At 52.6% G+C, this 57,671-nt stretch carries 56 protein-coding genes and 7 tRNA genes (2 of these 63 running past the window's edge); 7 read left to right on the plus strand and 56 right to left on the minus strand.

The features are described from left to right. Window positions 1-224, minus strand: the 5' end (the start) of a protein-coding gene (gcvT, locus tag ACULM0_RS06455; RefSeq protein ID WP_463679608.1) for a glycine cleavage system aminomethyltransferase GcvT. 889 nt of this gene lie to the left of the window's left edge; the window shows 224 of its 1,113 coding nt (coding positions 1-224); its start codon is at window positions 222-224; the stop codon falls past the left edge of the window. Window positions 225-700: 476 nt separating this feature from the next. Here gcvT and ACULM0_RS06460 point away from each other — a divergent pair, with 476 nt between their 5' ends. After that, window positions 701-1,675 (plus strand): lipoate--protein ligase, encoded by a 975-nt coding sequence (locus ACULM0_RS06460; RefSeq protein ID WP_463679609.1) that lies wholly within the window; start codon window positions 701-703, stop codon window positions 1,673-1,675. Window positions 1,676-1,726: 51 nt separating this feature from the next. Here ACULM0_RS06460 and ACULM0_RS06465 read toward each other — a convergent pair whose 3' ends face one another. From ACULM0_RS06465 to ACULM0_RS06570, 22 genes are all read right to left on the minus strand, one after another. After that, a complete protein-coding gene (locus ACULM0_RS06465; RefSeq protein ID WP_463679610.1) occupies window positions 1,727-2,770 on the minus strand; it encodes an ABC transporter substrate-binding protein in 1,044 nt (347 codons plus the stop codon). 19 nt (window positions 2,771-2,789) lie between these two features. Further along, a complete protein-coding gene (locus ACULM0_RS06470; RefSeq protein ID WP_463679611.1) occupies window positions 2,790-3,569 on the minus strand; it encodes an ABC transporter permease in 780 nt (259 codons plus the stop codon). Continuing rightward, on the minus strand, window positions 3,563-4,390 hold the full coding sequence (locus ACULM0_RS06475; protein WP_463679612.1) for an ABC transporter permease: 828 nt from the start codon (window positions 4,388-4,390) through the stop codon (window positions 3,563-3,565). The genes ACULM0_RS06470 and ACULM0_RS06475 overlap by 7 nt, the downstream gene beginning before the upstream one ends. 2 nt (window positions 4,391-4,392) lie before the next feature. Then, entirely contained in the window at window positions 4,393-5,424 is a 1,032-nt protein-coding gene (gene potA, locus ACULM0_RS06480; protein WP_463679613.1) for a spermidine/putrescine ABC transporter ATP-binding protein, read from the minus strand. Between the two features lie 11 nt (window positions 5,425-5,435). Continuing rightward, the gene (locus ACULM0_RS06485; protein ID WP_463679614.1) at window positions 5,436-5,978 is read right to left on the minus strand and encodes a helix-turn-helix domain-containing protein; all 543 of its coding nucleotides are present in this window, start codon (window positions 5,976-5,978) and stop codon (window positions 5,436-5,438) included. Window positions 5,979-6,090: 112 nt separating this feature from the next. Further along, the gene (locus ACULM0_RS06490) at window positions 6,091-7,188 is read right to left on the minus strand and encodes an MGDG synthase family glycosyltransferase (protein ID WP_463679615.1); all 1,098 of its coding nucleotides are present in this window, start codon (window positions 7,186-7,188) and stop codon (window positions 6,091-6,093) included. A gap of 62 nt (window positions 7,189-7,250) precedes the next feature. Then, the gene (locus tag ACULM0_RS06495; RefSeq protein WP_463679616.1) at window positions 7,251-7,811 is read right to left on the minus strand and encodes a TetR/AcrR family transcriptional regulator; all 561 of its coding nucleotides are present in this window, start codon (window positions 7,809-7,811) and stop codon (window positions 7,251-7,253) included. Continuing rightward, window positions 7,808-10,861: an efflux RND transporter permease subunit gene (locus ACULM0_RS06500; RefSeq protein ID WP_463679617.1), complete on the minus strand. Its 3,054-nt coding sequence runs from the start codon at window positions 10,859-10,861 to the stop codon at window positions 7,808-7,810. The genes ACULM0_RS06495 and ACULM0_RS06500 overlap by 4 nt, the downstream gene beginning before the upstream one ends. Next, window positions 10,858-11,976, minus strand: a complete 1,119-nt coding sequence (locus ACULM0_RS06505) for an efflux RND transporter periplasmic adaptor subunit (protein ID WP_463679618.1) — start codon at window positions 11,974-11,976, stop codon at window positions 10,858-10,860. Before ACULM0_RS06505 ends, ACULM0_RS06500 begins: the two co-directional genes overlap by 4 nt. A gap of 265 nt (window positions 11,977-12,241) precedes the next feature. Further along, window positions 12,242-13,426: a cation:proton antiporter domain-containing protein gene (locus ACULM0_RS06510; RefSeq protein WP_463679619.1), complete on the minus strand. Its 1,185-nt coding sequence runs from the start codon at window positions 13,424-13,426 to the stop codon at window positions 12,242-12,244. A 51-nt stretch (window positions 13,427-13,477) separates the two neighbouring features. After that, window positions 13,478-14,392, minus strand: coding sequence for a chemotaxis protein (locus tag ACULM0_RS06515; RefSeq protein WP_463679620.1), 915 nt, complete (start codon window positions 14,390-14,392; stop codon window positions 13,478-13,480). 105 nt (window positions 14,393-14,497) lie between these two features. After that, on the minus strand, window positions 14,498-15,685 hold the full coding sequence (locus ACULM0_RS06520) for a glycine C-acetyltransferase (protein WP_463679621.1): 1,188 nt from the start codon (window positions 15,683-15,685) through the stop codon (window positions 14,498-14,500). 165 nt (window positions 15,686-15,850) lie between these two features. After that, window positions 15,851-16,861, minus strand: a complete 1,011-nt coding sequence (queG, locus tag ACULM0_RS06525; RefSeq protein WP_463679622.1) for a tRNA epoxyqueuosine(34) reductase QueG — start codon at window positions 16,859-16,861, stop codon at window positions 15,851-15,853. Further along, window positions 16,815-17,648 carry a deoxyribonuclease IV gene (locus ACULM0_RS06530; RefSeq protein ID WP_463679623.1) on the minus strand — a complete coding sequence of 278 codons (834 nt, stop codon included), beginning with the start codon at window positions 17,646-17,648 and terminating at the stop codon, window positions 16,815-16,817. The genes queG and ACULM0_RS06530 overlap by 47 nt, the downstream gene beginning before the upstream one ends. Beyond that, on the minus strand, window positions 17,645-18,565 hold the full coding sequence (locus ACULM0_RS06535) for a ketopantoate reductase family protein (RefSeq protein WP_463679624.1): 921 nt from the start codon (window positions 18,563-18,565) through the stop codon (window positions 17,645-17,647). The genes ACULM0_RS06530 and ACULM0_RS06535 overlap by 4 nt, the downstream gene beginning before the upstream one ends. A 109-nt stretch (window positions 18,566-18,674) precedes the next feature. Then, window positions 18,675-19,232, minus strand: a complete 558-nt coding sequence (locus ACULM0_RS06540; RefSeq protein WP_463679625.1) for an ArsR/SmtB family transcription factor — start codon at window positions 19,230-19,232, stop codon at window positions 18,675-18,677. Between the two features lie 102 nt (window positions 19,233-19,334). Further along, a complete protein-coding gene (locus tag ACULM0_RS06545) occupies window positions 19,335-20,942 on the minus strand; it encodes a PP2C family protein-serine/threonine phosphatase (RefSeq protein WP_463679626.1) in 1,608 nt (535 codons plus the stop codon). Window positions 20,943-20,963: 21 nt separating this feature from the next. After that, window positions 20,964-22,562 (minus strand): uridine kinase family protein, encoded by a 1,599-nt coding sequence (locus ACULM0_RS06550; RefSeq protein WP_463679627.1) that lies wholly within the window; start codon window positions 22,560-22,562, stop codon window positions 20,964-20,966. Window positions 22,563-22,575: 13 nt separating this feature from the next. Continuing rightward, window positions 22,576-23,112: a signal peptidase I gene (gene lepB / locus ACULM0_RS06555; RefSeq protein ID WP_463679628.1), complete on the minus strand. Its 537-nt coding sequence runs from the start codon at window positions 23,110-23,112 to the stop codon at window positions 22,576-22,578. Beyond that, complete coding sequence (locus ACULM0_RS06560; protein WP_463679629.1) at window positions 23,109-23,891, minus strand: hypothetical protein; 783 nt, start codon at window positions 23,889-23,891, stop codon at window positions 23,109-23,111. The genes lepB and ACULM0_RS06560 overlap by 4 nt, the downstream gene beginning before the upstream one ends. Beyond that, window positions 23,888-24,790 carry an RluA family pseudouridine synthase gene (locus ACULM0_RS06565; RefSeq protein WP_463679630.1) on the minus strand — a complete coding sequence of 301 codons (903 nt, stop codon included), beginning with the start codon at window positions 24,788-24,790 and terminating at the stop codon, window positions 23,888-23,890. Before ACULM0_RS06565 ends, ACULM0_RS06560 begins: the two co-directional genes overlap by 4 nt. A 5-nt stretch (window positions 24,791-24,795) precedes the next feature. Then, complete coding sequence (locus ACULM0_RS06570) at window positions 24,796-25,587, minus strand: GNAT family N-acetyltransferase (RefSeq protein ID WP_463679631.1); 792 nt, start codon at window positions 25,585-25,587, stop codon at window positions 24,796-24,798. Between the two features lie 139 nt (window positions 25,588-25,726). Here ACULM0_RS06570 and ACULM0_RS06575 point away from each other — a divergent pair, with 139 nt between their 5' ends. Continuing rightward, window positions 25,727-26,191 carry a hypothetical protein gene (locus ACULM0_RS06575; RefSeq protein WP_463679632.1) on the plus strand — a complete coding sequence of 155 codons (465 nt, stop codon included), beginning with the start codon at window positions 25,727-25,729 and terminating at the stop codon, window positions 26,189-26,191. 38 nt (window positions 26,192-26,229) lie between these two features. Here ACULM0_RS06575 and ACULM0_RS06580 read toward each other — a convergent pair whose 3' ends face one another. After that, a complete protein-coding gene (locus tag ACULM0_RS06580; protein WP_463679633.1) occupies window positions 26,230-27,540 on the minus strand; it encodes an RsmB/NOP family class I SAM-dependent RNA methyltransferase in 1,311 nt (436 codons plus the stop codon). Window positions 27,541-27,688: 148 nt separating this feature from the next. Here ACULM0_RS06580 and fba point away from each other — a divergent pair, with 148 nt between their 5' ends. Continuing rightward, window positions 27,689-28,615, plus strand: a complete 927-nt coding sequence (gene fba, locus ACULM0_RS06585) for a class II fructose-1,6-bisphosphate aldolase (RefSeq protein WP_463679634.1) — start codon at window positions 27,689-27,691, stop codon at window positions 28,613-28,615. 593 nt (window positions 28,616-29,208) lie between these two features. Here the strand turns inward: fba and ACULM0_RS06590 are convergent. From ACULM0_RS06590 to tig, 7 genes are all read right to left on the minus strand, one after another. Beyond that, on the minus strand, window positions 29,209-30,873 hold the full coding sequence (locus ACULM0_RS06590) for a hypothetical protein (RefSeq protein WP_463679635.1): 1,665 nt from the start codon (window positions 30,871-30,873) through the stop codon (window positions 29,209-29,211). Continuing rightward, window positions 30,860-31,120 carry a GIY-YIG nuclease family protein gene (locus ACULM0_RS06595; RefSeq protein WP_463679636.1) on the minus strand — a complete coding sequence of 87 codons (261 nt, stop codon included), beginning with the start codon at window positions 31,118-31,120 and terminating at the stop codon, window positions 30,860-30,862. The genes ACULM0_RS06590 and ACULM0_RS06595 overlap by 14 nt, the downstream gene beginning before the upstream one ends. Window positions 31,121-31,209: 89 nt before the next feature. Then, window positions 31,210-31,839 (minus strand): ribosome biogenesis GTP-binding protein YihA/YsxC, encoded by a 630-nt coding sequence (gene yihA, locus ACULM0_RS06600; RefSeq protein ID WP_463679637.1) that lies wholly within the window; start codon window positions 31,837-31,839, stop codon window positions 31,210-31,212. Continuing rightward, the gene (gene lon, locus ACULM0_RS06605) at window positions 31,820-34,168 is read right to left on the minus strand and encodes an endopeptidase La (protein WP_463679638.1); all 2,349 of its coding nucleotides are present in this window, start codon (window positions 34,166-34,168) and stop codon (window positions 31,820-31,822) included. Before lon ends, yihA begins: the two co-directional genes overlap by 20 nt. Window positions 34,169-34,298: 130 nt before the next feature. After that, the gene (clpX, locus tag ACULM0_RS06610; protein ID WP_463679639.1) at window positions 34,299-35,561 is read right to left on the minus strand and encodes an ATP-dependent Clp protease ATP-binding subunit ClpX; all 1,263 of its coding nucleotides are present in this window, start codon (window positions 35,559-35,561) and stop codon (window positions 34,299-34,301) included. A 14-nt stretch (window positions 35,562-35,575) separates the two neighbouring features. Continuing rightward, complete coding sequence (clpP, locus tag ACULM0_RS06615; RefSeq protein ID WP_463679640.1) at window positions 35,576-36,160, minus strand: ATP-dependent Clp endopeptidase proteolytic subunit ClpP; 585 nt, start codon at window positions 36,158-36,160, stop codon at window positions 35,576-35,578. Window positions 36,161-36,175: 15 nt separating this feature from the next. Beyond that, a complete protein-coding gene (gene tig / locus ACULM0_RS06620) occupies window positions 36,176-37,474 on the minus strand; it encodes a trigger factor (protein ID WP_463679641.1) in 1,299 nt (432 codons plus the stop codon). 146 nt (window positions 37,475-37,620) lie between these two features. On the opposite strand from tig, the gene ACULM0_RS06625 reads away from it, so the two are divergent. After that, the gene (locus tag ACULM0_RS06625; RefSeq protein WP_463679642.1) at window positions 37,621-39,636 is read left to right on the plus strand and encodes an ATP-dependent helicase; all 2,016 of its coding nucleotides are present in this window, start codon (window positions 37,621-37,623) and stop codon (window positions 39,634-39,636) included. Here ACULM0_RS06625 and ACULM0_RS06630 read toward each other — a convergent pair. The 9 genes from ACULM0_RS06630 to ACULM0_RS06670 form a co-directional block, all read right to left on the minus strand. Beyond that, window positions 39,598-40,218 carry a regulatory protein RecX gene (locus ACULM0_RS06630; protein ID WP_463679643.1) on the minus strand — a complete coding sequence of 207 codons (621 nt, stop codon included), beginning with the start codon at window positions 40,216-40,218 and terminating at the stop codon, window positions 39,598-39,600. The two genes, ACULM0_RS06625 and ACULM0_RS06630, sit on opposite strands and share 39 nt — an antisense overlap. Further along, complete coding sequence (locus tag ACULM0_RS06635; RefSeq protein WP_463679644.1) at window positions 40,215-41,384, minus strand: RtcB family protein; 1,170 nt, start codon at window positions 41,382-41,384, stop codon at window positions 40,215-40,217. The genes ACULM0_RS06630 and ACULM0_RS06635 overlap by 4 nt, the downstream gene beginning before the upstream one ends. A 7-nt stretch (window positions 41,385-41,391) precedes the next feature. After that, complete coding sequence (locus ACULM0_RS06640) at window positions 41,392-42,150, minus strand: hypothetical protein (RefSeq protein ID WP_463679645.1); 759 nt, start codon at window positions 42,148-42,150, stop codon at window positions 41,392-41,394. 150 nt (window positions 42,151-42,300) lie between these two features. Beyond that, the gene (locus ACULM0_RS06645; RefSeq protein WP_463679646.1) at window positions 42,301-42,666 is read right to left on the minus strand and encodes a hypothetical protein; all 366 of its coding nucleotides are present in this window, start codon (window positions 42,664-42,666) and stop codon (window positions 42,301-42,303) included. An 84-nt stretch (window positions 42,667-42,750) separates the two neighbouring features. Next, window positions 42,751-43,476, minus strand: coding sequence for an oxygen-insensitive NADPH nitroreductase (gene nfsA / locus ACULM0_RS06650; RefSeq protein ID WP_463679647.1), 726 nt, complete (start codon window positions 43,474-43,476; stop codon window positions 42,751-42,753). Between the two features lies 1 nt (window position 43,477). Next, complete coding sequence (locus ACULM0_RS06655) at window positions 43,478-44,173, minus strand: pseudouridine synthase (protein WP_463679648.1); 696 nt, start codon at window positions 44,171-44,173, stop codon at window positions 43,478-43,480. Window positions 44,174-44,213: 40 nt separating this feature from the next. Continuing rightward, on the minus strand, window positions 44,214-44,651 hold the full coding sequence (locus ACULM0_RS06660; protein ID WP_463679649.1) for a GNAT family N-acetyltransferase: 438 nt from the start codon (window positions 44,649-44,651) through the stop codon (window positions 44,214-44,216). A 52-nt stretch (window positions 44,652-44,703) separates the two neighbouring features. Next, complete coding sequence (locus tag ACULM0_RS06665; protein ID WP_463679650.1) at window positions 44,704-44,937, minus strand: hypothetical protein; 234 nt, start codon at window positions 44,935-44,937, stop codon at window positions 44,704-44,706. Next, the gene (locus ACULM0_RS06670; RefSeq protein ID WP_463679651.1) at window positions 44,906-45,535 is read right to left on the minus strand and encodes a 5' nucleotidase, NT5C type; all 630 of its coding nucleotides are present in this window, start codon (window positions 45,533-45,535) and stop codon (window positions 44,906-44,908) included. The genes ACULM0_RS06665 and ACULM0_RS06670 overlap by 32 nt, the downstream gene beginning before the upstream one ends. Window positions 45,536-45,670: 135 nt before the next feature. Between ACULM0_RS06670 and ACULM0_RS06675 the strand changes: the two genes are divergently transcribed. Next, a complete protein-coding gene (locus ACULM0_RS06675) occupies window positions 45,671-46,471 on the plus strand; it encodes a mechanosensitive ion channel family protein (protein WP_463679652.1) in 801 nt (266 codons plus the stop codon). Between the two features lie 15 nt (window positions 46,472-46,486). Here the strand turns inward: ACULM0_RS06675 and ACULM0_RS06680 are convergent, their stop codons facing one another. Then, window positions 46,487-47,725 (minus strand): ATP-binding protein, encoded by a 1,239-nt coding sequence (locus ACULM0_RS06680; protein WP_463679653.1) that lies wholly within the window; start codon window positions 47,723-47,725, stop codon window positions 46,487-46,489. Between the two features lie 51 nt (window positions 47,726-47,776). Here ACULM0_RS06680 and ACULM0_RS06685 point away from each other — a divergent pair, with 51 nt between their 5' ends. Then, window positions 47,777-48,655 carry a DUF2156 domain-containing protein gene (locus ACULM0_RS06685; protein ID WP_463679654.1) on the plus strand — a complete coding sequence of 293 codons (879 nt, stop codon included), beginning with the start codon at window positions 47,777-47,779 and terminating at the stop codon, window positions 48,653-48,655. A 57-nt stretch (window positions 48,656-48,712) separates the two neighbouring features. Here ACULM0_RS06685 and ACULM0_RS06690 read toward each other — a convergent pair. From ACULM0_RS06690 to ACULM0_RS06735, 10 genes are all read right to left on the minus strand, one after another. Further along, window positions 48,713-48,789 (minus strand) — tRNA-Arg (locus tag ACULM0_RS06690). A 3-nt stretch (window positions 48,790-48,792) separates the two neighbouring features. Beyond that, window positions 48,793-48,868 (minus strand) — tRNA-Lys (locus ACULM0_RS06695). Between the two features lie 2 nt (window positions 48,869-48,870). After that, window positions 48,871-48,946: transfer RNA gene (locus tag ACULM0_RS06700), tRNA-Gln, on the minus strand. 11 nt (window positions 48,947-48,957) lie between these two features. Continuing rightward, a tRNA-His gene (locus tag ACULM0_RS06705) sits at window positions 48,958-49,033 on the minus strand. 8 nt (window positions 49,034-49,041) lie between these two features. Next, a tRNA-Arg gene (locus ACULM0_RS06710) sits at window positions 49,042-49,118 on the minus strand. A 14-nt stretch (window positions 49,119-49,132) separates the two neighbouring features. Continuing rightward, a tRNA-Gly gene (locus ACULM0_RS06715) sits at window positions 49,133-49,206 on the minus strand. A gap of 15 nt (window positions 49,207-49,221) precedes the next feature. Then, a tRNA-Pro gene (locus ACULM0_RS06720) sits at window positions 49,222-49,298 on the minus strand. Between the two features lie 39 nt (window positions 49,299-49,337). Further along, window positions 49,338-49,820 (minus strand): YfcE family phosphodiesterase, encoded by a 483-nt coding sequence (locus ACULM0_RS06725; protein ID WP_463679655.1) that lies wholly within the window; start codon window positions 49,818-49,820, stop codon window positions 49,338-49,340. Beyond that, window positions 49,813-51,132 (minus strand): ribonuclease PH, encoded by a 1,320-nt coding sequence (gene rph / locus ACULM0_RS06730; protein WP_463679656.1) that lies wholly within the window; start codon window positions 51,130-51,132, stop codon window positions 49,813-49,815. The genes ACULM0_RS06725 and rph overlap by 8 nt, the downstream gene beginning before the upstream one ends. A gap of 11 nt (window positions 51,133-51,143) precedes the next feature. Continuing rightward, on the minus strand, window positions 51,144-52,328 hold the full coding sequence (locus ACULM0_RS06735; RefSeq protein WP_463679657.1) for a SpoIIE family protein phosphatase: 1,185 nt from the start codon (window positions 52,326-52,328) through the stop codon (window positions 51,144-51,146). 141 nt (window positions 52,329-52,469) lie between these two features. On the opposite strand from ACULM0_RS06735, the gene tnpB reads away from it, so the two are divergent. Continuing rightward, window positions 52,470-53,621, plus strand: coding sequence for an IS200/IS605 family element RNA-guided endonuclease TnpB (gene tnpB, locus ACULM0_RS06740; RefSeq protein WP_463679658.1), 1,152 nt, complete (start codon window positions 52,470-52,472; stop codon window positions 53,619-53,621). Window positions 53,622-53,681: 60 nt separating this feature from the next. Here the strand turns inward: tnpB and ACULM0_RS06745 are convergent, their stop codons facing one another. The 5 genes from ACULM0_RS06745 to ACULM0_RS06765 form a co-directional block, all read right to left on the minus strand. Further along, complete coding sequence (locus ACULM0_RS06745; RefSeq protein WP_463679659.1) at window positions 53,682-53,984, minus strand: STAS domain-containing protein; 303 nt, start codon at window positions 53,982-53,984, stop codon at window positions 53,682-53,684. Between the two features lie 13 nt (window positions 53,985-53,997). After that, entirely contained in the window at window positions 53,998-54,390 is a 393-nt protein-coding gene (locus ACULM0_RS06750) for an ATP-binding protein (RefSeq protein WP_463679660.1), read from the minus strand. An 84-nt stretch (window positions 54,391-54,474) separates the two neighbouring features. Next, window positions 54,475-56,535: an N-acetylmuramoyl-L-alanine amidase gene (locus ACULM0_RS06755; RefSeq protein WP_463679661.1), complete on the minus strand. Its 2,061-nt coding sequence runs from the start codon at window positions 56,533-56,535 to the stop codon at window positions 54,475-54,477. A gap of 16 nt (window positions 56,536-56,551) precedes the next feature. After that, complete coding sequence (locus ACULM0_RS06760; RefSeq protein ID WP_463679662.1) at window positions 56,552-57,529, minus strand: AIR synthase family protein; 978 nt, start codon at window positions 57,527-57,529, stop codon at window positions 56,552-56,554. A gap of 129 nt (window positions 57,530-57,658) precedes the next feature. Beyond that, on the minus strand, window positions 57,659-57,671 hold the end of the coding sequence (locus tag ACULM0_RS06765; RefSeq protein WP_463679663.1) for a peptide ABC transporter substrate-binding protein. Its footprint extends 1,628 nt past the window's final position; 13 of the gene's 1,641 nt are visible here — the last part of the coding sequence; its start codon lies beyond the right edge, outside the window — the gene reads right to left on this strand; the stop codon is at window positions 57,659-57,661.

Consider the following 57,671-nt stretch of genomic DNA (forward strand, 5'->3'; position numbering starts at 1 on the left):
TCATTCGTCACAAGGTACTGAACGAAATCTAGTGCCTGTGGTCCCCGTACAGCTACTTCTCCCATATGGGAAACGTCGAAAAGTCCTGCGCGATTCCTCACCGCTTCGTGTTCTTCCACCAGCCCGGTGTATTGAACGGGGAGTTCGTACCCGGCGAAATCAACGATTTTTCCGCCTTGTTCGACGTGCCAATCGTAAAGCGCCGTGCGTTTTAGATTTTCCAATTCTTACCCCTCCTTATGCATTGTTTCCATCCCCTTGCATCCCGCGTATCCTCTGTGGTATGCGGTTCGCAGGGTCCTTCATCACACTTCCGATTCTCTGGTTCGCGTGCGTAGACGCGAATCCATCGTATCTCTTTCTCTTGCTACCGGACGATCGCCGGGATCGGCCGGATACCTGTTTTAAATGTACCACTTGCATCGTGAGATATCAAGCTGATATTAGGGAGGCGAAAGAACGTCGCTGTGGCAGGGAACTCACCCTCTCTGCAGGCATCTGGCCACCACACCACCGCCGGTGTAGCGCATCCGCCTGTGGCAGGTGAGCGACAGATTCTTGTACTCCCGTTACGATAATAGTATAATAATCGAGAAACAACTTCAATCAGATTTCAAAATTCAGTGGCACCCTTCTGATTATTTTAAAACTCCACGAGAATTCTGTAGACTTTCACCCGGTATCATACGGAGGTGACACCGTGATCACAATTATCAATGATCGTACGGACCCCTACTACAACTTGGCCTGTGAAGAGTATATTTTCAACAAGTTCCAAGAGGAAGATGTCTTCATGCTCTGGCGTGACGAACCCTCGATCATCGTGGGTAAAAACCAGAACACCCTCGCCGAGATCAACATCGACTATGTGCGTGCGCACCAGATACCCGTCGTCCGCCGTCTCTCCGGCGGAGGGGCCGTCTTCCACGATCTAGGCAACCTGAACTTCACCTTCATCACGGGTGATGAGGGCGGGGCCTTCAATGACTTCAGACGGTATACGACGCCAATTGTCAACGTGCTCGACCAACTGGGTGTGCAGGCCACGTTCAGCGGCCGCAACGACCTGGTGATCGAGGATAAAAAGTTCTCCGGTAACGCACAGTACAAGAAAAAGAAGCGCGTCCTCCACCACGGCACACTGCTCTTTGCTTCTGAAATCGAAGACTTGTCCGCGGCATTGAAGCCGAGAGAGTCCAAATTCGAGGGTAAGGGCGTAAAATCTGTCGTCAGCCGGGTAACCAACATCGCTCATCATTTACCCGAACCGATGACCGTTGAAACGTTCAAAGAGCACCTGCAGAGAGAAGTGGCCTCCGGTGCTGTGGTACACGAGCTGAGCCCTTCTGAGGTGGCGGAGATCGAATGCCTGGCCGATGAGAAGTACCGCACCTGGGATTGGAACTTCGGCTCTTCCCCGGATTATAGCTTCCAGCGGGAGGAAAAATTCTCCGGTGGACACGTAGAGGTCTGCTTCAACGTCAAAGGTGGTCAGATTGCCGACGCGGTGATCTATGGTGACTTCTTCTCCGAACGAGACCTGGATGATGTCTACGACGTCCTCAACGGCTGCCCACATGATCACGCGGTCATTCGTGAGCGTCTGGCCTCCTTGGATTTCGGCCGCTACTTCTCCAACATCACCCTCGACGAGTTACTCTCTTGTATCGAGTAAAGAAAGGACCAGCTTCCCGCATGTGCGCGGAATACTGGTCCTTTTTTCTTTTTAATTTGCCGCTTTGATTTCTGTCCAAGCGCGGTTGTAGGCATCGATGAAGTCACCCGGATCGAGGAACACCTCGGCTTTTTCAATATCCGCTTCATCAGGATAGGCAGCATTCATCGAAAGGATCTCGTCGTCCAACATCTCTCGGGTTTCTGCGTTCACCGTGGAGTAGCCAACGTAGTCGGTATTGAGGAAAGCCACCTGGGGATCACTCATGTAATTGATGAAGGCCATAGCCTCTTCGTAGTTCGGTGTATCCTTCATGACCACCATGCTGTCGAACCAAATATTGGTCCCCTCTTCGGGGAGAGCATAGGCATACTGGTCGAACTCCGACATGATGGCCACCGCTTCACCCGACCATACGACGGCCAGCGCTGCGTCGCCACTGAGCAGGATGTCCTTCACATTGTCCACCGTGTAGGCTAGTACCAAGGGCTTCTGTTCGATCAACAGCTCTTTCGCTTCATCGAGCTCCGCTTGGTCACGCGTGTTCAGCGAATAACCTAGCTTCTTGAGGGCCACGCCGATAGAATCACGCTGAGAGTCGATCATCGTGATCTGTTTCGCGTAATCCTCATCCCAAAGGATGTCCCAGCTTTCCACGGGCTCATCCACCACTTCGGTATTGTAGAGGATGCCCACCGTACCCCAGAAATACGGTACAGAGTATTGATTGTCGGGATCAAAGCCCAGGTTTTTGAACTGGTCTTCAATATGCTGGTAATTGGGGATCTGCTCGAGATCGATCTCTGCCAGCATATCCTCGTTGATCATCTTCTCGATCATGTAATCCGAGGGGAAGATCACATCATACTCGCCCCCGCCCTGTTTGACCTTCACGTACATATCTTCATTGGTCGCAAAGGTCTCGTAATTGACGCGGATGCCCGTTTCTTCTTCGAAACTCTGGATCACCGACTCATCGATGTATTCTCCCCAGTTGTAGACATTGAGTACGCGCTCCTCTTCCCCACCGCTACATCCGGTGAGCAGAGCGCCGACCAATAGTGTGACCATCAACCATCGGGTCATTTGTTTCATCGTATATTCCTCCTCGTTCTTATAGATCCATTAGGGTTTTCTTCGATCGCTTGTTGATGATGAGCAGCAAGAGTAATACGGTACTGAACAATAGGGTCGAGAGACTGTTGATCTTCGGATTGATACCTCGTCTCGCCATGGAGTAGATGGTGATCGACAGGTTCGTCACGCCCCCACCCGTGGTGAAGAAACTGATCACGAAGTCATCGATACTCATGGTGAAGGCGATGAGCAGACCGGTGATCACACCGGGCCAAATCTCAGGGAGGATGACCTTACGAAAAGCGTAAAAGGGTGTTGCGCCCAGATCGAGCGCCGCTTCTAGCGAATCCCTTGGCATTTGCTTGAGCTTCGGCATCACCGATAGAATCACAAAGGGAATATTGAAGGTGATGTGCGCGAAAAGCATGGTAGTAAAACCGAGTTTCATCTTGAAAAAGATGAAAAGAAGCATCAGGGCGATCCCTGTGACGATATCTGGATTCAAAATGGGCAGGTTGTTGACCGATAGGATCAACCGCTGGTTCATCCGCTTCATATAGTGTATACCAAAGGCCGCGAAGGTACCGATAACCGTGGCGATGGTCGAGGAAAGCACGGCCACCGAAATGGTGTAATAGAGCGCCTTCATGATCTGCCGGTCTTGGAAAAGTGCGAAGTACCACTTCAGTGTGAAGCCATCCCAATAAGCCGTCGACTTGGCATTGTTGAAGCTAAAGATGATCAGCACGAGGATGGGGGCATAGAGGAAGAAGAAGACCGACACCAGGAACAATCGCTTCAACCATTTTTCTACCATAGCGAGCTCCCCCTCTCCTCTTCCTGATCCGTCATCCTATTGAGCACAGCCATACTGGCCAGGATCATGACCATCAGGATCACTGAGAGCGCGGAGCCAAATTGCCAATCTCCCACCCAAATAAACTGTTGTTCGATCAGGTTCCCGATCAGCATGTACTGGTTACCACCGAGAAGCGCCGAGATCACAAAGGTACTGACGGCCGGCATGAAGACCATGGTGATTCCCGTGACGATGCCCGGAAGTGATAGGGGAACGGTCACTCTCCTGAGTACCGTCCATCGTCCGGCCCCCAGATCCTCGGCAGCCTCGATCAGGGACGGGTCGATTTTCATGAGCACCGTGTAGATCGGGAGGACCATGAAAGGCAAGAAGTTATAGACCATACCCAGTAGAATCGCGTGTTCTGTGTACAGAATATTAACCGCCGGTAACCGTAGGAAGGCCAGCAATCGATTCAGAAATCCGTTGTTGGCGAGGATCGCCATCCAAGCGTAGGTTCTCAGTAGGAAATTCATCCACATGGGTAGCAAAAAGAGCAGCACCGCGATCGATTGCATCCGTTTGTCCAGCCGCGTCAAGAGCATGGCCAGGGGATAACCGAGCAGAAGGCACCATGCCGTCGCCCAGAAGGCCAGACGAACACTATTTGCCAGCACCGATATGTAGATTGGATCGAGAAAGCGTCGATACGCGCTAAAATCCAGGGAGAACCCACCGGTTACCCCGTTTAGGCTGAAGTAGAGCACGAGAAACAAGGGAACGACAATAAAGAGACCTGCCCAGAATAGATAGGGTCCTGCCGCCATTTTCTTGAGCATTGCTACCGCTTCCCCATGATATGGATCGCATCGGGCATTATGCTTAGGCCCACCGGATGGTCCACACCCCATTTCTCCGTGGTATGCACCAGCCAACGTCGATCGTTTTCCATCACGACGATTTCATAGTGCACCCCTTTGAAGACCACTGATTTGATATCTCCCCGCAGGTGGGCATCCGTCGCTTCTGTGATCCGCAGATCCTCGGGTCTGATCACGACGTCCACCGCTTCGAGTGGCTTAAAACCTCGGTCGACACACTGGAAGCCTTGACCGGCGAACTCAACGTAGTAGTCTTTGACCATCACGCCATCGATCAGATTGGATTCGCCGATGAAATCCGCGACGAAGGCATTTTCCGGCTCATTGTATATATCCGTGGGCGATCCGATCTGCTGGATCTTCCCCTTTTCCATCACGATGATTTTGTCGGACATCGTGAGGGCTTCCTCTTGATCGTGGGTCACATAAATGAAGGTGATCCCCAGTTCCTGTTGCATCGTCTTGAGCTCCATCTGCATTTCCTTACGCAGTTTCAGATCCAGCGCACCCAATGGCTCATCGAGCAGCAGTACCTTCGGTTCGTTGACCAGCGCCCTGGCGATGGCGATACGCTGCTGTTGCCCGCCGCTAAGTTGGGTGGTCTTTCTTTTTTCGTAACCCGATAGATTCACGAGCGCTAGCATCCGCTCTACTTTCTCTCGAATCGTCTTTTCATCAAACTTTTTGATGCGTAAGCCGAAGGCAATATTCTCAAAGACATTCAGGTGTGGAAACAGAGCATACCGCTGGAACACCGTATTGATCTGACGCTCGTAAGGGGGAAGCGTGGTCAACTCTTCGCCCGCAAAAGTCACGTTGCCCTCGTCAGGCATGATAAAGCCTCCGAGGATTCTCAATGTGGTCGTTTTTCCACAACCGCTTGGGCCGAGCAGGGTGATGAACTCGCTCTCCTCCACCTCGAAGCTTACATTCTCGAGGACGGTCTGCTCATCGTAGCTCTTGACTAGATTGCTTATTTTCAAAAGTGCCATGTATATGCCTCCTAAAAATTAGGTGGTGTTGCGACCATCAGAACTTTTGTGCTTCGTTTGCTCTCGTTGATCAGGGTATGATCGCGATCGGTCAGATAATAGAAGGTTTCTCCCTGTTTCGCACGAATCTTGCGATCGCCATACTTCAACACGACCTCACCACTGAGCACATAACCGAATTCTTCTCCCGCGTGGGCATTGTCTTCGTAAAAAGATCCACCCGGTTCGATCGTCAATAGAATGGGCTCCATGCTGTTCTTCTGCGCGTTGGGTACAATCCACTCCACTTTGTACTTCAGGTTCTCATCGTAGCTTTCGAAGAAGTCCTTATCTCCAAAGGCAATCTTTTCATCATCGTCATCGTCATCGAAGAACTCTTTGAGATTTGTCCCGAGGCTCTCGAGGATATCCACGAGACTCGTGATCGAAGGGGATGTCATCTCCCTCTCCACCTGGGAGATAAACCCCTTGGATAGTTCGCAACGACTGGCCAGCTCCTCTTGGGTCAAACCATTCTCTTGTCTGAGACGTCGGATTTTTTCGCCAATTTTCAAATGTTTCACCTCGCTTGTGTAGATATACTAAACTTTCAACTTGATTTATTATATCAGCATGAGGTGAAAATGCAATAAAAAACAGGAGAAAATATCTCCTATTTTTTGTGAGTCAACGCTCGTCGTTACTACCCAATTTTTCGATCAGGGCCACGGTTTCCTTCATCGAGTATCCCGCGGTCACCCTGGCAATGGCACGGACCATCTCTTCGTACAGCTCAGGTTTCGTGGCGAGTAGCGCGACCACGCGCTGGAGTTCGTTTTCTTCCTCCACAGCGATTGCCATTCCCCTGCTCGTCAGGTACAAGAGATTCTCCGTCTCTTGGCCTGGGATCGCATAGGGAATGATCATCGGCAGCCTCCTGTAGAGGGCCTCTGTCGTTGTCAGTCCACCCGGTTTTGTGACGATCAGATGATGAGCATCCATCAGCTCCCGGACATTCGTGACAAATCCCAGGATCTCCGCCTCATCGGACGGATAGATTTTTTCCAAATGTGCCTTTAACTTCTCGTTTTTCCCGCACACCACCGTCAACTTCAGCGGCTGCGGTGCTTTGACCAGCACATCCAGGGCATCCTCAATCCCGTCGATGCCCATGCTCCCGCCCATGATCAGAATGGATAGTGCCTCCATCGATGGTAAGGCGCGCTCAGGAGGAGATGCTGCAAACTCCTGGGGCACCGGAATCCCCAAAGCGTGTACTTTCTCGGGTGGAACGCCCTTTTTCATCAGCGAGAGCGATGTGTAGGAACTCCCCGTAATGTAGTGGTCCACCTCACCGTGAATATAGGCATAATGGGCTTTGAAATCCGTCACGATCGACACGAAGGGAGTATTGATTTCTCCCGACGCCTTCAGATTCGCGACAAGACCCACGACAAAGGGATGTGTTGATATGATCACCTGGGGCTCGTGGGTCTGGATATAACCCCTTAGACGTCTCTTCAACATCCTGAGCGTGCGTTTGCCCAGGAGTCGGTTAAAAGCCTTGATATCAAAGGTTTCGTAGATCAATCCGTAGAGTACAGGGAATTTGGTCGCCAGTATCTCGTAACCATCGCCCACCAGGATGTCTAGAATCTTGTATGTATCCTTTAGGAAATCAATCTTTTCAACAGTGTGTCCTCTTTCCAGAAGGCACTGCTCCAGCGCAGTGGCCGCCGCATTGTGACCGGCACCGGTTGATGCCGAGATAATAAGTGCACGCATTCCAATCCCTCCTCTGATCACTACTTAGGAATTCTTACCCCAACAAAAGAGAAAAACCCGCATTAATCGCGGGTTTTTAAGAATTGTAGATATCCTTCGATATAATTCACTTCGCTCATTTCCAGAAAACAATGATGTAGAATGGTCTCTTTTACCAACCCCATGAGCATCGAGGCGGCCAAGGGAACCTGGTCTGCCTTCAGTTGGAAGGCGCCGCAAGCGATGCCCTCTTCGATCACCCCACAGAGCCAATCAAACCGTTCGCGGTAAAGCGCATTCAGTAGGTCCAGGAAGGCGTCGGGGGCATCGCGCAACTCCCCGGTGACCAAACGGTGGATCCACCGTTTCCGCTCGTCCACTCGCGTTTCAAAGAGATAGAACCTGCGCAGTTGATCCTCTGGATCTGTCGCGTGATCGAGCTCTCGGTCTAGGGCCTGTAACTGCCGATCGATGCTGTATCGAATAGCGGCGGAGAACAGTTCCTCCTTCGACTGAAAGTACTCGTAGATGGTTCCCTTGCCCACCCCCGCCTCACTTGCGACTTCTTTCATTCTCGTACCGTGAAAGCCCGCGTCAAAAAATCGGGACACGGCAGCTTCAAGAATCATATCCTTTGTCGTCATGAGGAGCGTTCCTTATTGAAGACCGTATAAAGCACCGGCGTGTAAACTAGGGTCAAGAGGGTGGACAACAAGAGCCCGCCGATCACGACCGTAGCCAGTGGGGCCGAAGCTTCGGTTCCCTCACCGATCCCCAGCGCAAGGGGAAAGAGCCCAAGTACTGTGGTGAACGTGGTCATGAGGATCGGTCTGAGCCGGGTGGGACCCGCTTCTTTGATCGCCTCAAGGACCGTCAGCCCTTTTTCTCGACGCAAGGTATTGGCGTAATCTACCAGGACGATTCCGTTGTTTACTACGATTCCCGCCAGCATGATCACACCGATTAATGCGGGAAGACTGATGTAACGTCCGGTCAAGAACAGTCCAATCGCTCCGCCCGATACCGCCAGCGGCACACTGAAGATGATCAAAAAGGGGTTCAGAAGCGATTCGAACTGGGCGGCCATGACCATGTACACCAGTAAGATGGCGATGATCAGTGCCAAGACCAAAGACTCGAAGGATTCCGCGAGTTCTTCGGACTGGCCCCCCACATCGTAGGAATAGCCCGTGGGCCAAGGATAGGCAGCCAGCTTTTCCTCGATATCCACCGTCACGGAGCCCAGATCCCGATCGAAGAGATCAGATCCCACGGTGATGGTACGCACCTGGTTGCTCCTTTGGATGGAATCGGGACCCTTTTGATAGGTGAAATCCGCCAGGTAGTGAAGGGGTAGTGATACGCCCATGGGACTGTCGATCCGGATATTCTTAAGATCTTCGATCCGCTGGGTTTCATCTAAGGACTCGATCACGATATCGATCTCGCCACCCTCGCGTTTGTAAGTCCCGGCGGTGGTTCCCTGTACCCGGGATTTTGCAGCATTGGCCACCGTCAGGGGCGTCAGACCATACTGTGCCGCCAAATCATCCCGCACGTGGATCGTCAGCTCTTCGCTGGTCGTCCTATAATCCGAGGTGACCTCTCGCGTACCAGGCACCTCTTTGACCAGGGTCATCACGTCTTCCGATATCGATTCTAAGATGGCCAGGTCGTCACCTTTCAGGGCGATGCTGATCGGCGAGCCACCCATACCACCGAACCCCTGTGTTTGTGTCGCTGTCACAGCAATTTCCACACCAGGCAAATCCGATACGCGTTGGCGGATGTCATCGGCAATGGCCAAAACACCTCGTTCGCGTTCGGAGAGCGCCACGAGAAGGATATCAATCGAAGCGTTGTTCGATCCGCTGTCGCTCACGATCATATTCCCGCCTGGGCCTACGGTAACGAACATATCCTCTACCTCTTCGATGGGTGCCAATCGTTCGATGACCTGGGTGGTCACCTGATCGGTTTCATCGAGAATCGTACCATCGGGTAGTGTGATGGAAACGGTGATCCGCCCCTCGTCCATGAAGGGGAGGAACTCGCTACCCAACGTAGCTACCATACCGATGGAACTGACGAAGATACCCAGGGCAACCAAGATGGTGGTGACCTTGTGCTTGAGTGCTTTCGAAAGGAGCCACTTGTACCCTGATTCCAGACGGTTATAAAACCGTTCGAAGTACTTGAAACGCTTTTTTTCCAGGGCCTCGTGGTCCACGTGGAGCAGCTTCGATGAGAGCATCGGTACCACCGTGAGGGAGACAGCCAAAGAAGCCAGCAGAGCGAAGGTTACCGTCAGCGCCAGCTCGGTGAAGATCAGGGAGGTAACCCCTTCAACATAGATGATTGGCAGGAAGACGGCGACCGTCGTGAGCGTCGAGGCGGTAACCGCCATGGCGACCTCGCTCGTTCCTTTGTCCGCGGCCTCTTCACGACTGTAGCCCAAGGTCCGGTAGCGGAAGATATTCTCGAGCACGACGATGGCATTATCCACCAGCATCCCGATGCCCAGGGAAAGCCCCCCCAGCGTCATGAGGTTCAGGGTCAGGTTCCCGTTGAACATCAAAAAGAATGTGGCGATGACCGAAATCGGTATGCTGATGGCGATGATCAGAGTGGTTCGGACGTTCTCAAGAAAGAGGTACAGGATCAAGACGGCCAGCAGACCACCGATCAAACCGCTGGTGGCCACATTGGAGATGGCCGTCTTGATGTACTGGGACTGATCAAAGATCGTGACGATCTCTACCCCATCCACTTCCGCGCGAATTCTCTCGAGCTCTAGGTTCACCGCATCGGCCACGCGCACCGTATTGGCGTCCGACTGCTTGCTGATGGTCATCTGGATGCTGTCCCGTCCGTTGAGGCGTGCGAAGGCATCGCGATTGTCGTCAACAAGCTCGACTTCCGCCACATCCTCCAGTGTGATCAGCTGACCGCCCGGCAGTCGCAGGACCGTGCCGGCGATCTCTCGTACGCTCTCGTACTCCCCGATGAAGCGCAGGGTCAGCTTTTTGGTGCCCCGTGTGATCTGACCTCCAGGGAGATTGATATTATGGGTGCGTAGTGAGGTGATCAATTGGTCCGTCGTGAGGCCGTAACCATTCATGGCCTCTTCGTCCGGCGTGATCGATACTTTTTTCTCAAAACCGCCGGCCAAGTCCACCGAAGCTACCCCTGGGATCCGCTCGAAACGCGATTGAATCTTATCCTCGGCGATCAACTGTGCTTGTTCGATGCCCTCTGGGCTGTTGATGCTGAAGAAAAAGATCGGCATGGCGTTCGGATCGATTTTGAAAACCGCGGGCTCTGATACATCTTCCGGTAAAAAGCCCGACACCCGGTCGATCTGCTCGCGCACATCAAGGGCAGCGCCCTCCATATCCTGTGCGAAATCATACTGCAGGATGATCAGGGAGCTTCCTTCCGCAGAAATGGAGTTCAGCTGCTCGAGACCCCCGACGGTAGATAGCGCCCGCTCCAGGGGACGAGTGACCATGGATTCGACTTCGGCCGGTCCCACACCCGGATACTGGGTGGAGACGACGGCCACGGGAATCTCTATGTTCGGGTAGAGATCAAGGTTCAGTTGCGTAAGCGAAACCATCCCGAGTAGGACCACGATCAGGATGATCATGCTCACTGCGACGGGACGTTGGATGGAGACCTTGGAGATCTTCACCGGTCGGCCCCCCTCACGATGGCCACCGGCTCACCCGCATCGATGAAGTTCTGGCCCTTCGTGATGACCAGGTCCTCTACAGCTAACCCGGAGATCACTTCGATGACCTCCCCATCGTCCATGCGCGTCTCGACCCGCACCTTAACGGCCTGATCCTTGCGCACTACGTAGACGAAGGCCCCCTCATCATCGGATAAAAGTGCATCGATGGGAATGAGCAGTGCATCCTGCTTGCGATTGGTGTACAGCGTCACGCGTGCGTTCATCCCTGTCTTCAACCCGGAGGGCATATTGTTCAGGGCGATCTGCACGGGGTACAATCCCGTCTGTGGATCGGCGAGATCTGTCACCTTGCGGACGCGACCACTTGTATTGAGCTCCAGCGCGGGAAAATCAATCTCCACGGGATCGGTCAGGTTGAGTGTGGGTAGGATATTTTCCGTTACAGCAATTTTAATGATCAGGTTTTGTGTGTTGACGAAAGTAATCTGATGCTGACTCGTGGCCAGCGAGGATTCTGTGAGGGTCATCCGCAGGATCTGCCCGCTGATCGGCGCCTTGATCACCAGATCCTCCTGCATGCTCCGCGCATTTTCGTACTGCACACGCGCTTGGTTGAGCTGAGATCTAGCGAGGGACAGCTTTGTGTCGGAGGCCTGGAGCGCAGCATTGTCGAGCTGCGCCTGGCTGATGCTCCCCGCTTCATAGAGGGCCAGGTTCTTTTCATAAGTCTCTTTGGCCAGCGCCAAGTTTTCCGACGTGTTTTCAAAATTCTTCAGTGCCGTTTGGTAAGCGGCCTGTGCGCTCTCGATGTTATCGAGAAGCATATCACCATTGAGCTCTGCAATGACCTCTCCCTCTTTGACATAATCGCCTTCAGAGAAGTGAAGTGCCTGGACAGCCCCTGCACCGCTGATCTGGGGGAAAATCGTCACTGTGTTCTCGTAGGTGAGTTCGCCGTAAAAACGGTACCGCTCGGCTAGGTTCTCTTCCACGGGTCTCGACACTTCAACAGGCGTTTCAGCGGTTACCGTTTGCTCCACCGGCTCTTCGCTTGCACAGGCTGTCGTGAGCAGTGCTAGGCCCAGGATACCTGTAACTATCAATCTTTTCATGTGTCCTCCTTATATCGTGCGGCCACGGACCGCTTCCTTTTTGGAAAGCACCCGACCGACCGGTCGGTTCTCACTCTATTTTAAAACGACCCCTTCAGAAATACAAGTAAAATCGCCTGAAAGGGCACGAGTGTTTCCATCCCTTACGCTCTTTTCCCACCTTGCCTCTCCTCTGGGCGTACATAGGCGCGGGCATCATCCCAACGGGGCATGCCCTCTTTCAGCAGCACAAGCGGTTGAAGGGTAGCAGCAATCAGACACGACGCTAACCATCGACCGAAAGGTACCGCTCGCCGGCCCATCGGATACCCATGGCGCCCAGTGGTGCCGTGATCACGATCGAAAGAACGGCGATCGCCAGAATCAGTTCCCCAGCGGGAACCCCCAGGGACAAGGGAATCGCCCCGATGGCCGCCTGAACGGTCGCCTTGGGTAGGTAGGCCAGGGTGGCAAAGTATTTTTCTCCCCTGCTTAAGGAAGTGCCCCGCAGGCTGATCCAGACACCGATGGACCGGGCGACGAGACCACCGGCGAGTAGGACCACGCCGACGCCGCCGGCATGCCAGGCCACGGTCACATCCACCTGGGAACCCACCAGGATGAAGAGCAAGATCTCGGCTAGGACCCAGATTCTATTGAACTTGTGGGAGAGGCGCACGGCAAGCTGAGGGTAATACTCGAGAAGTACGAAACCGATGGTCATGACACCCAGGAGACTGGCGATCGGCAAGACCCCGGACAATAGGTTTTCAAGCTCTTTCAAGAGGAGCGCAACCCCGAGTAAAATGAGCACCTTCTTCGTATCCCGGATGTGGTTCCGTTTGAACAGAAAGACCATAAAGGCGCCCAAGGCGGCCCCGATCAAAATCCCCAGTAGGATGGACAGGGGTATTTCGAGGACCTGAACGAGGGGATTCACGCGATTTCCGACGTAGAGACCTGAAAAAAGTGTGAAAAAAGTAATCGCCACCACATCATCCACTGATGCGCCGGCCAGCACCATGGTCGGCACCCCCTGTTTCTCCCCTTTTCTCGCTTCAATGAATCCCAGCATTTGGGGAACCACCACCGCTGGCGAAACAGCTGCCACGATGAAGCCCAACATGCCCGCCTCATAAAAACTCAGATCGAAAAGGTACATGCCGAGTCCGATCAATGTGCCTCCCTCGAGGAGGCCGGGAATGAAACTCATGCGTAGCGCAGGCTTCCCCACTCTGTTGAGCGTATCTCTCCTCAGGCCCAGTCCTGCTCGAAGCAAGATGATGATCAGCGCGATGAGGCGCAGGTCGGAAGAGATCGCCAGTAGGTCGGGACTCATGAAATCGAACCCATGGGGGCCCAGGAGAACGCCCAATAACAACATGCCGAGCAGGCCGGGCAGCCGCAACTTCTCGAACAACCAATTGGCCAATAGACCCAGAATCAACATGAGACTAAAACTGAAGGTCATCGGATCACCCCCATCAGGAAGACCCATCCGACGGATGGGTCCAGTGGATGCCTATTGGTAAACATCTGCGATCAATTGATCTACCATGTCAATCAACTGTCCGATCTCAGGCTTGCTCATCTGACCATCCGCACCGACGGAGTCACCCTTGTGCTTCAGGTCCCCGGTGATCAGCGAGGAAAAGATCAAAACGGGTAGTTTTCGCATGATCGGATGCTCCTTCACACGACGCGTGAGGGTGTGCCCATCCATCTCGGGCATCTCGATATCGGTGATCAACAGCTGCACTTCCTCGAGGAAGTGATCCTTGCGTCTTTCCACGACGCCCATCAAGTAGTCTAGGGCTTCCTGCCCATCATCAAAGAACTTCAGACGCTTGAAACCAGCCTTGGTCAGCGTATCTTTCAGCAGGCGACGGATCATCGGTGAATCGTCGGCCAAGACAATCCGCAGGTTTGCCCTGCTCACGTCTTCACTCACATCGATGTCATCGACATTGATCCCCGAAGAAGGGGCGATCTCCGTCACGATGCGTTCGAAATCGAGGAGCATGAGAATCTGGTTGTTCAGATTGATATTGCCGATCACAAGACCCGAGGCTGTGATCTCATCGGGTTTCTTCAGTTCAGACCATTTCACACGCGTGATCCCCAGCACTTGGTCGATGGCAAAAGCCACCTTGAGCTGGTTGAACTCACAGATCAACGCCATCGACTTCTCGACCTTCGGATTCTTCTTTCCGTCGAGCACGTGGCTCATATCGATTACCGTCATCACGTCACCGCGTACGAGAGAGACACCCGGGACGGATGCGTGGGCATTGGGTACTTTCGAGATGTTATTGATGTGCAGGATTTCTTTCACCTTGATCACGTTGATGGCGTAGTGTGACCCGTTGACGGTGAAATGGAGGATCTCCACTTCACCAGTTCCCGATTCCAGTAAGATGCTCTTGTCTCTTTCCATACATTCAGCCTCCCGCTAATCCACTTTTATCCTATTATACCGCATGTGGTCGGGGGACACTAGGAAATCAATAAGAAAAACCGGAGCAGCTGCTCCGGTTTCATCTTAAATCAGATTCATTTCTTTTCCGATCTTTTCGAAAGTCTCTACAGCGCGGTCCAGCAAGTCTTTCGTATGACCGGCTGTCACCATACAGCGCACGCGTCCCGTACCCCGCGCCACTGTAGGGAACACGATGGGGGATACGTAGACTCCCGCTTCGAGCAGGGCGTTGGAAAAGGCCACTGTCTTGGCTTCTTCACCGATCATCACCGGTGTGATCGGCGTCTCGCTCTCACCCGTATCAAATCCCAGGGCCCCCAACTTCTCTTTGAAGTAGCGAGCATTATCCCAGAGTCTGTCCGTGTACTCCGTGCTTTCCGTCAGCAGGTCCACCGCCGCAATGATCGATGCCACTGCCGCGGGTGGCAGGGCCGTCGAAAAGAGAAGCGGACGACCACGGTGCAACAGCCATTCTTTCATGACTTTCTTACCAGCGACGTAACCACCGATGACCCCGATCGCTTTGGAGAGGGTTCCAATGGAAAAATCCACACGTCCGTGAAGGCCGAAGTGATCCACTGTTCCGCGCCCACTTTCACCCAGAACACCCGATCCGTGGGCATCATCCACATACGTCATACAGTCATAGGCCTCTGCCAGATCAACAATCTCCGGCAGCCTGGCAACGTCGCCATCCATGCTGAAGACACCGTCGGTGATGATGAGGCAGTTCTTGTACTTTGAGCGCCGCTCTTCGAGAACAGCTTTTAGATCTTCCATATCGCTGTGCTTGAACACGGCACGATCGGCCTTCGACAGGCGCACACCATCGATGATACTCGCATGGTTCAGCTCGTCCGAGATGATTAGATCTCCTTTTGAGGTGATTGCCTGGATTACACCCGCATTGCAGTTAAAACCCGACTGGAATGCGATAACGGCTTCTTCTCTTTTAAAGGCCGCCAGTTTTTCCTCCAGTTTTTCGTGAAGGTCCATATTTCCAATGATCGTGCGTACGGCGCCAGCCCCCACACCGTGGGTTTTGACCGCTTCAATGGCCGCTTCTTTCAAAGCTGGGTGATTGGCAAACCCAAGGTAATTATTCGATGATAGGTTGATCACTTTTTTTCCGTTTAGGATTACTTCTGCTTCATTTGCACCCTCGAGGATAGGTAGTGTTCGGTACACGCCCTGGTCTTTCAGTGCCTGTACTTCATCCTTCAAGTATTGCAGTTCATGAATCGATGACATGCTAGCATGACCTCCTTACAAAAAATATGAAACCCCTTGGAACCATACAAAAGAGAATAAGTGAGAGATTCGAGGCAAATATAGGAGTTGACCCTTTTGTATGGCCCACGGGGAGTCAAACGTTTTCCGGTTCCATCCCTATTATAGCGCGTCGGTGTCCATTTTTCAAAAATGATTTTTTGACATTTTTGAAACGAACGCACGAGCCCAAAGAATCGTCTCCTCTAGAACAGGATGATTCATCTCGGCCAATCGGTCGAGCCACCCGATCAACCGGGGGTCCTGCGACGCCACCGCCGAAATCAGGAGATTCCGTTTGATCGTACTTGCCCCCACCCAGGCAAAGGCGTGGTGGCCGTAGGCCTCTTGAAAGGTTCGATTGCTCATAAAGAGCACTTCTTCTGGATCTAGAAGACCCAAATCGGGCCCGGCGACCGGATCGGGATTCGACTGGTCATTGTAGGGACACACCTGCTGACAGGTGTCGCACCCGTAGACCCGCCCGTCGAATAGCATGCGTTCCTCCTCCGTCAGCCCCCGTTTCTTCTGCGTGAGGTAAGCGATGCATCGCGTCACACGGTACCCGTGCGCTTTCGATAAGGCTTGGGAAGGACAGGCTCCGAGGCAGCGCGTACAATCACCACATCCTTCTTCAACCTGCTCTGGCACTTCTCCAGAGAGATCTTTCGACAATAGAATCAGGCCGATGAAGCAGCGGGTACCGTATTGGGGATGAATCAGGAAACGATTTTTACCGAAGAAGCCGAGACCCGCCTCGTGCGCCAGGTGGCGGTCTACCAAGGGACCCGTATCCACCTGGATGATCCCTTCTAATCCGGGGTGACCTTCCGTCAGTTCCTCCAGCTTCTCTTCGAGACGGCGGCGGACGATCGCGTGATAGTCCCCACCGTATGCTGAGGCACTGACCCGATAGGGGACGCCCCGTTCTTCCACCAGCTTGGGTAGATCGTAGGGCAAGACAGCCACCAAGATGCTCTTGACGCCGGGCATCACATCCCTGGGATCAACACGCTCTTCTGCCAGTGGAACAAAGGGCGTCTTTTCCTTCTCCAGTCGAGCGAGCAACTCGTCGTAGCGACGCGCCGGTACAATCCGAGCGTCCATAGCATCACCCCCGTACTCTGGCGGCCCGAAGCCGTTCGATCTCTTCAGCATAGCCGGGAACTTCGTTTGGCGTCTCCAGATAGAAGGGCAGATGCGTTAACTTCGGATGGTTGATGATCCTGAAGAGCGTCTCTTCCCCCAGCTCACCTTCTCCTAGCTTCGCATGTTGGTCTTTCTCAGAGCCAAAGGGCTTCTTACTGTCGTTCAGGTGGATGGCGCGGAGACGGTCCAACCCGAGGATCCGATCGAAGGTATCGAGCACGCCATCTAGGTCTTCTACGACGTCGTAACCAGCCGCGTAGACATGGCAGGTGTCCAGGCAGACCCCTATTCGTTCGTCTCCGCCCAGGCCGTCGATGATCGCCCGGACTTCTTCGAATGAGCGACCGATCTCCGTGCCTTTTCCGCTCATGGTCTCGAGGAGTATAGTCGTCTCACCAAGGCTGTCCATCAGGGATCCAAGGATGGATACGATCCACTCTGTGCCCTTCTCCACGCCCTGACCGGTATGTGAACCGGGATGGAAATTGTACAAGGCCGCAGGTAGTCTGGACATCCGCTCCAGATCGTCGGCCATCATTTCACGACCGAAATCACGAACGGATGACTTCTCGCTGGCCAGATTGAGGGTATAGGGGGCATGCGCCAAAAGGGGGCCAAAGTCATGGTCCTTCATTAACTGTGCTGCCCGCTTGATATCATCCATATCGAGCGCCTTCGCCTTCCCCCCACGTGGGTTCCGAGTGAAAAATTGAAAGGTGTTCGCATTGATGGAGATGGCCTCTTTGACCGCCTTCTCGTACCCTCTGGCCATCGATAGATGAGGCCCTAGGATCATAGGATTACCCCGTTCATCATCTCAATGGTCTTGATCATCTGGAACAGGGTACGGTTGACGGGCACATCGATGCCATGTCGCTCGGCGATGGCCATGAGCTCGCCCGCGAACATCTCGACCTCTGTCTTTCTACCCGCCAAAACGTCCTGACACATGCTGGTCATCTTATCATCCCCAAGGGTGTGCATAATCTCTACGAAAGCATCGATATCCGATGCATCGAGCGAAACACCCTCGGCTCTAGCCACCTGGATGACTTCCTGCATCGTGTCGCGCATAAGCTCCATGGCATACGGCGAGATTTTGAAAACGCGATAGGGTGCTCTCAGGACAGCCGAAGGTTGGTTGATCCCCACGTTGACCATGAACTTCCACCACAGTGTGTGCCACATATCTTCCGGTGTCACCACATGGATACCCGCCTCTTCCAACACACGGGCTACGTCCAAGACGCGCGGGGTTTTCTCCCCGGTCTTCTCCCCGAAATGGATAGAACCATTTCGCGTGAAACTCACGCGGTTATGCTCCCTGAGGGCATCGATCTGTATGCACGTGGCGTAGAGCATCCGATCCATCCCGTAGACGGCTCCAATCCGTTCCTCGCTTGTGATGCCGTTGAGCAGGGGCATGATCAGGGTATTCTCTCCCACATGGTGACGAATCTGTCGGATCACTTGATCCAGGTGATGGTATTTGACTGCGATCAGGATTAAATCGGGATCCCCCGTTTCCTCCTCGCTCACATAGTGAAAATCGTACCGCTTTCCATTGATATAAAAACCCTCTTCTTCGTACCTCTGCTTGCGCTCTTCGTCAACGATCACCGTGAAGCGGTCGCCCAAGGCGTCGTGCAGTTTCGTCGCGTAGGCCAAACCGATTGCCCCGAGTCCAATCATGCTGATTCTCTCCATTTTCATCGCATTTTCCCCTTTCTTGTGTCTTCAGTATACGCAGGTTCTTGCCATTTGAAAAGCTCGACCGTCTCTAGAAAAAAACACCCATCAGTTGATAGGTGCTTGCCTATTGCTATTTGGTCGGAATGATCAGGTTGGCGGTGAAGTACTTCTTGGTGTCTTCCCGCTGGACCTGCTTGTCGGCCAAAAAGTCACCTACCAGTTTGTTGACGGCCTGTTCCAGTTCGCGGGCTTCTTCTTGCGTGAGGAATACCTCTGCATTGTAAGCGATTTTCTTCGGTGGATCCTTCTTTTCCGCTTTTTCCACACTAGCGTAAAAATCCTTAGCGATCCGTTCGAACAGTGCAATGCTCGCACTCTTCAGAGAAGCACTCAACGTCTCGTCTTCCGGATTCATCACACTACTGTCGATGATGAAATTCTTTGCGACGGGAGCGTAATACTTCTCTACGATCCCGAGTTTGACCACTTCTTCCACCAACTCGAGGATGCCCACCTTCACGAGCGTCTTGATGTGGTAGTTCACCTTTGCGTGGGGTTCTCCCATGCGCTCCGACACCTGCTTGGCTGTTGCCGGTTGGTTTTGAAAAGCATCTAGCACCTCCAGGCGATACACCTGGCTGATGGCTTTGATTTGCTCGAGTTCCCTTAGTACATGGAGATCTTTCATATGGACGACACCCTTCTCTTATTTCATGGCAATCAATAATGTATTAAAAAATTTTTATATATTTATTATATAGGGCGGACAGTCGTCCGTCAACTTTTCCGATTAGACCTCCATGATGAAAAAGGTCACATCATCATCCAGCTTCTCCTTCTTGCTATCGACCAAACGCTGCAGGGCATCAAAATAATCCTGAGCAGGCTGATCCGCGAACTTCTTAGAGAACTGCATCAGTTCATCCAGATCAAACAGTTCGTTTTTCTCCACATCGATCAACCCGTCCGTGTAGAAGAGCACCTTGTCACCCGCTTCAAGCTGAACAGTGACCGAAGTGTACTCCGGCACGAAGTATTCCCCGAACTTCATGATCGGAAACCCCCTCGACTGATCGAGCAACTCAAGTTTGCCGGTCTTTCGAATGAGGATCGGGTGGCAGTTCATCCCTCCAGAGGCGTATTTGAGGAGCCCCGTTCTCGTGTTATAGGAGGCGATCAGCACCACGAGATGCATCTCGTCGGGGAAGTTCGACTGGTTGAAGACCTCGTAGAAGTGGTCCAGATTCTTGTGGGGCTTCAGCCCCCGGTACCTTTTGATCAGTCGTTCGGAAGACGTGATGTTATTTGCAGTGAACATGGTCATGAGGGCGGCGGAGATGCCGTGACCAGAGACATCCAAAAGGTACATGCCGATGTGCTCCTCGTCAATTTTGTAGATATCGTAGAAGTCACCACTCAATCGCTCGCAGGGATAATAATCCGAATAAAAACGTGCATGATCGTAAGCGAGGTAGTGGCTTGGTAGCAGGGACTGTTGGATCATTTTCGCATTCTCAATTTCTTTCAGGAGCTTTTCGTTCGCCCGTCTGACCTCGCGAGTTTTATTCTGTACCACTCGGTTCAAGCGGTCGACGTACATTTTGATCTGTGCCTCGGCATCTTGCTGCCCATCCTTGTCCCTGAATACCTCCAACTCATAGTATCCGACGATATACATCACCAAGGCGGCAATGATCAGGAGTAGTTGGATAAGCTGTACGGCCTGAGGGTAGTAGGTGCTTCTCAGGGCGAACAAAAGGCTACCCCCAAAGAGAATTGTGCCCACCATCATGCGGTCGTGACCCGATCTATTGGCGACGAGATCATCACGGTACTGGGATAAGAAAAGCCCCGCGACCAACACGACGTTGAGGACCTTGGCAGAAAGGTCGACGATCCCCGATACTTCGCCCTCATAGAGATTCCCCACCCTGATGACCACCAGAATCATGAAGAGGATGAAGATGGCGCTGATACCCATGACCGACAAAACCCTGAGGCCCTTGGTCGTTGTACGCTCCCAACCGGCGAGTGATGCGAGGAGCAAGGAGAGGAGCAAGAGGAAGGAACCTAGGGTTTCAAGGAAATAAACAACCGTCGCTTGCCGCATGAAGAGAGCCGTCACCTCAAGACTGACCACAGCTAAGATCCCGAGGATCAAGAGGCGGTAGTGCATCTTCTCCTTGGTGTTGGAGAGAAAAAAGAGGGTGTGTCCGAGGAGCACGAGCGTAATGATCTCTATGGTCTTGACCAGATTGATGACATTGATGGTGCGAAATTCTGATATCCATCCTTCGAGTATCGCATCAACGGCACCGAATAAGATCAGTGCCAACAGAACGACAGCCGCGGCCAGGTATTCTGGTATCCGGTGGTGTCCATTCGGCTGATTTCTCACGGCTGTCCCCCCTTTCTGCTATCAACAATGATCGCCGATGAACTCTTTTAGAATCGACGTGCTCGGCACCAGGCAATTGGCTTCGATAGAAGTGAAGTACCCGATAAATTTCAGAAGCCTGTTTGCCTCTGCATAAGCTGGATCCCCGATGGGAATCTTAGAGAGAAGTGGTTCGACGTGCTTCTTCAAGACGGCCAGCTCATAGGGAAGTGCTGAGTTGAAGATGGCATCTGCATCCTCTTGGAAGGGAAAGATATTCCGTTCCTCGCCCCTGCGTACAGAGTGCCACATGCCGATGGTATGTTGGACATCGTAACCTCTAAATTGGTGATCGCGCACGATCCGCCGGATCAACCGGTTGTCTGTGGTCGGTATCCGGTTGTGCTCGTCGATATTCAACTGCGTCAGGGCGCTGATGTATATTTTGAACTTGTCTTCTTTAGGGATTTGATCCGTCAACCTTTCGTTTAGGCCGTGGATCCCCTCGATGATGATCGGTTGTTTCTCACTGATTTTCAACGTCCGTCCATCGTACTCCCTCAGACCCGTCTTGAAATTAAAACGGGGCATCGGCACTTCTTCGCCCCGTAGCAGAGCGGCGAGGTCACGATTGAAAGTCATGGTGTCGAGCGCGTCGATTGACTCGAAATCAAATTCCCCGTACTCGTCCCGCGGGGTCAATTCGCGATCGACAAAATAGTCATCCGTTGATATGGCCACGGGATGGAGACCGTTAACACGAAGCTGCACACGCAATCGGTCGGCAAAGGTCGTCTTGCCCGATGACGACGGACCCGCGATCAAGATGAGCTTCTTCCCCAGCGCCGTGATCTCATCGGCAATGTGAACGATTTTTTTATCGTGTAGCGCTTCTGCCACGTTGATCAGTTCACGGGTTCCCCCTTTGAGGATGATCTCGTTGAGACTCGACACCACGCTCACCCCGAGGATCTCTCCCCATTGCTCGCTTTCTCTGAAGATTCGGGCCATCTGGTAGGCTGGTGTGTAAGATGGTAAGGCCATCGGGCTCTCCACGGTGGGGTGTCTGAGAATTACACCGCCATCGAAGGGGGTCAGTTCAAAGAGCGACAGATACCCAGTGCTCGGTACCATGTATCCATAGAAGTAGTTCTTGAATCCCTCCATTTCATAGAGATTCAGATAGCCCTCTTGCCGATAGTTGAGAAGGGGGATCTTACTGCTCATGTTCTGTTCGGTGAAGATCCTTCTCACTTCTTCGAGGGCATATTGTTCTTTCTTAAAGGCTAGATCACGGGCGATCATATCTCGCATTTTTTTCTCGAGGTTCTGCACCGTCTGCTCGGACACCGTCATCTGATCGAAGGCGCAGAAAAGCCCTTTTGCTAGGGAGTGCTCGATGCGAACCCGAGCGTAGGGGTTCAGCTCGAATAATGCTTTGATCAGTAGGAAGGAAAGCGAACGTTGGTAAATCCGGATTCCATCTAGGTGCGCAAGCGTCACCCACTGAATACTTGCATCGGGGGCCGGTGTTTCGGTCAGTTCTTCCAACACACCATCGACCAGCGCGGCAACAATCAAAGGGGCGTCCTCCCCCTGGATGCGATCGGCACGATCGGCCAAAGTCTCTAGACTCTTCAAAACATCAACCTCCTCATTCTACAGGGCCCCATTTTTCAAAGGGGTACAGTTTAAAGAAGACCTCACCCTCCAGTTGGATCTCTTCGATGGGACCGATCATGGGGTTACGAGAGTCTAAGCTGTGTAACCGGTTATCTCCCATCACGAATAGCTCGTCGGGTGCCAGTTCAATCTCAATATCCCCAAGGGTGAAGGCCTCCTCAGGCAAGTAGGGTTCGTCGATCCGGCGCTTGTTCACGTGCACCATCCCTTCGCTGATCTCGATCCGATCTCCCCCCACAGCGATCACCCGCTTGATCAGGTGCTTCCTCTGTCCCATTTCGTCGGTGAGAGCGGTGGTGAAGACGACCAGGTCGCCGCGTTGGGGTGGTCGGTTCCGGTAGGCCCAACGGTTGATCACCAAGTAATCATTCGGTTCGAAGGTTGGCTGCATCGATTCCCCACGCACAAGCGTGGGTTGTACGAAGACCGTGATCGTCACGGCCAGTACGCCAGCCAGCACAAAAGTCTTCAGCCAGTCCCAAAGCAGAGAACCGCGGTGTCTGTTCACAACGTTTCCTCCTCCAACAGTTCAAGGAGATAATTATTGATTTTATTGTATTTGTACTTTTCAATACGAATATCCATTTTGTGAAAACAATCAATCAGATCATCGATCACATCATAAGGGTTGCCGTAAATCTTGTAGATCTCATTGACCCCCACGCCTTCGAAGCCGTGACCGATCAACGAGCGGTGCCGTAGGTCAACTAGCCCCTCCATTCGATCACCATTGAGCATCTTCAGAATCTCCATGGCCTTCACGTCGTTCGCACGGTACTTCTCGAAATACTGGGTAATCGCATAGGTCAAGTTCCCATTGTAGATCTTGTACTTTTTACGTAACGTCTTCAGAATCGAGCGCTTGTGAAAAGCTTCCATATGAAGCGAAAAACGCTTCCGATCAATATGGTCTTTAACGAACAAGTACTTGAGAATGGCTTCCTTGGATCGATAGACCCTACCCAGATAATCAATGTATTCCTCGTTCTCCAGTTGAATCGCCAGGTTGTCGACGAGCTCTGAGAAAACCGCATCGGGTACGCCCTCGATCAGTTCGTTGATGTTCTTGATCATCTCCGTGACGAACTGGTCTTCCTTTCGCTCCTCGCTCAGTTCGTAGAAGCGACTACGGGCCGCATGAAAGTCGAAATTGATGGCATAATGGAGACCATCGACAAAAAGACCCAGGTCACTTTCTTCCTGCCCCACCTGCTCGAGCACTTCGAGGCTTCCGCCGTAATCATAGCGTTCGATGAGCTTAGCGACCACCTCTTTCGACAGTTTCATAGGACATCTCCGAGATAGGCCCGAACCTGGGCTCGGAAAGGTTCAGAGATGTATTCATAACGCTGGTCCCCCACCACCAGGGCATAGGCTTCTAACAACTGTCCTTCCGCCCTGCGGCCTCCACCGTATTTTTGATCGCCCACGAGGGGATGACCGATATGAGAGAAGCTGGCGCGGATCTGGTGGGTGCGTCCGGTCAAGAGTTCTACCTCGAGGAGGCTGTACCGATCGGCCGAGGCCAGCGGACGGTAGCGCGTGTGGACTTCTTTTCCATCCCTGCCCGGTCGAGTGTGGATCGTGGTTTTGTTTGAGGCTTCATCGCGGCGCATGTAGCCGTGGATCTCCCCCGGGTCTTTGACCTCGCCGTAGACGAGAGCCAGATAGTATTTCTCAATCGCCCGCTCGCGCATGAGAGCATTGAACTTTTTCAAGGCTTCATAGGTCTTCGCAAAGAGGACCAGGCCGCTCGTGTTAAAATCCAAGCGTTGGACCGGTGCAGGCTTAAAGGTTCGCGTTGCATGATCGCGGAGGTAGAAAAGCACCTTCGTAGCCAGCGTATCCTTGTATTCATCCCGCGTGGGGTGGGTCAAGAGACCGCTCGGTTTGTGGACAATCAAGATTTCCTCGTCCTCGTGAACGATGGTGAGTCCCACATCTTCAGGTTTCACCAGGGGTTTTTCTTCGATCAACGCTTCAAAGGATTCATCTGCCAAGTATACGGTCAGGAGATCCCCCTCCTCAAGGAAATCATCCTCCTTGGCACGTACACCGTTGATTTTGAACAATTTTTTACGTATCAGCTTGTATACATTCGCACGTGATGAAGCATTGAATAATTTAAGCAGGTACCGATCGAGACGTTGTCCCGCCGCGTCCTTTTCAATCGTGATGGTTCTCAAGTTGATCATCCCATTTCTGTTTGCAGGTTCGTGTAAGTATCGAGTATCTCGAAGCCTAAGGTCTCATAGAGACCTAAGGCGGGTTCATTATCTCCATAGACAAAGAGGAGGGGCTCTTTCTCGCGTCGCTGCACCTCGGCCACCAGTTCGCTGGTGGTCATTCTTCCCAGACCGCGTCCTCTGTAATCTGGGGTCACGTAAATACCGCCGAGGAGACAGAAATCTAGCGCCTCATGTTCAATCATACCCTGGGCTACAATTCGTCCCTTGTCCCTCAAACAGAGCAGATCTCGGGTCTCAAGCGCTCTCTCGCGCAACCGCATCAACTCATTGACGGATAAAAAATTTCGTTCGAAGGCTTTTTCCGCTTCTAGGAAAAACAACTGGTCCCCGTTGATCAGACCTTCATCACCCGGCCATAGGCCCACGATCGCTGGTCCCCGGTAGGCCATCAGATGATTGTCCCGCGGATGATGGGAGATGAGCGTTTTGCCCAGCAAACCCACGAGTGGCATGATCGATTCCTTCGGTCCTCGGATCACATGTGGCATCTTTTGCCTGATCAGACGGAAAAGATCCACCTTGCCGAAGATCTGTTCATCTGCGATCACACATTGCATCGCACCGCTATCTGCGAATCGGAATACACCGGTTAGGTCTTCACCGGAGAAATGACCGTAGAGTTCTCGGAACCCATGGCGATCGATGCTCCTGACCAAGGGAATCACGCGATATCGATTGTCGGATAAAAAGGTGATGAGCGCTTGTCGGTCATCGACGCGAAGCCTTCGGATCATGGCAAAAAACTCCTTTTCCAATGTATACCTATATTATAGCAAAAAAACATAGTGTACCGTACGATGGTCGATACTGTAAAGTTTTTTTAATTCAAAGTCCGCCGTGCCTGTGGTATGCTAATATCATGGAGATGATAGAATGGAAAGAATAAAAGATTTTATATCGGATATCAGCGATTTGCTCATCGCGCTACTGCTCATTGCCGTGATCACCACGACGATCATCTGGAAGGTCACGGATTCTCTGGATGTCAATATCGTGAAACCCAAGGCTTCTGTGTCGGTAGAGGCACTCACCGAGGAGTTCGAAGAAACTGAGGTCGTGGATATTTCCACTGCAAAGCCCCTTCCCGATGGTACCGAGGAGGGCGACGTACCGCCCCAGGAGACAGGTTACCGTGAGCTGACCATCGAAATTGTCAGCGGTAGCACCGGCTATGGCATTGCCAAACAGCTGAGGGACACCGGTTTGATCGCCGATGTCAACGAATTTGTCAAAAGGGTAGAGGCTTTGGGCCTCGGCGCCAAGCTCCGATCAGGAACCTTCACGTTGAATACATCCATGAGCAACGACGAAATCATCAAAAAAATATCCGGTCAGTAGAAGCAAAGGGAAGTCCATCACCGTGGGCTTCCCTTTTTTTATTTCATTCGCCATGTTTTTTGGTAGAGATTTTTGATCGATCCTTTGGATACTTTGGCAAATCCCAATCCAAAGCCATCGACACAAACCAAGGTATAGCCATCCGGTGTATCTGCAAAGATCGTCTCCCCCTTGAGATACTTGATGGTCCTAGGATCTTCTGCCCCGAGGTTCAAAACACGTTGAAAATCATCGGGTTCGGCGCCGATCGCCAGTGCGTTGGACGGAGTAAAACGCTCTCTGTGGATCTCTCCGAGCAGCCATCCGGTCCGAAGAACTTTCAGCCCCTTGAGATCCAGTTCCCACTCGGGCAGGGCGTACACTTGATGTTTGATTTGGGTGATCACCCCTGCCGGTGGGCGGATCATCGCCTCTTTCACGAAGTTGCGAAAAGCCACCGGCATCTCCTCCGGTTGTCTCTGGGGGAGGTCCCGCTTCTCCGCATGCCCCTCCTTCCGCAACCGGGCGATGAAATGCCCCTCGCCCCGATGAAGATGGGGCCAAATCCTTCCGTACTCTTCCTCTGTCAAGATGCGATCGACCGAAACCGGCACCACCTGTAGCGAACCATCTTTGATCAGCTCGTGGATCCGCTCTTCATTCTCCCTGCGATTGAACGTGCACGTCGCATACACCATCCTTGCGCCAGACCGCAGGACTTCGGGAACTTGCTCCAAAATCTGTGCTTGCATCGCGGCATAAGATGCCGGACCCTTGTTTTCCCAAGCCCCTGCTGCTTTGGGGTCTCTACGCATCATGCCCTCGCCAGAACAGGGAGCATCGACGAGCAGAGCGTCCACCTCCCCCTTCAGGACGCGTGCCACTTCAAATTCATCCGCGTTGAGGACGACGGCGTTCTTTACACCGAATTTTTCCAGATGAAAAAGCACGGTCTTCAGACGGGAAAAACTGATGTCGTTGATCAGCAGGGGACCATGGGTGTGACGTGCTGCCAGCTGCAGGCTTTTACCGCCCGGCGCTGCACAAAGGTCGAGGACCACATCCTCCGGACGCATCTCTAGCTGGGCTGCCGGGGCCATTGCTGAGGGTTCCTGCAAATAGAAAAGTCCAGCGTAGTAATAAGGGTGTTTCGTAACAGGATCCGCCGTATTGTAGATGAAACCATCGTCGCACCAGGGGACGGGCTCGAGAGCATAGGGAAAATTCTCGCAGAAGGCATCCACCCCGATTTTCAACGTGTTCACCCTAAGACCATGGTAGGGCTTTTCCTGATAAGTCTCGTCGAATGCTGTCCATGCCTCCCCCAGTTGGTCTCTCATCATCTGGTCGAATCCTTCGGGTCGTACCATCCTCCGCGTCCTCCTTTGTCACTTCTCACAAAATCCATCGGGCGTTCTTGTATTGCCTGCTCTCCTTGCTTATAATAACATATGGAGGCAATTTAATGTGTGGTGAAGCCCTGTTTGGGGTAAATCACCAACAGATAGGAGTGATGATATGCCATTAGTAACGACTAAGGAAATGTTTAAGAAGGCGTATGAAGGTAAGTATGCCGTCGGAGCTTTCAACGTGAACAACATGGAGATTATCCAGGGCATTGTTGAGGCAGCGAAAGAAACAAAGGCGCCGTTGATTCTCCAGGTATCCGCCGGTGCGCGTAAGTACGCGAACCCCATTTACCTGAAGAAGTTAGTCGAAGCGGCCGAGGAAGAGAGCGGTCTTGAGATTGCCCTTCACCTCGATCACGGCGATAGCTTTGAGATCTGCAAGCAGTGTATCGACGATGGTTTCACATCCGTAATGATCGATGGTTCCGCTCTTCCCTTCGAAGAGAATATTGCCCTGACGAAAAAAGTCGTCGACTATGCGCACGAGCGCGGTGTGGTCGTTGAAGCTGAGCTCGGTAAACTGGCCGGTGTAGAAGACGATGTACAGGTCGACGCCAAAGATGCCACGTACACGGATCCTGATCAGGCTGTTGAGTTTGTTGAGCGCACAGGTGTTGATTCCTTGGCCATCGCCATCGGAACCAGCCACGGTGCTTACAAGTTCAAGGGTGAGCCGAAGCTCGATTTCGATCGACTCGAGACGATCACGAACAAGTTGCCCGGATTCCCACTGGTGCTTCACGGTGCTTCCACGGTCATCCCTGAGTTCGTTGACGCGTGCAACAAGTACGGTGGAGAGATCCCTGGGGCCCAGGGTGTTCCCGAAGAGATGCTGACGAAGGCCGCCCAGTACGGTGTATGCAAAATCAACATCGATACCGATCTCCGACTGGCTATGACCGCCGCCATCCGCAAGGAGTTTGCTGAGAACCCTGAGAACTTCGACCCAAGAAAATACCTAGGACCCGGACGCGATGCGATTCAGGGTATGGTAAAACACAAGATTCTCAACGTGTTGAAGAACGATCACAAGTAGAGATAAATTGGGTAGGAGGGAGAATTGAATAATTCTCCCGACCTCCCACACCGCCGTGCATACCCTTCGGTACACGGCGGTTCAATCGCTTAAGTGCTTTCGTAATCGCTCGTACAGGCAGGATTTTAAAATATCCTGCCTGTACGAGCTTTTCGTTTGTGATGGAACGTGTCCGTACCGGGCTTCTACCCATTCGCCAGTAGCCCAGCCTGAAATTCCCCCAAGTATGTTCTTGATCGATGCGATGTGGTCGTGATTCAGCCAGCCTATGCTATAGGCTTTGACTTCCTTCATGCATTAGGTCCGCGGCACCGTCTTGTTCGCGACTTTTTCTGAGCATCGACGCTCTGCGCTCCAGCACATTCTTTGTGTTCCGCACGATCCCTTTGCAGGCAGCCCTTTCGGTAGTCTACTTTCAATACGTCGCACTCCTCGCCCTGACATCCGGCTTCCTTCAGATTCCAGCTCGCGATGGACACCCTTGCCTTCGGCTAATGCTTCCTGCTACCGAGCGCGTAGCGGACTTTCACACCATGTTATCGCCCATGCCGAGCGCACGAAGCAAGGAGCGTAGCCATGGCCACGCTCCTTTTTTAGTTCATCAGTTGGAGTACCAAACGCCAGAAGAGCAGGATGAGCACCCCGGTGAAAAGTCCGCCTGCGATAGCCATCTCCGTTCTCTTCACGCCTTCGAGGTAGGGGGCAACCGGTAGACCCATCACGTAATAATTCCCTTCCTCTTGGTTGAACCGGTACTGCATAATATACTCTTCACCTGATCGTTTGTATACTTTCGTATGCGCCTGGTCGTCCAACCACCCGGGAAAGGCTTCTCGCAGCTTTTCAAGTCTTTCGAAACGCTGCATCTGGTAATTCTTCGCAAAATAGGCATCCAGCTCCTTGTGCATGGAAAGCTCTGGTATTACATCGAGTGTGCCCTCGATTAAATGCACCCGATTGTTCTCGGGAATGAGAATGATCAATCGGCCTTCTGTCGAAAAGGCCTGGGGACGACTCAGATCATACCGATCGCGATAGACACGGTCGAGGTAATCTTGCATCACGGGTTTCGAAAGGGTCAGAGGATCCACCCGGTCCGGGTACAATCGCATCTCAAGAAGTTTCTGCTCGCGTTGTGAAGCGACAACGTACTGCGTCAGAATAGATGACGCATGGCCCGCGTCGTTTCGCATCTCGATGTAATGCTCGAAGGTACTATCCAGGTGTTGTTCCAGAATTTCACTCACCTTGGTTTTCATCAGTTGAAGGCTGACGAAAACCTGTAAAAGCGCGAAAAACAAGAGGATGCCAATCAGCACCCGCCGGGGTCTCACCACCTGTCGGCCTTTGCTCTGCATGGGATCGATATGACGTCGGAGCATACGGTAGGTGAAATAGGCAAAGACAATGGCAATCATGGTCATCAAGCCCAAAAAAGTGTAGGTCACTCGCTTGACACTGTTGATTTCACGATCGATGGTCTCGCGCTCTACGCTGACAATCAACCGTTCTTCATTCCCCATATCGGCAAGATAGGAAAGGTAAGCGGTCCTTCGCTTTCCGCTACCGGCCACAAGGTTCACGAACCCCTCGGAGCGGTTGTTCAGCTCACTGCGCTCTTCCCCACTTAACCGCCCCAGAGCGGTCGTAGAATAAAGGAGCTTCGACGTCGTCCGGTCGATCAGGTCCACGCGATCGATCTTCTCGAGCCCACGCAAGAAGGTTTCGCGGCGATACAAGTTCGTCATCTCGAAACCCCTGGTCTCCTCTAGAAGAGTGGCTTTATCCTCTCTGAGTATCAAATAGTGACCCGTCGCATAGTCAAACCGCAGATAATAACGATGCAGGTCCTCCTCATGTACTGCCAAGGCATGGCCTGTGTACATCTCCACAATTGTCTTTGCACGGTCCTTCAGTAACCGATCGTTACTCGACAGAACCCTCCCCTCGCGGTCCACCAAAGCACAAGGTTGTTCGATGTCAGCGAGCATCTCGATTCCTTTGTCGCGATAGGCCTGGGAGATGAGCCAAAGCATCTCGCGGTTTTTCTGCTCATCGATTGTGGACAGGGCCGCGTTAAACTCGTTTCTGCTCACATCGTACTGATCTAGTATGCTTTCGATCTCCTCCACCTGCAGGATCATCAAATGCCGATAGGTCGATTCGATCCACTTGGCGATGTGATCCGCACCGGCGAAGAGATGGAGTGCTATGAATAGAAACAGGACCGGTAAGATCCAATTCTTATTTCTTCTCATCCGCACCCCTCCCCTGACATAAGGCTAATTTCGCTCGACGTTTGAGCCCTTTGATCGCGTGCTCGCGTCTCAAGGCATCTCCCTTTTCCTCAAATGTTTCCACATGCAAAAGGTGCACCGGACCGCGCCCGCGGGTGTATTTCGCCCCTTTTCCGTTGTTGTGCGCCTCGATCCTGGCCTCCACATCGGTGGTCCAACCGGTGTAGAGGCTACCATCGCTACAGGCTATGATATATACATAATGCACGAGAAAGACAACTCCTTTACTCCCTTAAGTATACCATCTTATCGACAAAAAAAAAGAACCACCGCGAACGATGGTTCTCCATATTTCATTTAATCCTTCGCCTGCTGTCGTTCCATCTTGATATTGTAACCGTTGACCTCGAAGAGGTCGTTGATCATATCCCAGATTTGATATTTTCCATATCGACTTTGGGCAGAGACGAGGAACAGGTGATCCTTCGATGGAATCTCCAACGCCTTGATCAATTGGTTCTTGTGTTTCATCAGTTGGCTGTTCTTGATTTTATCTTGTTTTGTCGCTAGAACGATACCATTGAACCCGCGTTTCTTCAACCAATCGTACATCAGCAGATCGTCTTCATTGGGTGGATGTCTGAGATCCACGAGCAGGAACACTTCCAGCAGATTCGACCGTCCATCGAGATAGGAGTCGATAATATCCGCCCAGTTCTTCTGCTTCGACTTCGAAACCCTAGCGTATCCATAGCCCGGTAGATCGACAAAACGGAAGAGCCCATCGATGTCGTAGAAGTTCACCAACTGTGTCTTCCCCGGTGTTGATGAGGTGCGCGCGAGGTTTTTCCGGTTGATCAGCATGTTGATCAGCGACGACTTACCGACGTTGCTGCGTCCGACGAAGGCAATCTCCGGGAGCTCATCTACCGGAAATTGTTCGGGGTTGGCCGCACTGATGACGAAGCTACTCTCCTTGATTTTCATTGGTGGTCTCCTCCACGAGTGCATGGGACAACACTTCGTCCATGGTTTCCACCGGAACAAAGGTGATGGACTTTCTCACTGAATCCGGAAGATCCTCGAGATCTTTTTGGTTATCAACGGGGAAGAGGATTTTATTGATCCCAGCACGCTTGGCAGCTAGAGACTTCTCTTTGAGTCCCCCGATGGGCAGTACGCGTCCGCGCAGGGTGATCTCACCGGTCATGGCGACCTGTCGATCGACCTCGTGCTGGGTCAGTGCACTGATCACGGCCGTAGCCATGGTGATGCCTGCCGAAGGGCCATCCTTGGGAATCGCTCCCTCTGGAATATGAATGTGGATATCGAGATTCTTGTGGAACTCCGGATCGATGCCCAGTTGATCGGCAATCGAACGGATGTAGGATACGCCCGCCTGGGCTGACTCTTTCATCACATCACCCAGTTGACCCGTCAGTGCCAACTTGCCGGAACCCTTCATGATGTTCACTTCAATTGAAAGCGTATCACCACCTACAGGTGTCCAGGCGAGACCCGTCACAATACCCACCTGGTTTCGGTCGGCAATGCCATCGGCTCGGAATTTTTTCTTGCCAAGATATTTCGTCAAACTCCGCGTATTCACCACGACGCGATCGAGCTTTTCCTCCACTATGCGTGCCGCAGCTTTCCGGCATACCGTGGCGATCTTGCGCTCCAGCTCCCTTACACCGGACTCGCGGGTAAAGTCGTTGATGATATGCATCAGCGTATTATCCGAAAGGACCAACTGGTCATCACTTAGTCCGTGCTCTTTCTTCTGCTTCTCCACTAGGTACCGTCGACCAATCTGCAGTTTCTCATACTCCGTATAGCCGGAAACATCGATGATTTCCATACGATCCCGAAGCGGTCTCGGGATCGTGTTGAGTTTATTGGCCGTGGTGATGAACATCACCTGCGACAGATCAAAGGGTACTTCGAGGTAGTGATCCGTGAACTCTTTGTTCTGCTCCGGATCGAGCACCTCTAAAAGAGCACTCGCCGGATCGCCCCGGAAGTCCGAGGCCAACTTATCGATCTCATCGAATAAGAAGACGGGGTTCTTTGTACCCGCTTCTTTGATCCCATTGATAATCCGACCAGGGATTGCGCCCACATAGGTTCTCCGGTGACCGCGAATCTCCGCTTCGTCGCGCACGCCACCCAAGCTCATGCGAACGAATTCGCGATTGAGGCTACGGGCGATGGACTTGGCGATGGAGGTTTTCCCCACACCAGGAGGTCCCACGAGACAAATGATCGGTCCTTTCATGGATTTCGTCAGTTCGCGGATAGCGAGGTACTCGATGACCCGCTCCTTCACGTCCTTCAATCCATAGTGATCTTCATCCAGGATCTTCCTTGCTTTTTTGATGTCGATCTCGTCCTCTGTTTCCTTGTTCCAAGGCAGCTCGAGCATCCAGTTCACGTAAGATCGGATGACTCCCGATTCTGCTGAGGCTGGTGAGAGCTTCGCGTAACGATCGATTTCCTTCTTCACTTTCTCCTCGATTTTTTCGGGGAGCTCGAGCTCCTCGAGTTGTTCGAGCAGTTCGGAGATCTCATCGTCCTGGTCGTTCTCTTCTCCGAGTTCTTTCTTGATCGCTTTCATCTGCTCGCGCAGGTAATACTCTTTTTGCATTTTGTTGATGCGGCTACGCACCTTATCGTTGATGTTCTTCTCGACCTCTAAGATCTCGATCTCCGAAAGAAGGAGATAGTAGAGTTCCTCGAGTCGCTTATTCACTTCCACCGCATCGATAATCTTTTGCTTCTGCTCTGTCTTCAAAGACATGTGGGAAGCAATCGTATCCGCCAGTCTGCCCGGCTCTTCGATACCCGAGACCGTTAGCATCACTTCGGGGCTCACGCGATTGGACACACTGATGTACCGCTCGAAATTCGTGAGCACCGTGCGCATCAACGCCTCTACTTCCATATCCGGCTCTGACTCGTCTTCTTCGTAAACACGTACGCGTGCCGAGATGTAAGGCGTCTCCTGTAGGAGCTCCTCGATTTCAGCCCGCTTGACGCCCTCGACGAGTACACGGATCGCGTCGCCGGGTAGCTTCAGCATCTGCTTGATTTTACAGATGGTTCCTCGCTTGTAGTAATCCTCTTCATCCGGAATATCCACATCGATATCTTTCTGTGTGGTTAGAAAAATTCTCTGGTCGTTCACCATTGCGGTCTCGAGCGCTTTGACGGACTTCTCGCGTCCGACATCAAAGTGCAAGACCATATAGGGGAACACCGAAAGTCCCCGTAGGGGAATAAGAGGCATTTCAACCGTTTTAATAGATTCTGCCATGAGGTGACCTCCTTTTGATTTGCGTTATCGCTATTTCTTATTATAACCTATTTCGATTCACTTACACCCTCTGGGCCATAAGTTCACGAAAAGGTCACGGAATGGAAAAAAGCGAGTCATAAAAGACTCGCTAGGAAATACTCTCTGATGATGAAGTGGTTTTCTCCGAATCCTTGAGAATCAACTTCGGACTTTCTTTCTTCGTCACCGTGTCTTCCGTGATGATGACCTTCAGGATATCATCTCTCGACGGAATATCATACATGATATCGAGCATCAGGCTCTCCACGATTGTCCTGAGCCCCCTGGCACCTGTTTCACGAGCTATCGCCTGTTTAGCGATGGCGCGAAGAGCCACTTCGTCGAAGGCAATCTCGACATGGTCCATCTCGAGCATCTTTTGAAACTGCTTGATGATGGCATTCTTGGGCTCTTGCAGGATCTTGACCAATGCGTTCTCGTCAAGCTCGGATAAGGTGACGACGATCGGGACACGACCGACGAATTCCGGGATCAGACCATATTTCAGAAGATCATGCGATTCAATTTTCATGAGCAGTTCACCCATGCGCAGTTCTTCTTTCGTCTGGAGCTTCGCACCAAATCCCATCTGCTTGTCTCCGATTCGCTTCTTGATGATCTTGTCGATCCCATCGAAAGCGCCTCCGAGAATAAACAGGATGTTTGTCGTGTCGATCTGTAGAAACTCTTGGTGCGGATGCTTGCGTCCACCCTGGGGTGGCACGTTGGCCACCGTTCCCTCGAGAATCTTGAGGAGTGCCTGTTGCACGCCCTCGCCGCTAACGTCGCGAGTAATCGAAGGGTTATCGGATTTTCTCGTGATCTTGTCGATCTCGTCGATGTAGATGATTCCCTTCTCCGCCCGTTCAATGTCGAAGTCCGAGGCCTGAAGGAGTTTCAGAAGAATATTCTCCACATCTTCTCCCACGTAGCCGGCTTCGGTCAACGCCGTCGCGTCTGCAATGGCAAAGGGGACATTGAGCATCCTGGCCAAGGTCTGGGCGAGTAATGTTTTACCCGATCCCGTGGGTCCTAGCATCATAATATTTGATTTTTGAATCTCGATGTCATCGGCTTTCACCGGCGCGTTCACGCGTTTGTAGTGGTTGTACACCGCCACCGCTAACGCCTTTTTGGCCTGCTCCTGCCCGATCACGTAGTTACCTAGGAAATCATTGATTTCCCTGGGTTTCGGAAGATCGCGCATCTCGAGATCCAATGTCTCAAGATCCTCTTCCAAGATATCATTGCAGAGCTCGATGCATTCGTCGCAGATGAACACATTCGGACCGGCGATCAATCGCTTGACCTGGTCTTGTGACTTTCCACAGAACGAACACTGGAGCTTGTTGTGATCGTCTTTGTTTGGCATACTGTCCTCGCCTTCTATTTCCTTGAAGTGATTATCTTGTCGATCAAGCCGTAGGCCAATGCTTCTTCCGCACTCATGAACTTATCGCGCTCTGTATCCGCTTGAATGCGTTCCACTGTCTGACCTGTTTTTTCTGCGAGGATTCGGTTTAATTTTTCCTTCATCTTAATGATACGTTCGGCCTGGATCTGGATGTCGGTCACCTGACCGCGGGCTCCGCCCGACGGCTGGTGGATCATCATCTCGGAGTTGGGCAGTGCGAATCGCTTGCCCTTCGTACCCGCTGCCAGTAGGAAGGCGCCCATGCTGGCCGCTGATCCTATGCAGATGGTCGAAACATCCGGTTTGATGTACTGCATCGTATCGTAAATAGCCATGCCGGAGGTAATGCTACCACCGGGACTATTGATGTAGATGTTGATATCTTTGTCGGGATCATCCGCTTCGAGGAAAAGAAGCTGGGCCACGATCAAGTTCGCGGTGATATCGTTCACTTCTTCGCTCAGGAAAATGATCCTGTCTTTCAACAATCGGGAGTAGATATCGTAGCTTCTCTCGCCACGGTTTGTCTGCTCCACGACAATGGGTACTAAACTCATATTCAGCCTCCGTGACTATACAATCGTAGCGTTGTCTACGAGGAGATCGACCGTTTTCTTGCTCTGGAGGTTCTCCTTGAGATTCTGGCGTAGCGTTTCGCCCTTGGGGCCTTCGAAAAGAGCTTTGATTTCATCGAGGTCGCGATCCTGTAACTCGGCGATGCGTTCGATTTCTTTCTCGATGTCTTCTTCGTTCACTTCAACAGCTTCTGCCTCGGCAACCGCGTCGATCAGGAGTCCCGTCTTCACGCGAGCAAGGGCATCTTCCTTCATCTGCTCACGAAGGGCCTGATCACTTCCACCGGTGAACTGCAGATATTGCTCGAGACTCAGTCCCTGCATCTTCAGCTGTTGGTCAAAGTCGTTCAGCATACCGTCGATTTCAACCTCAATCATGACCTCAGGAATCTGAACGGTCATGTTCTCCACGGCCTTATCGATCACGCGATCGCGCAGGGCTGATTCGGCGCTACGCTGAGCACCTTCTTCGAGCTCCTTGCGCGTATGTGCTTTTAACTCCTCCAGGGTTTCGAACTCCGAAGTGTCCTTCGCAAACTCGTCGTCAAGTTCGGGGAGTTCTTTGCGTTTCGCTTCGTGTACCGTTACCTTGAAAGTCGCTTCTTTTCCGGCTAACTCTTCTGCTTGGTAATCTTCCGGGAAGGTCACCACAACATCCGTCTCTTCGCCGATGCTCGCGCCGATCAGCGCATCTTCGAAACCGGGGATGAACTGACCGGAACCGATCTCGAGTTCATAATTTTCCCCTTTTCCACCTTCAAAGGCTTCACCTTCGAGAAACCCTTCGAAATCCATTGTCACGGTATCGCCCGCTTCAACGGCGCCTTCTTCGATCGTGAGAACGCGGGCGTTCATCTCGCGGTTCGCCTCGAGTTCCTTCTCTACGTCTTCCTCGGATACGGATGCATCGACTTTCTCGACTTCCAATCCTTTGTACTCCCCGAGTTCAACTTCCGGTCGGACCGTTACCACTGCTTCGATCACGACATTTTCACCTGTCTCCAGGCTCTTGATGTCAATCTCCGGACGATCGATGGGCTCTAGCTCGAGACCTTCGACCGCGTCACTGTAGAGCATGGGCAGCAGATCGTTCACAGCATCCTCGTAGAAGATGCCTTCGCCGTACTGTGCCTCGATGATCTTCCGCGGTGCTTTTCCCTTTCTGAAACCGGGAAGGTTGAAACGACCTCTGTTTGAGAGATAAGCTTTTTGAACCGCCTCAGCGAATTCATCCCACGTCACGGTCATTTCGATGGTTACATCATTGTTCTCTTTTTTCACAAGTTGAAAAGCCATAGTTAGCCTCCTAAAAAGATGTTAGATTATGGTGAACGGCACATTTCGTGCTATGATAGTACTATATCACTCTACTCATATTATCTCATTCAATACGAGATGTAAAGTCCTTTGTCAAGCGTAATGATACAGTTGGGAGCGATGATATGCCCTCTTTCGAAGCAAAACTAGCCGGTCAAACTACCATTCAGCTCAATGAAGACCAGAAAAGGTGTCTTGAGCACATCGATGGTCCGGCACTCACACTCGCGGTTCCGGGGAGCGGGAAAACCACCATGCTACTCTGCCGCACCTTATACCTCATCGAGGAACAACAGATTGATCCCAAGAAAATCCTGACGCTGAGCTTTACGAAAGCCTCCGCCAAGGACATGCTCACGCGGTACCTAGAAGAGTTCGGTGCTTTCTCTGGTCACGCGCTGACTTTTTCCACCTTTCACCGCTTCTGCTATGGTCTGCTCCGAAAATACTACGGTAAACATACCCTGATCGAGGGTGGGGGGCCGATACAAAAGACCCAGGTGCTCATCGGTCTCTACAAAAAAATCAACGGGGACACGATCAGCGAGGATCAACTCGAAGAGTTGATGTCCGTCATCGGATACCACTACAACGCTATGGTCCCGATAGAGCGACTCGATACCCAGATCAAGCACGTGGATCGCTTGATCCAATCCTACCGCGAGATCAAGCGCGAGAATCGATGGATTGATTTCGATGACATGCTGCTCTTCACACACAGCCTGCTGACCAACCGTCCGGAGATTGCAGACCAGTTATCAGAGCGTTATCACTACCTGCAGGTGGATGAGGCACAGGATATCAGCCGGCTGCAGCACGAGATACTGAGAATCCTCGCTGGGAAAAGACAAAATCTCTTTATGGTGGGAGACGAGGACCAGTCCATCTATGGTTTCAGGGGGGCCGATCCCGACTATCTCCTGCGCTTCCGCGAGATTTATCCCGGTGCCACGGTCTATTATCTCAGCACCAACTACCGCTCCAATCCCGAGATCATCGAGCTCTACGCCCAGTTGATCCAGAAAAACAGCTCGCGTTATGACAAGCAGATTCATGCGGGTCGTGATAGCGGGGGCTCAGTGGAGGCAAAAACCTTCGACCGCGATGTGGAGCTCGAGTCCCACTTGCTAAAAGCCTTCCAGAGGGAGGGGTCTCACCTGGTTCTCTATCGCAATCATCTCATGGGCTACCCCCTGGCCATGCGCCTCGAAAACGAGAACCTTCATTATTATATAAAGGACAAGGGAAAGAATCCCTTCTCCCACTGGATCACGCGGGATATCTTAGATTTTCTCCACCTTGCGCTCATGCCCGACGATCTGGAGATCTTCGAACGGATTGCCTTCAAGACCAATGGTTACATCTCCCATGCCTTCCTCGACTACCTACGTTCCAATGCCTTCGGCCAGACCGTCTTCGATAGCCTCTTGAAAAATCCCGCTCTCAAGAAAATGCAGCGGGAAACGCTCGTGGCACTAGAGGAGAATTTCTCAAGACTCGCAAAAGCGTCACCCGCCGAAGCCATGGAACTCATCAAGCACGATCTGGGTTATCTCGATTATGTCGACCGCTTCGCGTCCTATACGGGTGCTAAGAAGGATACTCTGATCCGACTGCTGGACCTCCTCGATCGCATGGCGGCTGAAGCGGACTCCACAGTGGACTTCATCGACCGGATCAAGCGCGAAGGGCAGCGTTTCCACCACAGGCAAGATCCCAGTGCACCGATCTGGCTCTCCACCATTCACGCTTCCAAGGGGCTTGAGGCCGACCATGTCTATGTCATCGGACTAGAAACGGATAGCTTTCCCAGCGAGCAGGCTGACTTAGAAGAGGAACGTAGACTCCTTTACGTGGCGCTGAGCCGTGCCCGCAACACCCTGGAGATTTTGCATGCCGATCTGATCACCGCCGCCGATCACTACTTGCGACGATCCAGTTTCTTCGAAGAAGTGCAGCAACTGCTGAACGCTAGGGATTTTAACACCCATATCAACGAAGGTCACGTCCACCACAAGCATTTTGGCGAGGGGAAAATCCTATCTGACGAGGGGCCTGTGATTACAGTCGCCTTTGGAGACGACGTGAAGAAGCTCTCGAAATCAGTCCTCATCGGACAGGGACTGCTCCTCGATCGGTAGCACCTCCCGGAGGACCGAACGGATATCGCCCGATTGAAAACCGCGGCGCATGAGGTAGGCGTAGAGCTTCCGGTATTTCTTTTCCCTCGCCTCTCCCCGGTAAGTCTCTGCCCGCTTTCTGGCCAAGGTGAGGAGGGTCCCATGTTCCTCTTCGGGTAAAAGGTGCTCGTAATCTTTTTCCCTCACCCCGCGCATCTTGAGCTCGTGGGCCAATCGCCTGGCTCCATAGCGGTGTCCCCGACCGTCGATGTAACTCTCGGCATAAGCCTCGTCGTCTAAGAAGTTGAGACGCAGGAGTTCCCCGACCACCCCCTCGATCACCCGCTCATCGACGCCCTCGGCCGCGAGTCGGTCGGACAGCTCCCTGGTCGTACGCATTTTATAACGCAGTAGAATGAGCGCCCTGTTGAGGGCGCGTTTTTTTTCCCTTTTGAACAGCTGTTCATAGGTGGGCGCATCCTTCTCCAGCTCAGCGAGGAGCGTCTCTGCCTTTCGTCCCTTCAGCGTGAGCGACAGTACCCCGCCTTCTTCGAACCTCAGGAGCAGGTGTTTTTCGTCACGTTCTATGATCTGCGGACTCATCCTTTGATCACCGCCATCGCCTCGAGTCTTTTGACGGGTACCACGAGGTCATTTTCTTGATCGAGCACATCATCGATGGGCTTATAAGCGTCAGGCGCTTCGTCGATGACCGCCCGTCGGTTGGGCGTCGAGAGTAACAGGTCACGTTCTCGCAACAGCTTTTCCAGTGCCACGTGCTTGAGCTGTTTCTTCGCCTGCTTTCTACTCAAAAGGCGCCCAGCACCATGTGAGGCCGAAGAAAAACTTTCGGCCGAACCCAATCCGCGCACCAGGTAGGACGCACGGCCCATGGCGCCGGGGATAATGACCGTTTCATCCTTCTCAGCCCGTAGGGCACCTTTTCTGTGTACCCACAACTGCTGCCCGTAATGCTCTTCCCGGGCCACGTAGTTGTGGTGCACATCCACCGCCTCGTCCGCATGAAAGGTTCCGAGAATTCCTTCTGCCACGTCCAGAATCTCCGCCATCATATGCGCTCGATTGGCCTTGGCAAAAGCCATGGCCCGGTGCATCCAGCTGATGTAGTCCCGCGACAAGGGGTCACTGAGCTCCAGGTAGGCCAGCTGCCAGGACACGCAATCGTGACCTTTCCGCTTTTCAATGGCCAGATCGTTGAAATACCGCGCCACGGTGTAGCCGAAGTGCCTGCTTCCGGAATGGACCATGAACCCCACCTTGCCCTGCTCATCCTGCTGGATCTCGATGAAATGATTGCCGCCTCCCAGCGTCCCCATTTGGTAGGCGGCCAGTTCCCACTCGCTGGCAAGAACCGGATGGTCCCCCGATACATTGGGGAACAACTGGGCATCCAACGTAAGGGGCCGATCCCGCTTTTCAAACCCCAGGGGAATACGCTCTAGGATCTGTTCAACGAGCGAATGTCGTTGGGCTTTTACCCGATCAACGGAAAGGTCCGTTTGTACGTAGCGCATGCCGCAACCGATGTCGACACCCACTGCATTCGGTACCACGATCTCTTCTGTGGCGACCACACCACCGATGGGCATGCCGAATCCCACGTGGGCATCGGGCATGAGGGCCACCCAGTGCCTGGCCGTGGGCAGTGCCGCCACGTGCTTCGCCTGTTTGAGACACGCCGAATCCACGGCCTTCGGTCCCTCGCTCCAGATTTTTATCGGTATGTTTTCTGTTTCCACCGTAAACATGATCGACCTACTTTCTCAGCGGTTTGTTCTCCACAATGATCTCGATCCAATCGATTTTAATATCGTGTCCCGTCCGTTGTCCGTAGGCATGCGTGAACAGACGCAGGTAGGGGGCCTCGATTGGTAAGCCCGTTACCTTGTATTCCTTGCCGTCCAAACGGTAGAGAATCGTTTGGGTCCTGGTGTCGATGATGAGCTCTTCTTCAAACCATTTATCAAAAATCGGTTCGATCACCGCATAGTTGTGATCGATTTCCCACGTGGGGGGAAGGACACGGAAAATATCCCGCCCGGGTCTTTCGGAGGATTCATCGTAATTGTGTACATACTCGACCAGTACCACGCCTTCACCGAAGGCGCTGGACCAGTTCTGATTGTCATGGACCACAGGCCGCAGGGTATCCTCGTGGGTCTCGAAGACTGCGAAACCGCCGGTAAAACGATCGTTGGCATAATGGACGTAGACCCGACGCCGGATGGTGATCACATCCTCTTCTCCCACGGGAATCGGTTCCGATAGAAGGAAAGGGCCGCGATCGGTCTCTCTCACCGGGAGAGAGAGCACATCGTTCGTGAGAACCGCCGCCTCGGGGATCGAACGCATCGTCTGCCACTCGCCAACAAACCATCGGTCGCGATCGACTCTCTCAAACTCATCCCGCTGATAATAATGGATTCCCGCCTCCGGTGGGTCCTGTAGCCTATAGAGATAGAACCCCCCTACGAGCACGACCAATAACAGCACGGCAAAAATTCTTCTGGTCATATCACATCTCCCCTATGAGAAAAGAGCCCCGGGTTACGGAGCTCTACACCTTACATGTAAGCGAAAAAGGCCATCGCCGATGCCACTGTGCTGAACAGCATCAGCCCAACAATCGTCAGGGCAATTATTTTTCGGTGTTTACCTGCCATGTTAGGAAACCCTCCCCTCGAGTAGCTCTGCAAGATCATCCGTCTTCACTTTGAAACTATAGGCCGGTCGCAACCAGCCGAGCCCCAATTGAAACGTCAGCATGATCTCATCGCGATTGACCCAATTCACCTGAAGGCGATTGAGAAAGCGCGTCAGCTTCTTTTTTTCTAACGTCGTATATAGGTGTTCGCGCAAGCGAACGATATCCAACATTTTCAGCGGTGTCGTACGCAGGTAACTAAAGGTCGCGTAGATGACCGTCTTTCGGATGATCTCAAAGTAACGATACTGTCGGTACAGTCCGTAGGCCTGTCGGCCGATGAAAATCATCAGGGTCCCGATGAATGCTATGAGAATCGTCTGCATGATCATCCCTCCTTAACCTTATGTTACACGAAGGATCGAAAGCTTTCAATCATTTCCCCAAAAATTCACAGCTCATTCACACACTTATCGCTCGAGCAGTCCCTGACGCTTCAAGAAAGCCCACATGTGCGGCCGCAGTTCATCGCTAAACTTCGCCACCATGTTCTGGCTGTAGCTCCGATCATCCCTTCCCTTCGATCGACGTTCGTAATAGCCACTCACCGTTTCATCGTAGCGGGCGATCTGATCGAGGTCCGGTTCGTAGTAGCGCTCTTCGAAAAGCACTGTGGGCAGGGGCAAGCGCGGTTTGATCTCAGGATCCTGTGCGGGTTTTCCCACGCACATACCAAAGATCGCAAAGGTCTGTTTGGGTAGGTGGAGTAGCGTGGCCACCTGTTCGGGATTGTTCCTGATCCCTCCGATGTAGACACCACCGTAGCCCTTGGACTCGAAGGCCAGCAGAACGTTCTGGGCAAAGAGGGCCGTGTCCACGGCCGCTGTGAGCAAGGACTCCACGTACCCGCCCTGGAAGGGCTCCCCTGCGGCTACGGTAATCTTCTCGATACGGTGCAGATCGGCTACGAAGATATAGAAGGCGGGGGCCTCCTCCACCCACCGCTGATCGCCCGTCAGCGAACGAAAGGCCTTGCGCTTCTCAGGATCCGTAATCGCGATCACGCTGTAGGGTTGCATATGGGTAGATGTCGATGCCAGCTGGGCAGCTGCAAAAACCTCTTCCACCACTTCGCTTGGGATCGGTTCCTTCTCAAATCGACGGATGGATCGGTGTGCTTTCATGATCTCGATCAATTCACTCCACTCCTATCTCTTTTTTCAATCGTTCCAACTGCTCGTGGGGGATGTGCTTCCACTTGCCACGGGGTAAATTCCCTAGTTCGAGGGATAAAATCCGCGTGCGTTCCAAGTGCACCACACGGTAGCCAAGGGCCTCGCACATCCGGCGAATCTGCCGGTTTAGCCCCTGTGTCAAAATGATCTCAAACTGTCGTACGTCGAGCTTCGTCACCTGACAGGGTTTTGTCACGGTGTCAAGTATCGGCACCCCTGAGGCCATTTCCTCTAAAAATTTTGGCGTGACCGATCGGTCTACTGTGACTTGGTAAACCTTCTCATGCTCATTTCGGCTCCGCAATAGTTCGTTCATGAACGCCCCATCGTTCGTCAGGATAATCAGACCCACAGAGGTCTTATCCAACCTGCCCACCGGGTAAACCCGCTCGTGGAAGTTGACGTAATCGATGATGTTATCGGGATCCTCTTTCGCTGTGGTGCAGATTACCCCCGCTGGCTTGTTAAGCATCAGGTAAAACTTCTCGGTGACAGGGTCGATCGGGTGTCCATCGATGGCCAGGAGATCGTTCTCCGAAATTCTCTGACCGAGCTCTGCGGTCTCGCCATTGACCGTCACACGTCCGGCTTCAATGCGTCGGTCAGCCTCTCTTCGGGAGCAGACCCCTCTATCGCTTAAATATTTATTGATTCTCATCGCTTTTCCTCCCAAGAAAACGAGGGGCGATGCCCCCCGTCTAAATTTCTATTTCCATCTCGATCCAGTCTGTACTTTCATCGGACTCGTGGAAACCCACGCGTTGAAAAGCACTGATGCTCCGCTCGTCATCTGGCGGAATCACCGTACGGATCGTACGACCAGCATACTCATAATGCTCGATCAAATACTCGAGGACAGTTTGCAGAAAATCGAAACCCAATCCCCGTCCCCTGAAGCTCGGGAGCAGGGCGCAGGTCATGCGCATCTTCTCATCTTCATCGAAACTCGCCTCGATGAAGCCCACGATCTTCTCATTGATCTTGGCTACGAAAAAATCGTTGTCCGCATCATTGATGAAAGTATCGAAGTCAATCCTCTCATTATCCTCATCATAACAAATGATTTCCTCTTGTGCTTCCTTTAAGAAGATATAATCAGCATATTGTTCATTGAACGGCTCAATACGAATTTCCATGGGTATCCTCCCCTTTGATGGCTTTATACCCCGCAGGAATTTTTGAAAAACATCAGAAATCGATTTTACATAGACCTCTCGCTTCTTCTTTGATTCGATCTTCATCGTAAAACTGCTCGTGGATGGTCACCAAGATCTCCTGCGCTTCGTGACGCTCGTCAAACTCCCTGGCCAATCGCTCTTGCAACAGGCTCGTTCCATCCGGTCGGATCCGCGCTACCTTTTCGACCTGGGCGAGTCCAAAGGTCTCGATTTCACGCGCCAGTCGGTCGGTCAACTTCATCACAGGACTTTACCTCCAGCGCACTTAGCAACTCTTTCCAGGAGGAGACACGCTCGCCTTCCCAGCCTCCATTGAACGATGTATCCTTGTACTTATAGAGAATCTTACGTCCCGCTCGCGTGCTGCGGAGGTTTTCCGGGTGATCATCGATAAAAATCGCCCCTTCTTCCATCATCGGAACACGCCCTTTTCCCACACCTTCTGAATTCTTGTTGATCAAAATGATGATTTCATCGATGAAGGGTAAATGTTCTTCGATCCACAACACCTTTCGGCTGGCGTTCTCGGGTGTCGCGGAGGTGCAGATCACGAGATTGTACCATCGGGATAAGCAGCGAAGGCCCGCTTGAGCATCGGGGTAAAAGGTCAGGTGCTCGAAAAAATCCTCCGTGCCAAAGGTCGCGGCGATTTCAGCAAAGCCGTCCTCGTAGTCGCGATGGATCAGGGGACATTGGCTGACGAATCCCCAGTCCACTACATCCTCCCCTTTGGCCAGGATGAAATCGGGATCGTCGGCATACCGTTCATTGTATATGTCGCAAACAGCTTGTTCAGCGTTCACGATCGTCGAGTCGAAATCTACATACAAGTCTTTCTTCACGTGCCACAACCTTTCAAAAATTCAATTGCTTCTTGATAGAGCCTACCAGAATAAGGGTATAGTGTAGTTGAACGCCGAGTGAATCGGCAAAATTTTTCGTTCTTTATCACTATCGAGGACAAAGGAGTGTTGACCATGTGGAACCTCAGCGTCATATTCAGCATGCTTTACGGATACCTATCAAAACTTGTCTTGGCTGCCATCGCACTGTACATAGGCTTGAGAATTGTGAAATGGGTCGAGAAGAAAATCGTAGAGGGTATGGAGAAAAAAGATGTTGAACTCTCCATTCGTTCTTTCGTCGCCTCTCTTGCCGGCTATGGCCTGAAGATCCTGCTCTTTCTCGCCATTGCCGGGATGCTAGGCTTCAATCTCACGACCTTTGCGGCGGTCCTCGCCGGTGCTTCCCTGGCCGTCGGTCTCGCCTTACAGGGTTCACTGTCGAACTTCGCCGGAGGCGTCTTGATCCTCCTCTTGAAACCCTTCCGCGTAGGCGACTTTATCGATGCCACGGGGTACATGGGCACCGTAGAGGATATCCATATTTTTTATACCCGTCTGGTGACCCCAGACAACACAACCGTCATTATTCCCAACGGTGATCTCTCGAACGCTAGCCTCAAGAACTTCTCGATGAAAGAGAAGCGCCGCCTGGAGATGAAGTTCGGGGTGGGCTACGAGGATGACATCAAGAAGGTCCAAAGCGTCCTGACGGATATCGTTCTATCGCACCCCCTGGTACTCAAGGATATCGAACCTTTCGTCCGCCTCTCGGAACATGGGGACAGCGCCATCATCTTCACCGTTCGCATCTGGACACAGGCGAGTGATTACTGGGCCGTGTACTTTGATATCATGGAAACCGTTAAGCTGAGATTCGACGAGGAGAACATCTCATTCCCCTTCCCACAAATGGATGTGCATCTCGATCAATAGTCAGGAGCGGGCAACTCACACCGGTGGGTTGCCTTTTTCTACCGGTAGGGTCAAAATGACGCGCCTGCCGTTCTGGTGGCCACCCGAGATCTCGAGATCTCCCCCGGCCTCTCGGATCAATGCCATGGGGATGGCATAGCTTCTCTTCAACGCCTCTCCGGGGGCCTCTCTCGATGGAAAGAGTTCCTCGGCGCTTGCGACACTCATCCCCCTGCCCGAATCCTGAATCGACAGGTAGATCTCTCCACCGCGCACCCTACCATCGATACGGATTTCTCCCTCTTCAGGACTCAGGCGGCTCTCGAGACTATCGAGGGATACCGCGAAAATCTCCAAAAACACGAGCGTCACACGATCGCTGCTCATGGCGACGGCCGGTAGCTCTTTCACACCCGAATCATGCACCGTGAAATCGCTCACGTAGGAGCCCGAGAGCAACAAGAGCGCGGACGTCATAGCAGCGCTCAGGGAGGCGCCTTCTCCGTCCACCTCATCATCGCTCCTGAGCTGATTGAGGGCCTGATTGATTTGTCTCAATTGACCAAGACCCGTTTCGGCTTCCGCCAGGACCTTTTTGATATCTTCACGAAGGAAATCTAGATCGTATCGTCTCCTGAGACTCTTGACCACGTTCAAACGGGGGAGCAAGTGCGGCTGTTCATCGAACCGAAGGTCTTTGATCAACAATTCATAAGCCTGCTGAAGGGTGACGACCTTCTTATAATAGGCTTCGATCGTCTCAAGATCACTGCGCAGGTAGGCCAGGGGGTGGGCCATGGCCAGCGAGAGGCTCTTGGCAAAGCTCCGAGAGCGAGTGAGCTGGTTCTGGATATAGCCCTTGCGGATCCCTTCCAGCACCGCTTGGTGCTCCTTCTCGATCGCATCGATCCGATCGAGGTACCGTGTGTCACGGGCGATCTCCTCTTCTATCGATCGTAACATCAGGCCGTAGTGACGTCCGCCCATGGGAAACAAGGTCAACTCCACCTGACGCCTTTCACCCTTTAAGTTCACGAGGGCCAGCTCCCCGGTCCATCGACCACCCGTTAGCCTCTCGGAAAGGTTCGAGCCGAAGAATCCACGAGACTTGACATCGAGCCAACGTTTCCAAGCGTGCCCCACGATCATGTTGCGGTGTGCACCGATCATCGTGCACAGGGCTTCGTTTGCAACCACAACGGTTCCCTTCTGGTTGAGGACCGCCTGGGGAACTGGAGATGCTTTTGCCAATTGTTCGAAAAGTTGATTGTCCATATATACCCCCCCTTCCCTTACTGATTTTCACACGAAAAAGGAGTGTCCAACATGAAACCCCTCACCCTCGATGACAGAGAACGACTACTGCCTTACTTCAGTGCTTTCGAGATGCTGGCCTCGGAACTGTCCTTCACCAACCTGTTCATGTGGCGACATAAGTATCACTTCCATTATACCACGGAGGATGGATACTTGTTCCTGATCCGACAAAAAGAGGACGGTAGCCGCTCCTTTTCCCAACCCATCGGCCCACGCGATAACCAGCAGGCCATGGTCCAAGCACTTCAGGCGATTCTCCAGCGCGAACAACAGCTTCAACTGCTGAAAGTTGACGCAGCATGCAAAGAGGTCATCGCGAGCCACTTTCCCAAGGCTCGTATCGAACCAAAGCGGGATGCCTTCGACTATCTCTATTCCTTTAGCGACCTACGGGACCTTGCGGGCAATGCCTACCACAAAAAGCGCAATCATATCAATCAGTTTCTCAAGCTCGACATCGATCACGAGATCGTCCCGCTCACGCGAGCCCACATCCCGGCGATCTTAAACTATTCCGATCGCTGGCTCGAGGACCATCCCAAGGGGCAGGATGAGGGTCTGATCTCCGAGAATCGTGCGATTCACGAGGCGCTCGACCACTTTGAAGACCTGTCCTTCACCGGCGCCGTTCTCTATGTGGAAAACGAGGTCAAGGCCTTCACCTTCGGCGAGCCTTTGAACACCGAGACACTGGTCATTCACATCGAGAAGGCCGACACCGATCTCCCCGGCCTCTATCCGATGATCAATCAACGCTTCCTCCAAATGCAGGAGTCTTCCTTTGAGCTGGTCAATCGAGAGCAGGATCTAGGTATACCGGGTCTGCGCCGTGCAAAGGAGTCCTACCATCCCGTAGGGTTTATCGAGAAGTTCACAATCCGCTTGTGAACGAAAAAAGAGAACATCGGTGGGTTCCCCATGGGAATCAACCGATGTTCTCTTTGATGGTGCACCTTGAGGGACTCGAACCCCCAACCAACTGGTTCGAAGCCAGCTACTCTATCCAATTGAGCTAAAGGTGCATATGGTGACCCATCCGCGACTCGAACGCGGGACACCCTGATTAAAAGTCAGATGCTCTACCAACTGAGCTAATGGGTCATTGGCTGGGGATACAGGACTCGAACCTGTGAATGACGGAGTCAAAGTCCGCTGCCTTACCGACTTGGCTAATCCCCAAAAAATAAAAATGGGGCGGCTGATGGGAGTTGAACCCACGAATGCAGGAGCCACAATCCTGTGTCTTAACCACTTGACGACAGCCGCCACGTATATGGCGCATCCGCAGGGACTCGAACCCCGAACCCCCGGCTTAGAAGGCCGGTGCTCTATCCAGTTGAGCTACGGATGCAATTGCCTATTCAATGGAGCGGATGAAGGGAATCGAACCCTCGTAACTGGCTTGGGAAGCCAGGGCTCTACCATTGAGCTACATCCGCGAAATAAACTAAAAATGGTCGGGGTGGCAGGATTTGAACCCGCGACCCTCTGGTCCCAAACCAGATGCGCTACCAAACTGCGCTACACCCCGAACTGACAAATACTATTATACATAACCAGGATAGTGCCGTCAATAGCTTTTTTTCGACTCTCTCAAGTCTATGAAATTGTGCGAAATATCAGCATTTTCAATGGTCAGAATACCGTAGGCCGGTCCCTTCCCATCTTTCGGCCGACACAAGCTCCCGGGGTTGAAAAACAAGATCCCATCTTCTTCTGTCGCCAATCGTTGGTGTGTGTGGCCGAAAACCACCACCGTGGCCCCCGCTTCCTTGGCCCTGAAGTACAAACCGGTCAACCCCGACTTCACATGATGGTGATGTCCATGGGTAATCAGGACACGGTGCTCACCGACCTCAAGAATCTTCTCCGCGTTGTCCTCGCTGTAGTCCACGTTCCCACACACTGCGTGGACTTCACCCGATAGATCGTCCACATCATCGAATCGATCGCCAGCATGAAACCAGAGATCGTAGTCCCCCGCCTGTTCTCTTACCCTCTCGATCAAAGACCGATCGCCATGGGTATCACTGGTTACAATAATTTTACGCATGGTCTTTCAGATACGCCTCCATTTGTCCCTGCAGCTTCTCCAGCGCACGGCCACGGTGGCTCATGCTGTTCTTTTCCTCTGCCGTCAGCTCGGCATAGGTTTTGTCTCGCTCCGGTAGATAGAAAAGGGGGTCGTAGCCGAAGCCAGCGTCTCCGCGTGGCTCGCGCAGAATGCGTCCCTCCACTTCACCCCTTGCTTGGAGGACATCACCATTTTCAAATACTACCGTGACCACGCTGACAAAAGTTGCCGAGCGATTGTCCTCCTCCACGTCTTCGAGCAGTTTCAACAGGTGGTCGTTGTTCCGCTCATCTGTTGCCCCTTCCCCTGAGAAGCGCGCTGAGTACACACCAGGAGCGCCGTCTAGGGCTGTCACCATCAGACCGGAATCATCGGCAATCGCCGTGCCGCCCGTTCGCGCATGGACCGCACGGGCTTTGATGAGAGAGTTCTCCTCAAAGGTGTCGCCATCTTCCACGATCTCCAGACCGCCGAGTCCGACCTCTGACATGCTCTTGAGATGAAAGGAGAAGTGCGAGAGAATCTCTTCGATCTCTCGGATCTTATGGGCGTTGCCCGAGGCCACGATTGCCTCGCGAATTCCCAGCGACTCTTTTTGCAAAGCGATCAATTCAAAGATGCCCTTCTCCGCATAGGCAATCATCTTGTCCATCTCGTCGCGCGAGAAGGGGCGCTCCTCACCGGTGCCCTGGAGCTCGATAAAGCGTCCGGCTTCAGTCATCACCACGTTCATGTCCACCAGTGCGTTGGCATCCTCTTCGTAACAAAGATCGAGGACCGGTTGCTCACGCCAGATACCCACGCTTGTCGCAGCGAGAAAGGTCATGTGGGGCATACGCGCGATATCGCCACGGGTCACCATGGTACTGAGGGCATCGTGAAGGGCCACGAAGGCGCCTGTGATCGACGCGGTACGCGTTCCACCATCCGCCTGGATGACGTCGCAGTCGATCCAAATCGTACGTTCCCCCAGTTGTGTGAGGTCCACCGTGCTCCGGAGCGCACGACCGATCAGCCGTTTGATCTCCTGGCTCCGCCCGTCCACACGACCCGAGGTCGCCGCACGGCGCTTTCTGATACCCGTTGAGCCGGGGATCATGTCGTACTCGGCCGTGATCCACCCTTGGCCGCTACCGCGCAAGAAACGCGGTACAGATGCCTCTACGGTCGCCGTGCAGATTACTTTCGTATCTCCCGTTTCGATCAACACGGAGCCGTCGGGGTGTTTTAAATAGGATCGGGTGATGTTCACGGGTCGAAGTGCATCGGGTGCACGCATATCTGGTCTCAAGGGTTTGCCTCCTAGGATTTCGTTGTTTCGTTAAACTTCAATGCCATCACGGCCACGTCATCGGTAAAATCGTCCACATTCGTGTGCCGTTTGTGATACAGGTGAAAATAGTAGAAGATCTTCTCGAGAAAATCCTCGAGAGATCGGTTGAACAGGTCGCGGTTTGCATCGGCGAAGGCCTCCACGAGGGTCCAGTGGGTAAAATCAGCCTGCTGCCCCACGCTGAAGAGGCCGTCGGTGTACAGAAGGATCCCGTCTCCCACAGCTAGTTCGAGGGTTTCTTGGTCGTAGTCACCATCGGGGTAGACACCGATCAGAGGTCCCCCTGCGGACGCTTCGATGACCCCCTCACCGCTACACTTGATGACCACGGGCGTCGGATGACCGGCATTGCAATAGCTCAGCCTGCCCTCCGTCATCTTTCCGACGAAGGCTGTGAACATGAGGTGCTGGTTGGCCAGTCCTTTTTCAAAGTAGGTTCCCACGTTACGGTTGATCTCTGCCACCAGTTCAGCCGGCGATTGTTCGGGATGGTCCAGGGCCTTCCGAAAGAGGATCTTGACCATGCTGGACATCATTGCCGCGGCAATACCATGACCGGTGATATCGGCGATCATAAACCAGACGCCCGAGGGCGTCTCGACACAGTCGAAAAAATCGCCCCCGATACCGAGCGAGGGTACGTACTTGATCGCGAGCTCTACCGAGTGCAACTGGCTCGACTTGGGTAGCATGATCGTTTGGAAATCATGCGCACTCTGTAGTTCTTCTTGGATGTGGTTGTGTAGTCGTTCGATGGTCTTGCGCTGTTCGTAAAGCACCATCGCATTGCGGACCTTCAGCGGCAGGATCGTGTCCATCTCATCTTCTGTCAGCGGCTTGGTGAAATAATCCACAGCACCATCGGCGAGTAGGTTCTTGATGCTCGTGATGTCATTGATCGCCGAGTTGACGATCACGGGAATATCCCGCCAAAGGTGGGAGCTCTTGATGGCCCGCATCGTTTCGTAGCCATCCATTTCGGGCATAATCAAGTCGAGCAGAATCAGATCCACTGGTTCGGCCGCCAGGATCCTCATCACCTCTTTGCCATCGGATGCCTCGAGAATTTCAACGGAATCGATTTTCTCTTTCAGGATATCACCGATCATCTTTCGGTTGAAATTCACATCATCGGCGATCAAGATTTTATACACAGGGTTCACCCCCCTTTATGCAATAAGCGAGAACACCCGTGACTTTAGTCGTGGGCTGAATCGCTTGACTTTGTCCTAGAGTCACTGATAAACTAAATATGAACATATATTCTCATAAAATCTTTGCAAGGAGGTGGTTTTTTGTTACAGCATAAGGCGTACAAGTTCAGAATCTATCCTGACAACGCTCAAAAAGAGCAGATCGCAAAGACAATCGGCTGTAGTCGATACATCTTCAATCACTTCCTGAGCGAGTGGAAAACTGCTTACAAAACCACCGGAGAAGGGTTAACCCAGAGTATTTGTTCAGGACAATTACCCTCCCTCAAGAAAGAACTACCTTGGCTAAAGGAACCCGATTCCATCGCCCTTCAAGCGTCAATTGAAAACCTCCAGGATGCCTTTGATCGTTTCTTTAGAGGAGAAAAAGGACATCCTCGGTTCAAGAGCAAGAAAAACCCCGTCCAGTCCTACAAGACAAAACACACAAACGGAAACATTGAGGTAGTGGGCAACAAAATTAAACTCCCGAAACTTGGTTGGGTGAAGTTCGCCAAAAGCCGCGAGGTTGAAGGGCGGATCATGAATGCTACCGTCCGCAGAAATGCTGCGAACAAGCATTTTGTTTCAATTCTTTGCGAAGTCGCCATCGCGCCTTTAGAAAAGACGGGTTCTTCTGTTGGGATCGACCTCGGATTAAAGGATTTCGCCATTCTTTCCGATGGAACGGTCTATGACAACCCAAAATTCTTCCGCTCGCTAGAGAAAAAGCTAGCTAAAGAACAGCGCATTCTTTCTCGCAGAAAAGAGCGCGCGAAAAAAGAGGGACGAAAACTGTCCGAAGCGAAGAATTATCAAAAGCAAAAGCGAAAAGTTTCTCTCCTTCACGAGAAAATTAGGAACAGACGCGAAGACTACCTCCATAAGCTTTCCACCGATATCGTCAAAAACCACGACGTGATCGGCATCGAAGATCTTCACCTAAAAGGCATGGTGAAGAACAAAAAACTTTCGAAGGCGATTTCCGAGGCAAGCTGGGGGCTTTTCCGCGCCATGCTCGAGTACAAAGCAGACTGGTATGGAAAGACCGTAGTAAAAGTTGCCCGTAATTTCCCTTCAAGCCAGCTCTGTTCATCATGCGGATACAGAAACAAAGCCGTTAAAGATCTCTCCGTGAGAACATGGACATGCCCTGAATGTGGCACCGCTCATGACAGAGACGTTAACGCAAGCATGAATCTTCAAACCGAAGCCTTACGGCTTCTAACCGTGGGGACCACGGGGCTAGCCTAATAAACAACTGCCCTTTAGGGCGGTCTTCCTAGGAATCTTGGCACTTCAGTGCCGAGTTGTTCAAAGGAAGGAGACGAAGGACTCCAATTTCATCAGTTTGAAAAGCTGCTTGATATCTTGACTGGCGTTTGCGATGGAGAAAACCTTCCCCTCTCTGAGCAGGTTCTTGTAAAAAGTGATTACAAAGGTCACACCCATGGAGTCGATGTTTTTCACCGCACCGATGTCCAGGATGACCTCTTCCGTGTCCGAATCACTCTCAACCACTTTCATGGCCTCGACGTTCAGTTGTTTTACGTTCGGAGCAATCAGATCTTTTTCCACGACCAGTCGTAGCACGTTCCCTTCTCTTTCTTTTCGCATATCACTAACCCCTTTATACTTTGTACCTTAGGTTCAGCTTGTTGCCGTCGGTGTTGACCTCGAATCCAAGGGCCTTTATAATGGAAAACCCTCGCGCCCGTTCTCTTAGATCATAGTCCAATTGTACCTTATAGCAGTCGTCGAGCGCAACGCCCGTTCCCTCGTCATGCACATCGAAGGTAAAGACCTCCTCGGTGTAGGCGATGATCACGGTGATGGATTTCGATTCATCAAAGGCATTGCCATGTTCTACGGCATTGTTCAGCACCTCTCGGAGCATCACATTGATCTTGAAAAGATCCTCGTTCTCGATTTGAAAATACTGCGCGAGCAAAGCTTCCGCCTCACGCACCACGCGATCGACGGCTTCAAAAGAAGACGGTATGGTTCTCTTGAAGATTTCCATCACATCACCACACTTTCTATCTAGGCCATGAAGAAAAGCGGACTATTGGTAGAATGATACCCAACGGTCCGCTTTCTCAAACGCTTACTGGTAGTGATGGAGGATACCCTTGTATAGTGCATCGGCCACACGATCCCTGTAGGAACCCTGCATCAAGAGGTAGTGATCCTCTTCGTTGGTTAAGAACCCAATCTCCACAAGGGCCGCCGGCATCATGGTTTCGCGTAACACCACAAGGTTCGGACGTTGGACGATGCCACGATCGGTCGCCTTGAGGTTGCTGACCAGCTGGTCCTGAAGTGACTTGGAGAAACCGTAGCTCGGTCTCGCCTCATCGGGTGCATAGAGTACCTCAACACCTGTCGCCCCGCTATTGCCGTGGGCGTTGGCGTGGACGGAGATGAAGCCCGTTGCACCCAGTTCGTTGGCCACGTGAGCCCGGGCGTAGAGATCCACGTAGGTATCATCATCCCGCGTCAAGTATACTTTGAAGCCCGCCGCCTCCAGTTTCTTTCTCAGCCTGAGGGTCACATCGAGCACCACGTCTTTCTCGCGCAAAGCAGCGCCGCTGGCGCCGGGATCTTTCCCACCGTGACCGGCATCGAGTACCAGGAGGATATCACTGAACTTGGAATTCGTGATCCGTCGGTTGATGAAATCGAGGGCCAAGCGTCCGTCGCTTCCCATCCGGTCGTCCACGCTGGTCCCCTCCATCAGGGAGAAGGTCAGGGTGTATACACCGCGACTTGACAAACGTTCGATGGCGATACCGTCTACGATAGCATCCTCTGTGTCGAGGGTCATATTCTCAAGCGCCAGACGATCGATGGGAATCTCAAGCGTGGCCTCGTTCTTCTCTTCATCCCTCACGAGCGAGTAGTTGGCGCCGGCACCCAGTTCCAGTGTGAGCTGAGAAGCGTCCCGGTCTGTTTTTACATATTCGAAACCGTCCAGCGGGTTGCCCGAAACGTACACAAAAATATCGCTTCCGATGGCCTCGACGAACACATCCTCCGGACTGCGTTCTTCACCCAGGTCTACCGTGACCCGCGAGACCACATCGTCGGGTTCATAAAAGCCACCGGCTGTTGACACGTCGAGTTGAGAGAAACTATACCGATCGATATCCCTGCTGCCCACCTGCTCGATGGTATAGCCGCCACCACCCGCTTTGAGCGTCGCATTGATGAGATCGACCACGACACGATCGCCCAGGTAATCCACATTGTAGGCGGGCATGTCTTCCGTCGTCTCGATGACAACGGTCTCTGCACTGTAGATCTTCTTCAGCGACACGTCTTCGACGCTGTTGATGAAGCGGATCACCAGCTCCTTTGCACTTTTATCGAAAAAGATTTCATAACCCTTTTTCTGGGACAGCTCAAAAGTCATCCGCGTGAGCGGTGGTCGATCGCCCACCTGCTGGACGCGGACGGCCTCGAGACCAAAGATGTTGAGTCGTTCGTTGTAATCGCCACCGGCGAAGTCCATCTCCGTGTTCTGGAGGTCCACCACGAGCTTGGTGTTCTCACCCACGGACTCACCTTCGATGATGTAGGCATTTGACTTGATTTCACCCGTGGCGCCCAAGCGAATCTCCGGGAACTTGGTCATGTACCTAAACTCAAAATCCGTGATGGACTGAGTTGGCTCGTTCAAAGCGACGGTTTTCGTTTCCCCGATCCAGGCCGACTCGAGTCCGAAAACATCCGTGACAAAGGCGATCGGCACCATGGTGCGCCCGATGCCGTCGTAGACCATGATCTTGGCGGGTACATCGCTGGGTAGCTGGCGTCTGGTGCCATTAACCCATGCCTCCTTCGAATCAATGGTCAGGAGAACCTCGACGCCTTCTTTCATCAGTTCCACCTGACGATTCTTTGCATCCCAGTTCACCTCGGCGCCGAGAGATTCGGCGATCATACCGACAGGTACCAGTGTGCGGTTGCCAGGATAGAGGATGGCCGGCACATCAGAAAGCAGGTCTTCCCCGTAGAGCATCATGTTGATGGTCTCGTAGACAGCTGCCTTTCCTGTGCTCCCATCGATCATCTCCACCTGATTGTACTCTAAGAATTTATTCGCGAAGGCGCCTCCCGTCAGCACGAGGCTTACCATGAGCAACACTACGATGATTCGTCTCATTTTGATCTCTCCATCCTTATCCCAAGACTTTATACAGTTCGTCAGCTTCCGGCTCGTTCAATAGAACCATTCGGCCCTCTCTTCTGATTCTTCGACTGTGCCCACTCGTGAGAGTGCCCAACTTGTAAACAGCAATATCTTGCGCCTGCAACGCCTCCGTCAGTGGATCCACCCCTTCGGGAGGGACGGCCATGAGCATGGCACCACTGGAGATCAGGCGATAAGGGTCGATCTCGAAAACCTCTCCCACTTTCCTGGTGAGCTCCGAAAGCAGGGTTTCGTCCTCGAGGCTCACCTCACATCCAAGTTCTGCCGCCTCACAGATCTCCCAGAGACCTCCGAGCACACCACCTTCCGTCACATCGTGCATGGCGTGCACCGCGTGCTGGGCTGCGATGAGTCCTTCCCTCACGACAGATAACCGTTTGAAGTATCCCCGGGCAAGTTCTCGCTCCTCTTCAGTGAAGGCTTCAGGGCGCTCCCCGACCAGAATTGCCGTTCCCTCGATGGCCGCTCCCTTCGTTAGGAGAAGGACATCTCCCGCGACGGCACGTTCGCCCGTGATCACCTTTTCTTCCTCATTAAAACCCATAACGGTTAGTGACAAGAGGATCTGGTTCACGGCGGGGGTGCGCTCTGTATGGCCTCCGATGATCGACAGGCCGGTTTCTTCTGATAGGGAGCGCAACCGGTCCATGATCGCTACAATCTCCTCATCCGGCGTCTCAGGCGGGGCTAGGAGGGTGCACATGATGTACTGTGCCTGCGTGCCACTGGCCGCTAGGTCGTTCGCGTTGATATGTATGGCGAGATCGGCGAGTTCCTTCGTCGTACCGGTGATCGGATCACCCGACACAACCAGCACATCCCCTGAACTACGCACCACCGCACAATCGCGCCCGACGCCCGGACCAACAAGGACGCTGGAGTCGTGCGAAAGCGTGGTCAGGATGCGCTCTTCCAATGTAGAATTTTTCAGTTTTCCTGCTTTCAATGAAACCACCTCTACCGCTGATTATACCGTTAATATCGCCAGTAAGAAAGGCCCTTGTCCCTATTGACATGCAAGCGTAAAAAAGGCCCTCTCCATTGGAGAGGACCTCTTTTTTAGACTGATGTGAATCTAGTTGACCATC

It is taken from the genome of Halotolerantifilum yawarlongkerapense, from assembly GCF_054506745.1.

Bases quoted from the DNA above. Each gene is read 5' to 3' on its own strand.
- ACULM0_RS06580 (WP_463679633.1), bottom strand. From the start codon at position 27,540: ATGGTACGACCCGAAGGATTCGACCAGATGATGAGAGACCAACTGGGG.
- ACULM0_RS06530 (WP_463679623.1), bottom strand. From the start codon at position 17,648: ATGATCCTAGGGCCTCATCTATCGATGGCCAGAGGGTACGAGAAGGCG.
- ACULM0_RS06675 (WP_463679652.1), top strand. From the start codon at position 45,671: ATGTGGAACCTCAGCGTCATATTCAGCATGCTTTACGGATACCTATCA.
- ACULM0_RS06745 (WP_463679659.1), bottom strand. From the start codon at position 53,984: ATGCGAAAAGAAAGAGAAGGGAACGTGCTACGACTGGTCGTGGAAAAA.
- ACULM0_RS06660 (WP_463679649.1), bottom strand. From the start codon at position 44,651: ATGGAAATTCGTATTGAGCCGTTCAATGAACAATATGCTGATTATATC.
- ACULM0_RS06540 (WP_463679625.1), bottom strand. From the start codon at position 19,232: ATGAAAGATCTCCATGTACTAAGGGAACTCGAGCAAATCAAAGCCATC.
- ACULM0_RS06630 (WP_463679643.1), bottom strand. From the start codon at position 40,218: ATGAGTCCGCAGATCATAGAACGTGACGAAAAACACCTGCTCCTGAGG.
- ACULM0_RS06750 (WP_463679660.1), bottom strand. From the start codon at position 54,390: ATGGAAATCTTCAAGAGAACCATACCGTCTTCTTTTGAAGCCGTCGAT.
- ACULM0_RS06685 (WP_463679654.1), top strand. From the start codon at position 47,777: ATGAAACCCCTCACCCTCGATGACAGAGAACGACTACTGCCTTACTTC.
- ACULM0_RS06520 (WP_463679621.1), bottom strand. From the start codon at position 15,685: ATGTCATCGATTCATGAACTGCAATACTTGAAGGATGAAGTACAGGCA.
- clpP (WP_463679640.1), bottom strand. From the start codon at position 36,160: ATGAGTTTAGTACCCATTGTCGTGGAGCAGACAAACCGTGGCGAGAGA.
- ACULM0_RS06515 (WP_463679620.1), bottom strand. From the start codon at position 14,392: ATGGAAAGAGACAAGAGCATCTTACTGGAATCGGGAACTGGTGAAGTG.
- ACULM0_RS06470 (WP_463679611.1), bottom strand. From the start codon at position 3,569: ATGGTAGAAAAATGGTTGAAGCGATTGTTCCTGGTGTCGGTCTTCTTC.
- ACULM0_RS06505 (WP_463679618.1), bottom strand. From the start codon at position 11,976: ATGAAAAGATTGATAGTTACAGGTATCCTGGGCCTAGCACTGCTCACG.
- ACULM0_RS06465 (WP_463679610.1), bottom strand. From the start codon at position 2,770: ATGAAACAAATGACCCGATGGTTGATGGTCACACTATTGGTCGGCGCT.
- ACULM0_RS06535 (WP_463679624.1), bottom strand. From the start codon at position 18,565: ATGAAAATGGAGAGAATCAGCATGATTGGACTCGGGGCAATCGGTTTG.
- ACULM0_RS06560 (WP_463679629.1), bottom strand. From the start codon at position 23,891: ATGAAACTGTCGAAAGAGGTGGTCGCTAAGCTCATCGAACGCTATGAT.
- ACULM0_RS06640 (WP_463679645.1), bottom strand. From the start codon at position 42,150: ATGACCAGAAGAATTTTTGCCGTGCTGTTATTGGTCGTGCTCGTAGGG.
- fba (WP_463679634.1), top strand. From the start codon at position 27,689: ATGCCATTAGTAACGACTAAGGAAATGTTTAAGAAGGCGTATGAAGGT.
- ACULM0_RS06645 (WP_463679646.1), bottom strand. From the start codon at position 42,666: ATGCAGACGATTCTCATAGCATTCATCGGGACCCTGATGATTTTCATC.
- yihA (WP_463679637.1), bottom strand. From the start codon at position 31,839: ATGAAAATCAAGGAGAGTAGCTTCGTCATCAGTGCGGCCAACCCCGAA.
- queG (WP_463679622.1), bottom strand. From the start codon at position 16,861: ATGCTGAAGAGATCGAACGGCTTCGGGCCGCCAGAGTACGGGGGTGAT.
- ACULM0_RS06625 (WP_463679642.1), top strand. From the start codon at position 37,621: ATGCCCTCTTTCGAAGCAAAACTAGCCGGTCAAACTACCATTCAGCTC.
- ACULM0_RS06590 (WP_463679635.1), bottom strand. From the start codon at position 30,873: ATGAGAAGAAATAAGAATTGGATCTTACCGGTCCTGTTTCTATTCATA.
- ACULM0_RS06725 (WP_463679655.1), bottom strand. From the start codon at position 49,820: ATGCGTAAAATTATTGTAACCAGTGATACCCATGGCGATCGGTCTTTG.
- tig (WP_463679641.1), bottom strand. From the start codon at position 37,474: ATGGCTTTTCAACTTGTGAAAAAAGAGAACAATGATGTAACCATCGAA.
- ACULM0_RS06570 (WP_463679631.1), bottom strand. From the start codon at position 25,587: ATGATCCGAAGGCTTCGCGTCGATGACCGACAAGCGCTCATCACCTTT.
- ACULM0_RS06510 (WP_463679619.1), bottom strand. From the start codon at position 13,426: ATGACCTTCAGTTTTAGTCTCATGTTGATTCTGGGTCTATTGGCCAAT.
- ACULM0_RS06575 (WP_463679632.1), top strand. From the start codon at position 25,727: ATGGAAAGAATAAAAGATTTTATATCGGATATCAGCGATTTGCTCATC.
- ACULM0_RS06655 (WP_463679648.1), bottom strand. From the start codon at position 44,173: ATGAGAATCAATAAATATTTAAGCGATAGAGGGGTCTGCTCCCGAAGA.
- ACULM0_RS06680 (WP_463679653.1), bottom strand. From the start codon at position 47,725: ATGGACAATCAACTTTTCGAACAATTGGCAAAAGCATCTCCAGTTCCC.
- ACULM0_RS06755 (WP_463679661.1), bottom strand. From the start codon at position 56,535: ATGAGACGAATCATCGTAGTGTTGCTCATGGTAAGCCTCGTGCTGACG.
- clpX (WP_463679639.1), bottom strand. From the start codon at position 35,561: ATGCCAAACAAAGACGATCACAACAAGCTCCAGTGTTCGTTCTGTGGA.
- ACULM0_RS06495 (WP_463679616.1), bottom strand. From the start codon at position 7,811: ATGACGACAAAGGATATGATTCTTGAAGCTGCCGTGTCCCGATTTTTT.
- potA (WP_463679613.1), bottom strand. From the start codon at position 5,424: ATGGCACTTTTGAAAATAAGCAATCTAGTCAAGAGCTACGATGAGCAG.
- ACULM0_RS06475 (WP_463679612.1), bottom strand. From the start codon at position 4,390: ATGCTCAAGAAAATGGCGGCAGGACCCTATCTATTCTGGGCAGGTCTC.
- ACULM0_RS06490 (WP_463679615.1), bottom strand. From the start codon at position 7,188: ATGCGTGCACTTATTATCTCGGCATCAACCGGTGCCGGTCACAATGCG.
- lon (WP_463679638.1), bottom strand. From the start codon at position 34,168: ATGGCAGAATCTATTAAAACGGTTGAAATGCCTCTTATTCCCCTACGG.
- ACULM0_RS06635 (WP_463679644.1), bottom strand. From the start codon at position 41,384: ATGTTTACGGTGGAAACAGAAAACATACCGATAAAAATCTGGAGCGAG.